At 70.1% G+C, this 53,695-nt stretch carries 52 protein-coding genes and 1 tRNA gene; 25 read left to right on the top strand and 28 right to left on the bottom strand.

Annotated features, from left to right (window positions below; genetic code table 11):
• Nucleotides 1–151: 151 nt before the first annotated feature.
• The 7 genes from KBY71_RS00315 (at nt 152) to KBY71_RS00345 (ending at nt 5,327) form a co-directional block, all read left to right on the top strand.
• Nucleotides 152–1,090 (top strand): heme A synthase, encoded by a 939-nt coding sequence (locus tag KBY71_RS00315; RefSeq protein ID WP_254927007.1) that lies wholly within the window; start codon nt 152–154, stop codon nt 1,088–1,090.
• Nucleotides 1,083–2,078: a heme o synthase gene (locus KBY71_RS00320; RefSeq protein ID WP_254927008.1), complete on the top strand. Its 996-nt coding sequence runs from the start codon at nt 1,083–1,085 to the stop codon at nt 2,076–2,078. Before KBY71_RS00315 ends, KBY71_RS00320 begins: the two co-directional genes overlap by 8 nt.
• 18 nt (nt 2,079–2,096) lie before the next feature.
• On the top strand, nt 2,097–3,119 hold the full coding sequence (locus KBY71_RS00325; RefSeq protein ID WP_396095044.1) for an ATP-binding cassette domain-containing protein: 1,023 nt from the start codon (nt 2,097–2,099) through the stop codon (nt 3,117–3,119).
• Entirely contained in the window at nt 3,119–3,994 is an 876-nt protein-coding gene (locus KBY71_RS00330) for an ABC transporter permease (protein WP_254927009.1), read from the top strand. The genes KBY71_RS00325 and KBY71_RS00330 overlap by 1 nt, the downstream gene beginning before the upstream one ends.
• Nucleotides 3,995–4,005: 11 nt before the next feature.
• The gene (locus KBY71_RS00335) at nt 4,006–4,419 is read left to right on the top strand and encodes a hypothetical protein (RefSeq protein ID WP_254927010.1); all 414 of its coding nucleotides are present in this window, start codon (nt 4,006–4,008) and stop codon (nt 4,417–4,419) included.
• A complete protein-coding gene (locus KBY71_RS00340) occupies nt 4,420–5,085 on the top strand; it encodes an N-acetylmannosamine-6-phosphate 2-epimerase (RefSeq protein WP_254927011.1) in 666 nt (221 codons plus the stop codon).
• A 65-nt stretch (nt 5,086–5,150) separates the two neighbouring features.
• Nucleotides 5,151–5,327 carry a hypothetical protein gene (locus tag KBY71_RS00345; RefSeq protein ID WP_254927012.1) on the top strand — a complete coding sequence of 59 codons (177 nt, stop codon included), beginning with the start codon at nt 5,151–5,153 and terminating at the stop codon, nt 5,325–5,327.
• A 3-nt stretch (nt 5,328–5,330) separates the two neighbouring features.
• Here KBY71_RS00345 and groL read toward each other — a convergent pair whose 3' ends face one another.
• Nucleotides 5,331–7,001, bottom strand: coding sequence for a chaperonin GroEL (gene groL / locus KBY71_RS00350; protein ID WP_254927013.1), 1,671 nt, complete (start codon nt 6,999–7,001; stop codon nt 5,331–5,333).
• 152 nt (nt 7,002–7,153) lie between these two features.
• Between groL and KBY71_RS00355 the strand changes: the two genes are divergently transcribed.
• Entirely contained in the window at nt 7,154–7,393 is a 240-nt protein-coding gene (locus tag KBY71_RS00355) for a hypothetical protein (protein WP_254927063.1), read from the top strand.
• Nucleotides 7,394–7,411: 18 nt separating this feature from the next.
• Here the strand turns inward: KBY71_RS00355 and fabG are convergent, their stop codons facing one another.
• Together fabG and KBY71_RS00365 are read right to left on the bottom strand one after the other, a co-directional pair.
• Nucleotides 7,412–8,164 carry a 3-oxoacyl-[acyl-carrier-protein] reductase gene (fabG, locus tag KBY71_RS00360; protein ID WP_254927014.1) on the bottom strand — a complete coding sequence of 251 codons (753 nt, stop codon included), beginning with the start codon at nt 8,162–8,164 and terminating at the stop codon, nt 7,412–7,414.
• Nucleotides 8,165–8,203: 39 nt separating this feature from the next.
• Complete coding sequence (locus tag KBY71_RS00365) at nt 8,204–9,043, bottom strand: glycosyltransferase family 9 protein (protein ID WP_254927015.1); 840 nt, start codon at nt 9,041–9,043, stop codon at nt 8,204–8,206.
• 72 nt (nt 9,044–9,115) lie between these two features.
• Between KBY71_RS00365 and ispD the strand changes: the two genes are divergently transcribed.
• Nucleotides 9,116–9,796 (top strand): 2-C-methyl-D-erythritol 4-phosphate cytidylyltransferase, encoded by a 681-nt coding sequence (gene ispD, locus KBY71_RS00370; RefSeq protein WP_254927016.1) that lies wholly within the window; start codon nt 9,116–9,118, stop codon nt 9,794–9,796.
• A gap of 13 nt (nt 9,797–9,809) precedes the next feature.
• On the opposite strand, the gene KBY71_RS00375 is transcribed toward ispD, so the two are convergent.
• Both KBY71_RS00375 and KBY71_RS00380 read right to left on the bottom strand, forming a co-directional pair.
• Nucleotides 9,810–10,763 (bottom strand): LD-carboxypeptidase, encoded by a 954-nt coding sequence (locus KBY71_RS00375; protein ID WP_254927017.1) that lies wholly within the window; start codon nt 10,761–10,763, stop codon nt 9,810–9,812.
• Nucleotides 10,760–11,665 (bottom strand): 4-hydroxybenzoate polyprenyltransferase, encoded by a 906-nt coding sequence (locus KBY71_RS00380; protein ID WP_254927018.1) that lies wholly within the window; start codon nt 11,663–11,665, stop codon nt 10,760–10,762. Before KBY71_RS00380 ends, KBY71_RS00375 begins: the two co-directional genes overlap by 4 nt.
• 90 nt (nt 11,666–11,755) lie before the next feature.
• Between KBY71_RS00380 and KBY71_RS00385 the strand changes: the two genes are divergently transcribed.
• Nucleotides 11,756–13,366 carry a Ppx/GppA phosphatase family protein gene (locus KBY71_RS00385; RefSeq protein WP_254927019.1) on the top strand — a complete coding sequence of 537 codons (1,611 nt, stop codon included), beginning with the start codon at nt 11,756–11,758 and terminating at the stop codon, nt 13,364–13,366.
• Here KBY71_RS00385 and KBY71_RS00390 read toward each other — a convergent pair.
• The gene (locus tag KBY71_RS00390) at nt 13,347–14,177 is read right to left on the bottom strand and encodes a helix-turn-helix domain-containing protein (RefSeq protein WP_254927020.1); all 831 of its coding nucleotides are present in this window, start codon (nt 14,175–14,177) and stop codon (nt 13,347–13,349) included. The genes KBY71_RS00385 and KBY71_RS00390 overlap by 20 nt on opposite strands.
• 163 nt (nt 14,178–14,340) lie before the next feature.
• Nucleotides 14,341–14,412: transfer RNA gene (locus KBY71_RS00395), tRNA-Val, on the bottom strand.
• 69 nt (nt 14,413–14,481) lie between these two features.
• Between KBY71_RS00395 and KBY71_RS00400 the strand changes: the two genes are divergently transcribed.
• The gene (locus KBY71_RS00400; RefSeq protein WP_254927021.1) at nt 14,482–15,972 is read left to right on the top strand and encodes an FAD-dependent oxidoreductase; all 1,491 of its coding nucleotides are present in this window, start codon (nt 14,482–14,484) and stop codon (nt 15,970–15,972) included.
• Here KBY71_RS00400 and cobM read toward each other — a convergent pair.
• Genes cobM through petC form a run of 4 tightly spaced genes read right to left on the bottom strand, consistent with a single transcriptional unit; the run spans nt 15,934 to nt 19,141 of the window.
• Nucleotides 15,934–16,731: a precorrin-4 C(11)-methyltransferase gene (cobM, locus tag KBY71_RS00405; RefSeq protein WP_261354488.1), complete on the bottom strand. Its 798-nt coding sequence runs from the start codon at nt 16,729–16,731 to the stop codon at nt 15,934–15,936. The genes KBY71_RS00400 and cobM overlap by 39 nt on opposite strands.
• Nucleotides 16,728–17,588 (bottom strand): prolipoprotein diacylglyceryl transferase, encoded by an 861-nt coding sequence (gene lgt, locus KBY71_RS00410; RefSeq protein ID WP_254927056.1) that lies wholly within the window; start codon nt 17,586–17,588, stop codon nt 16,728–16,730. The genes cobM and lgt overlap by 4 nt, the downstream gene beginning before the upstream one ends.
• Nucleotides 17,585–18,532 (bottom strand): cytochrome f, encoded by a 948-nt coding sequence (petA, locus tag KBY71_RS00415; protein WP_254927022.1) that lies wholly within the window; start codon nt 18,530–18,532, stop codon nt 17,585–17,587. Before petA ends, lgt begins: the two co-directional genes overlap by 4 nt.
• Nucleotides 18,533–18,580: 48 nt before the next feature.
• Nucleotides 18,581–19,141, bottom strand: coding sequence for a cytochrome b6-f complex iron-sulfur subunit (gene petC / locus KBY71_RS00420; protein WP_254927023.1), 561 nt, complete (start codon nt 19,139–19,141; stop codon nt 18,581–18,583).
• Between the two features lie 124 nt (nt 19,142–19,265).
• Here petC and KBY71_RS00425 point away from each other — a divergent pair, with 124 nt between their 5' ends.
• The gene (locus tag KBY71_RS00425) at nt 19,266–19,628 is read left to right on the top strand and encodes a DUF3067 family protein (RefSeq protein ID WP_254927024.1); all 363 of its coding nucleotides are present in this window, start codon (nt 19,266–19,268) and stop codon (nt 19,626–19,628) included.
• On the opposite strand, the gene tatC is transcribed toward KBY71_RS00425, so the two are convergent.
• Nucleotides 19,625–20,461: a twin-arginine translocase subunit TatC gene (gene tatC / locus KBY71_RS00430; protein ID WP_396095045.1), complete on the bottom strand. Its 837-nt coding sequence runs from the start codon at nt 20,459–20,461 to the stop codon at nt 19,625–19,627. The genes KBY71_RS00425 and tatC overlap by 4 nt on opposite strands.
• Nucleotides 20,462–20,463: 2 nt before the next feature.
• Nucleotides 20,464–22,149, bottom strand: coding sequence for an NFACT family protein (locus tag KBY71_RS00435; RefSeq protein WP_254927025.1), 1,686 nt, complete (start codon nt 22,147–22,149; stop codon nt 20,464–20,466).
• A 48-nt stretch (nt 22,150–22,197) separates the two neighbouring features.
• On the opposite strand from KBY71_RS00435, the gene gmk reads away from it, so the two are divergent.
• Nucleotides 22,198–22,761 carry a guanylate kinase gene (gene gmk / locus KBY71_RS00440; protein ID WP_254927026.1) on the top strand — a complete coding sequence of 188 codons (564 nt, stop codon included), beginning with the start codon at nt 22,198–22,200 and terminating at the stop codon, nt 22,759–22,761.
• A gap of 93 nt (nt 22,762–22,854) precedes the next feature.
• Here gmk and psaJ read toward each other — a convergent pair whose 3' ends face one another.
• Entirely contained in the window at nt 22,855–22,971 is a 117-nt protein-coding gene (psaJ, locus tag KBY71_RS00445) for a photosystem I reaction center subunit IX (protein ID WP_190389022.1), read from the bottom strand.
• Between the two features lie 43 nt (nt 22,972–23,014).
• Nucleotides 23,015–23,509 carry a Photosystem I reaction center subunit III gene (locus KBY71_RS00450; RefSeq protein ID WP_254927027.1) on the bottom strand — a complete coding sequence of 165 codons (495 nt, stop codon included), beginning with the start codon at nt 23,507–23,509 and terminating at the stop codon, nt 23,015–23,017.
• A gap of 61 nt (nt 23,510–23,570) precedes the next feature.
• Between KBY71_RS00450 and tsaD the strand changes: the two genes are divergently transcribed.
• The gene (tsaD, locus tag KBY71_RS00455; RefSeq protein ID WP_254927028.1) at nt 23,571–24,668 is read left to right on the top strand and encodes a tRNA (adenosine(37)-N6)-threonylcarbamoyltransferase complex transferase subunit TsaD; all 1,098 of its coding nucleotides are present in this window, start codon (nt 23,571–23,573) and stop codon (nt 24,666–24,668) included.
• A gap of 118 nt (nt 24,669–24,786) precedes the next feature.
• On the top strand, nt 24,787–24,960 hold the full coding sequence (locus KBY71_RS00460) for a high light inducible protein (protein ID WP_254927058.1): 174 nt from the start codon (nt 24,787–24,789) through the stop codon (nt 24,958–24,960).
• A gap of 10 nt (nt 24,961–24,970) precedes the next feature.
• Here KBY71_RS00460 and KBY71_RS00465 read toward each other — a convergent pair whose 3' ends face one another.
• Nucleotides 24,971–26,185 (bottom strand): type IV pilus twitching motility protein PilT, encoded by a 1,215-nt coding sequence (locus KBY71_RS00465; protein WP_254927029.1) that lies wholly within the window; start codon nt 26,183–26,185, stop codon nt 24,971–24,973.
• 107 nt (nt 26,186–26,292) lie between these two features.
• Here KBY71_RS00465 and wecB point away from each other — a divergent pair, with 107 nt between their 5' ends.
• Nucleotides 26,293–27,402: a non-hydrolyzing UDP-N-acetylglucosamine 2-epimerase gene (wecB, locus tag KBY71_RS00470; protein ID WP_254927030.1), complete on the top strand. Its 1,110-nt coding sequence runs from the start codon at nt 26,293–26,295 to the stop codon at nt 27,400–27,402.
• Between the two features lie 24 nt (nt 27,403–27,426).
• On the opposite strand, the gene KBY71_RS00475 is transcribed toward wecB, so the two are convergent.
• Nucleotides 27,427–28,566, bottom strand: a complete 1,140-nt coding sequence (locus KBY71_RS00475) for an efflux RND transporter periplasmic adaptor subunit (RefSeq protein WP_254927031.1) — start codon at nt 28,564–28,566, stop codon at nt 27,427–27,429.
• 111 nt (nt 28,567–28,677) lie between these two features.
• Between KBY71_RS00475 and ychF the strand changes: the two genes are divergently transcribed.
• Genes ychF through KBY71_RS00500 form a run of 5 tightly spaced genes read left to right on the top strand, consistent with a single transcriptional unit; the run spans nt 28,678 to nt 40,802 of the window.
• The gene (ychF, locus tag KBY71_RS00480; protein WP_254927032.1) at nt 28,678–29,769 is read left to right on the top strand and encodes a redox-regulated ATPase YchF; all 1,092 of its coding nucleotides are present in this window, start codon (nt 28,678–28,680) and stop codon (nt 29,767–29,769) included.
• On the top strand, nt 29,766–31,052 hold the full coding sequence (locus KBY71_RS00485) for a hypothetical protein (RefSeq protein ID WP_254927033.1): 1,287 nt from the start codon (nt 29,766–29,768) through the stop codon (nt 31,050–31,052). Before ychF ends, KBY71_RS00485 begins: the two co-directional genes overlap by 4 nt.
• A gap of 5 nt (nt 31,053–31,057) precedes the next feature.
• Entirely contained in the window at nt 31,058–32,158 is a 1,101-nt protein-coding gene (locus KBY71_RS00490) for an MGDG synthase family glycosyltransferase (RefSeq protein ID WP_254927034.1), read from the top strand.
• Between the two features lie 29 nt (nt 32,159–32,187).
• Nucleotides 32,188–39,561, top strand: a complete 7,374-nt coding sequence (locus KBY71_RS00495) for a type I polyketide synthase (protein WP_254927035.1) — start codon at nt 32,188–32,190, stop codon at nt 39,559–39,561.
• Nucleotides 39,558–40,802 carry a glycosyltransferase family 2 protein gene (locus tag KBY71_RS00500; protein WP_254927036.1) on the top strand — a complete coding sequence of 415 codons (1,245 nt, stop codon included), beginning with the start codon at nt 39,558–39,560 and terminating at the stop codon, nt 40,800–40,802. Before KBY71_RS00495 ends, KBY71_RS00500 begins: the two co-directional genes overlap by 4 nt.
• On the opposite strand, the gene KBY71_RS00505 is transcribed toward KBY71_RS00500, so the two are convergent.
• Complete coding sequence (locus KBY71_RS00505; RefSeq protein ID WP_254927037.1) at nt 40,792–41,352, bottom strand: SRPBCC family protein; 561 nt, start codon at nt 41,350–41,352, stop codon at nt 40,792–40,794. The genes KBY71_RS00500 and KBY71_RS00505 overlap by 11 nt on opposite strands.
• Here KBY71_RS00505 and KBY71_RS00510 point away from each other — a divergent pair.
• The 3 genes from KBY71_RS00510 to KBY71_RS00520 are packed head-to-tail and all read left to right on the top strand — an operon-like array spanning nt 41,338 to nt 44,161.
• The gene (locus KBY71_RS00510; RefSeq protein ID WP_254927038.1) at nt 41,338–42,507 is read left to right on the top strand and encodes a hypothetical protein; all 1,170 of its coding nucleotides are present in this window, start codon (nt 41,338–41,340) and stop codon (nt 42,505–42,507) included. The two genes, KBY71_RS00505 and KBY71_RS00510, sit on opposite strands and share 15 nt — an antisense overlap.
• Nucleotides 42,504–43,973 carry a cytochrome P450 gene (locus tag KBY71_RS00515; protein ID WP_254927039.1) on the top strand — a complete coding sequence of 490 codons (1,470 nt, stop codon included), beginning with the start codon at nt 42,504–42,506 and terminating at the stop codon, nt 43,971–43,973. Before KBY71_RS00510 ends, KBY71_RS00515 begins: the two co-directional genes overlap by 4 nt.
• Entirely contained in the window at nt 43,970–44,161 is a 192-nt protein-coding gene (locus KBY71_RS00520) for a hypothetical protein (RefSeq protein WP_254927040.1), read from the top strand. The genes KBY71_RS00515 and KBY71_RS00520 overlap by 4 nt, the downstream gene beginning before the upstream one ends.
• On the opposite strand, the gene KBY71_RS00525 is transcribed toward KBY71_RS00520, so the two are convergent.
• Entirely contained in the window at nt 44,130–45,377 is a 1,248-nt protein-coding gene (locus tag KBY71_RS00525; RefSeq protein WP_261354489.1) for an MFS transporter, read from the bottom strand. The genes KBY71_RS00520 and KBY71_RS00525 overlap by 32 nt on opposite strands.
• A gap of 68 nt (nt 45,378–45,445) precedes the next feature.
• Between KBY71_RS00525 and KBY71_RS00530 the strand changes: the two genes are divergently transcribed.
• The gene (locus KBY71_RS00530) at nt 45,446–47,161 is read left to right on the top strand and encodes an alpha/beta hydrolase (RefSeq protein WP_254927041.1); all 1,716 of its coding nucleotides are present in this window, start codon (nt 45,446–45,448) and stop codon (nt 47,159–47,161) included.
• Nucleotides 47,162–47,167: 6 nt separating this feature from the next.
• On the opposite strand, the gene KBY71_RS00535 is transcribed toward KBY71_RS00530, so the two are convergent.
• The 9 genes from KBY71_RS00535 to KBY71_RS00575 all read right to left on the bottom strand — a co-directional run.
• A complete protein-coding gene (locus KBY71_RS00535) occupies nt 47,168–48,199 on the bottom strand; it encodes an ABC transporter permease (protein WP_254927042.1) in 1,032 nt (343 codons plus the stop codon).
• The gene (locus tag KBY71_RS00540; protein WP_254927060.1) at nt 48,196–49,785 is read right to left on the bottom strand and encodes an ABC transporter substrate-binding protein; all 1,590 of its coding nucleotides are present in this window, start codon (nt 49,783–49,785) and stop codon (nt 48,196–48,198) included. The genes KBY71_RS00535 and KBY71_RS00540 overlap by 4 nt, the downstream gene beginning before the upstream one ends.
• Before the next feature lie 73 nt (nt 49,786–49,858).
• A complete protein-coding gene (locus KBY71_RS00545) occupies nt 49,859–50,071 on the bottom strand; it encodes a hypothetical protein (RefSeq protein WP_254927043.1) in 213 nt (70 codons plus the stop codon).
• 285 nt (nt 50,072–50,356) lie between these two features.
• Nucleotides 50,357–51,685 carry a homoserine dehydrogenase gene (locus KBY71_RS00550; RefSeq protein WP_254927044.1) on the bottom strand — a complete coding sequence of 443 codons (1,329 nt, stop codon included), beginning with the start codon at nt 51,683–51,685 and terminating at the stop codon, nt 50,357–50,359.
• A 27-nt stretch (nt 51,686–51,712) separates the two neighbouring features.
• Nucleotides 51,713–52,162 (bottom strand): SufE family protein, encoded by a 450-nt coding sequence (locus KBY71_RS00555; RefSeq protein WP_254927061.1) that lies wholly within the window; start codon nt 52,160–52,162, stop codon nt 51,713–51,715.
• On the bottom strand, nt 52,162–52,692 hold the full coding sequence (locus tag KBY71_RS00560) for a hypothetical protein (protein ID WP_254927045.1): 531 nt from the start codon (nt 52,690–52,692) through the stop codon (nt 52,162–52,164). Before KBY71_RS00560 ends, KBY71_RS00555 begins: the two co-directional genes overlap by 1 nt.
• A gap of 7 nt (nt 52,693–52,699) precedes the next feature.
• Nucleotides 52,700–52,876 (bottom strand): hypothetical protein, encoded by a 177-nt coding sequence (locus tag KBY71_RS00565; protein WP_190389002.1) that lies wholly within the window; start codon nt 52,874–52,876, stop codon nt 52,700–52,702.
• A 69-nt stretch (nt 52,877–52,945) separates the two neighbouring features.
• Nucleotides 52,946–53,545 (bottom strand): 5-formyltetrahydrofolate cyclo-ligase, encoded by a 600-nt coding sequence (locus tag KBY71_RS00570; RefSeq protein ID WP_254927046.1) that lies wholly within the window; start codon nt 53,543–53,545, stop codon nt 52,946–52,948.
• A partial coding sequence (locus KBY71_RS00575; protein ID WP_254927062.1) for a crossover junction endodeoxyribonuclease RuvC occupies nt 53,542–53,695 on the bottom strand: 154 nt, incomplete at its 5' end. The genes KBY71_RS00575 and KBY71_RS00570, both read right to left, overlap by 4 nt.

Genomic DNA, 53,695 nt, shown 5'->3' on the forward strand with positions numbered 1-53,695 from the left:
TGCGTGTCAAACGTTGTTTTGGTTGGCAAATCAACGTCTCCGGCGCTTCTCTTGCGGGTGGATGTTTCAGCTTTGAGATGTGCGGGATTGCCCATCCCCCGTTTTGAACAAGCTGGCTAACTTGTCAGCCAATCTCGGGACCCTTCCCGCCATGGCGGCGCCTCTGCAGCCAGAGCCCAATCCCCTCCCGGGCACCGTGCTGCGCCAGCGACTGGCCCTGCTCGCCTCCCATTTGGTGGTGGCCCTGGTGGCCCTAGTGGCCATCGGCGGGGCCACCCGGGTGATGGAGGCCGGCCTGGCCTGCCCCGACTGGCCTCTCTGTTATGGCCGCCTCCTGCCAGGCCATCAGATGAATCTCCAGGTTTTTCTGGAGTGGTTCCACCGGCTGGATGCCTTCGTGGTGGGTGTGGCCCTGCTGGTTCTGACCGGCACCAGCTGGATCGGCCGCCGGCAGCTGCCGGGGTGGTTGCCCTGGGCTGCCGGGACGGCCCTGGTGATGGTGGCTGTGCAGGGTGGCCTGGGCGCCCTCACCGTCACCCAGCTCTTAGCGGCTCCCCTGGTGACGGCCCATCTCACCACCGCCCTGCTGCTGGTGGCCCTCACCAGTGGGCTGTATCAGCGCCTGGCCATGGTGGGCCGCCACCTGCAGGCACCGCCGGCCTGGTGGCTGGCCTTGGCTGGAGTTTCCCTGGTGGTGGTGCTTGCCCAATGCCTGCTGGGGGGCTCGATGGCCAGCCAGTGGGCTGCGGATCAGTGCTTCAGCTCCGGGAGTGGTTGCCGCTGGCTGCTGGCCCATCGCCAGCTGGCCATGCTTGCCGCCTTGTCGGTGCTGGCGCTGGGAGCCACCACCCCGTTGCTTCCCAAAGGCCTGGGCCAGCTGCCCGCTCTCGCCCTGGCCGCGGTGGCCCTGGTGGGTGTTCAGGTGGCGCTGGGGGTCTGGACCTTGCGCCTCCAGCTCGATGCCCCCCTGGTGACGATTGCCCATCAGCTCACCGCAGCCCTGTTGGTGGGTCTGCTGGCGGCGGTGCTGGCCCGTTCTCTTGGCGGCCGCGAGCGGTCGCTTCTCTCCTCCGAGGTGGTTCATGGTTAGTGCAACGGCCCCAGCCTCGGTCGCCCTCGCCCCTGCGGCGGCATCGGCGATTCGTCCCTCGGTGAAATTGCCGGCCTGGCTCGAGGTGGCCAAGCCCCGGCTGATCCCCCTCCTCCTGGCCACCACCTTGGGGGGGATGGCCCTCAGCGCCGGTGGCTCCCCCAGTGCGGGCACCATTGCCTGCACCCTGGTGGGCGGCAGCCTGGCCTCGGCCGCTGCTGGCGTGCTCAATTGCCTGTGGGAGCAGGAGCTGGACGGCCGCATGCAGCGCACCAGCCGCCGCGCCCTGCCCTCGGGTCGGCTGGCCCAGCGCCAGGCCTTCGCTCTGGCGATCGGGCTCACGCTCCTCTCGGTGGGCGTGCTGGTGATCGGCGTGAATCCCCTGGCCGCCAGCCTGTCGCTGCTGGGCCTGTGCAGCTACGTGCTGCTCTACACGGCCCTGCTCAAGCCCCGTACCACCCAGAACATTGTCATCGGCGGCGTGGCTGGCGCGATCCCACCCCTGGTGGGGGCGGCCGCGGCCACCGGTGGCCTGGGCTGGTCGTCCTGGTGGCTGTTTTCCCTGGTGATGCTCTGGACCCCGGCCCATTTCTGGGCCCTGGCCCTGCTGCTCAAGGACGACTACCGCTCGGTGGGGATTCCCATGCTGCCGGTGGTGAAGGGAGTGGTGGTCACCACCCGGGCCATCAGCCACTACGCCTGGGCCACGGTGGCCTTCAGCTTGCTGGGGGCGTGGGCCCTGCCCAGTGGTGGCCTGCTCTACGGCCTGATGGTGTTGCCCTTCAACGGGCGTCTGCTGCAGCTCAGCTCCAGGCTGCGCGCCCAGCCCGATGACCCCCAGCGGGCCCGGGCCCTGTTCCGCTGGTCGATCTTCTATCTCTTCGGCATCTGCCTGCTGTTGCTGCTGGCCCGTCTTCCCCAGGCATCCCTGCTTGGCCCCGGCCTGTTCAGCGTCCCGCTGGTGGCGCTGCCTACATTGGTCGGCTGATTGGGGCGGCCTGGCTCGGTGATCGAACTGCAGCAGCTCTGCAAGCGTTACGGCGGCCCCAAGGGAGGCCAGGGGGTGGTGGCCCTCGACGGCCTGTCCCTCCAGGTGCCGGCCGGCTGCCTTTACGGCCTGCTGGGGCCCAACGGCGCCGGCAAGACCACCACCCTGCGCATCCTCTGCACCCTGCTGGCCCCTGACAGCGGCAGGGTGCGGGTCGGAGGGGTGGATGCCCTGGCCGATCCGCGGGCGGTACGGCGTCTGCTGGGTTATGTGGCCCAGGAGGTGGCGATCGACAAGATCCTCACCGGCCGGGAATTGCTGCAGCTCCAGGGCGATCTCTATCACCTGCCCTCGCTTGAGCGGAACCAGCGGATCGGCGAGTTGATTGAGCTGCTGGGGATGGCCGACTGGATCGACCGCCGCTGCGGCGGCTATTCGGGGGGCATGCGGCGCCGGCTGGATCTGGCTGCCGGCCTGCTGCACCGGCCCCAGGTGCTGGTGCTGGATGAACCCACGGTCGGCCTGGATATTGAAAGCCGCGCGGCCATCTGGGGCGTGCTGCGCCAGTTGCGCGACGGCGGCACCACCGTGTTGCTCAGCAGCCACTACCTCGAGGAGGTGGATGCCCTGGCCGACCACTTGGCGATCATCGAGGCCGGCAAGGTGATCGCCGCAGGGGCACCCTCGGCGCTCAAGGGGGCCCTGGGGGGCGATCGGGTCACCCTGCGGGTGCGGGAGTTCAGCGATGCCGATGAGGCGGCCCGGGTGCAGGGCATCCTGCAGTCCTGCGCTGGGGTGCGCCAGGTGGTGGTCAACCAGGCCCAGGGCTACTCCCTCAACCTGGTAATTGAGCACGACGGTGTGATCGAGCAGCTGCGCCGGCAGCTGGCCGAGGCCGACCTGCCGGTGTTCGCCCTGGCCCAGAGCCGCCCCAGCCTCGATGATGTCTATCTCCAGGCCACGGGCCGCACCCTGATGGATGCGGAGCTGGCCGTGGCCGGCAGCCGCGATCCCAAGGCCGAACGCAAAGCGAGCATGTGATGACCACCACCCTTCCCGCTCCTCCCCCAGTCCGCGATCCCGTTCCGGGTTCCCCGCCCGAGGCCTCCGCTTGGGCTGAGATCAGCCAGGAAACCTTCGCGCTCACCCGGCGGCTGTTCGTGCAGCTGCAACGGCGCCCTTCCACCCTGGTGGCGGGCGTGTTGCAACCCCTCATCTGGTTGGTGCTGTTTGGGGCCCTGTTCGCCAAGGCGCCCGCCGGGCTCTTGCCGGGGGGGACCAGCTACGGGCGCTTCCTCGGGGCCGGCGTGATCGTGTTCACGGCCTTCAGTGCCGCCCTGAACGCGGGCCTGCCGGTGATGTTCGACCGGGAGTTTGGCTTCCTCAACCGGTTGCTGGTGGCGCCCCTGCGCTCCCGCAGCTCGATTGTGTTCGCCTCGGTGCTCTACATCACCTCCTTGAGCCTGGTGCAGAGCCTGGCGATCATGGGAACTGCGGCCCTGCTCGGCTACGGCTGGCCCGGTGCCGCTGGCCTGCTGTTGGTGCTGGTCACCCTGCTGCTGTTGGTGTTTGCGGTGACGGCCCTGAGCCTGGGGTTGGCCTTTGCCCTGCCGGGCCATATCGAGTTGATCGCGGTGATCTTCGTGGCCAACCTGCCCCTGCTGTTTGCCAGCACCGCTTTGGCCCCGTTGTCGTTCATGCCGGCCTGGCTGGGCTGGCTAGCGGCCCTGAATCCCCTTACCTTCGCGATTGAACCGATTCGTGCCGCCTACGCCGGACAGGTCTCCCTCACCGCCGTGGTGCTGGAGGCCCCCTACGGCCAGCTCAGCAGCGCCACCTGCCTGGGGGTGCTCGCCCTGTTGGCCGCCGGGTTGTTCCTGCTGATCCGGCCCCTTCTGGATCGCAAGCTCACCTAGCCAGCCCTCCCGTGACCCTGCCCCCCAGCTTTCCCCCGCCAGCCCGTCCCGACCTGGCGGATCGTCTGCTGGCGGCGGTGGCCGAACGGGACCAGCCCATGGCCGAACGGCTGGTGCAGCAGTGGGTGCACCGTCGGGGCCTGGTCGCCCTAGATGCGCTGATTGCAGGCCCGCTGTCCGCCAGTCAGGGGGCGGATGCTGCGGCCTGGCTGCAGGATCGGGCCGGCCTGCTGCAGCCCCCGAGCGTCCAGCCGCAGCCCGTTCGCGTGTGGCCCCAGCTCAGCGTGGTGCCGGGCGGCGCCGCAGCACCGGCGCCACCCTCGCTGCAGCCCTTGCGTGCCTGGCTGCCCGATGCCGAGGAGCTCGAGGCGGATGGCCACCACGGCGCGGGCTCCGCTGCCAACCCCTTCCCCCTGGCCAGCTGAGTGAAACCCTCCGGACTGATCGTGTCGGTGCAGGCCCCCGAGGGCTCCCCCATGCGCGATCCCGATGTGATCGCCGCCATGGCTGAGGCCAGCCTGCGCAATGGCGCCACCGGGGTGCGGCTGGAGAGCCCCGAACACATCGGTGCCGTGCGGCGCCGCTGCCCGGGGGCCCTGATCGTGGGGCTGTGGAAGCGCACCTATCCCGACAGCTCCGTGTACATCACCCCTGGCTGGGAGGAGATCCGGGCGGTGTGGGGGGCCGGGGCCGATGTGGTGGCGATCGATGCCACCGAGCGGTTCCGCCCTGGCGGTGAGGCCTTGGAGGCGTTGATCCAGCGGGCCCGGCGGGAGCTGGGGGCCCCGCTGATGGCGGATGTCGACTCCCTGGCCAATGGCGTGGGAGCCGCCGCCCTCGGCTGCGAGTGGGTGGGAACCACCCTCTATGGCTACACCGAAGCCACGGCGGGACAGCGGCCACCCGCCTGGGAGTTGCTGCCCCAGCTCCGGCAGGAGCTGCCCGAGGCGGTCAGCCTCATCTGCGAAGGCGGCATTGCCAGCCCCCAGCAGGTTCGGCAGGCCCTCGCTGCCGGTGCCGATGCCGTGGTGGTGGGCACGGCCATCACCGGCGTTGATCTCCAGGTGGCGGCCTACGTGGCGGCGTGTTGAACCTCGCTGCACACTGAAGGGGGCAGTGGCTCCCGCGTTGGATGGGGGCAGGGCAGGAGGCCGCCATGACCCAATCACCCCTGGCGCTGTTGAGCTTGGTGGTGCTCACCATCCCGATCAGCAGCTTTCACGTCAACCAGGTGCAGGCGCTCAACCGGGAATTGGGAAAGCTCTGCAGCAGCCCACCACCCCAGGCGATGACGGTTTGCCGCATCCACGCCCGGTTGGTGAGCTCCCTCTGAGCCTCACATCATGCCGGGCATGCCCATGCCACCCATGCCACCCATGCCACCCATGCCGCCCATGCCGCCCATGCCACCCATGTCGCCGCCGGGGGCGGGTTCGGGTTCGGGCTTGTCGGCGATCACCACTTCTGTGGTGATCAGCAACGAGGCGATCGACACCGCGTCCTGGAGGGCCAGGCGCACCACCTTCGCGGCATCGAGGATGCCCGCGGTGAGGAGATCTTCGTAGACGCCGGTAAGGGCGTTGTAGCCCTTGCCCAGCCGCAGCACCTCTGCGGCCACCACGGCGCCATCGGCCCCGGCGTTGTGGGCGATCTGGCGCACCGGCTCGGCCAGGGCCCGCTGCACGATCTCAATGCCGGTGCGCTCATCCCCCTGGCAGGAGGCGGCCAGGGCGGTCAGCCCTTCTGCGAGCTCCAGCAGGGTGCAACCACCCCCGGCGATGATGCCCTCCTCGACGGCAGCCCGGGTGGCATTGAGGGCGTCTTCAATGCGCAGCTTGCGGTTCTTCAGCTCGGTTTCGGTTGGGGCGCCCACCTTGATGACCGCCACACCGCCGGCCAGTTTGGCGATCCGCTCGCTGAGCTTTTCCCGGTCGTAGTCGGAGTCGGTGTTGTCCAGTTCCCGCTTGATCGAGGCCACGCGGTCGGCGACGGCGGCCTGGTGCTCACCGCTGGCCACGATGGTGGTGGAGTCCTTGGTGATGGTGATGCGACGGGCCTGCCCCAGGTCCGCCAGGCCGGTTTTCTCCAGGGTCATGGCCTGGTCTTCGCTCACCACGGTGGCGCCGGTGAGGATGGCGATGTCGGCGAGCATGGCCTTGCGGCGATCGCCGAAGCCGGGCGCCCGCACGGCGGCCACCTGGAGCACGCCGCGGTTTTTGTTCACCACCAGGGTGGCCAGGGCCTCACCCTCCACGTCCTCGGAGAGGATCAGCAGAGGTCGGCCGCTCTTCGAGACCGCTTCCAGCACGGGCACTAGGTCGGTGATGCTGCTGATCTTGCGGTCGGTGATCAGGATCAGGGCGTTCTCGAAGACGCACTCCCGCCGCTCCTGGTCGGTGACGAAGTAGGGGGAGCTGTAGCCCCGGTCGAAGGCCATCCCCTCGGTGATCTCCAGCTCGGTGGCGAGGGAGGTGGATTCCTCCACGGTGATGACGCCGTCGGCGCTCACCTTGTCCATGGCCTCCGCGATCATGCGGCCGATCTCGTCGTCGTTGCCCGAGCTCACCGCCGCCACCTGGCGAATGGCGTCCCCGGCCACGGCCTGGGAGCGCTCGGTGATGCCGGCGACGATGTGGGCGGTGGCCTGTTCCATGCCCCGGCGCAAGCCCACGGGGTTGGCACCGGCGGCCACATTCCTGAGGCCTTCGCGCACCAGGGCCTGGGCCAGCAGGGTGGCGGTGGTGGTGCCGTCGCCGGCGGTGTCCTTGGTCTTGCTGGCAACCTGCTGCATCAGCTTGGCGCCCACGTTTTCGAAGGGATCCTCGAGTTCGATCTCCTTGGCGATGGTCACGCCGTCATTGACGATGTCGGGGGCGCCGAATTTCTTCTCGAGCACCACGTTGCGGCCGCGGGGGCCAATGGTGACCTTCACCGCATTGGCCAGGGCGTTGACACCCCGTTCCAGGGCGCTGCGGGAGGCATCCGAGAAGCTGATCAGCTTGGCCATGGAATCGGAATTGACGCAATGGTTTTCAGGGTCCCACAGCGGCTTGCCACCCGGGAGGTGGTGTGGGGTGGGGAAAGCCGAATCGATGGGCGGCCGCAGGCTGCTGAACGGCGCCGGGCTCGATAGGGTCTGGCTACGGCGTGGGTCTGGGGATGGAAGATCTGCTGCAGACGGCCCTCGAGAGTGCCGATGAGGCGATGGCCCTCGATCCCGCCACCAGCGCCAACGCCATGGTGTTTGTGCTGGTGGCGGTGTTCGGGGTGGCGATGGCGCTGGTCTACGTGCCGGTGCGGTTGTTCCTCACCATCACGGCCCGCAGCCGGCGGCTGCGGTTGCTGCAGCGGATCCGTCGCCTGCGGGAGGAGCTGGGTCAGCCGATCACCAACCCTTGAGCCCCCCTGCTGGAGGCGCTACCGCATGACCATGCCGCCATCCACCTGCAGCACCTGGCCGGTGATGTAAGCGGCGGCGGGATCGGCGGCCAGGAAGCGCACGGCACCGGCCACCTCGGCGGCGCTGCCCATCCGGCCCATGGGGATGGCCGCCAGGATCGGCTCCTTGTCGAGCTCGGCGGTCATATCGCTCTCGATGAAGCCCGGGGCCACCGCATTGACGGTGACGCCCCGGGCGGCGAATTCGGCCGCATTGCTGCGGGTGAGGCCGATCACACCGGCCTTGGCGGCGCTGTAATTCGCCTGGCCGGGGTTGCCCATCAGGGCCACCACCGAGGTGATGTTGATGATGCGGCCGGAGCGGGCCTTCAGCATCGCCCGGCTCACGGCGCGGGTGCAGAGGAATACGCCGGTGAGGTTGAGGTCGATGACGCTTTGCCAGTCGGCGGTTTTCATGCGCATCAGCAGCCCGTCCCGGGTGATGCCGGCGTTGTTGACCAGCACGTCGAGCCGGCCGGCCTTCTCCAGCACCGCCTTGACCATGGCATCCACTTCGCCTTCGTCGGCCACGTTGGCCCGGTGGCTCCAGGCCTGGCCGCCGCTGGCCGTGATCGCTGCCACCACCGCCTCGGCGGCCTCAGACGAGCTGGCGTAGTTGACCACCACCTGGGCTCCGGCGGCGCCCAATTCCAGGGCGATGGCACGGCCGATGCCCCGGCTGGCACCGGTGACCAGGGCGACGTGACCGGCCAGGGGGGCGGAGCTGGACATCACAGGGCTGGCGTCAGTGCCGGTGATCGTATGGCGCGGCTAGCCCAGGCCCAGGGCGGCCAGCACCTCGGGGGTGCCGAGTTGGTTCAGGTGGGTGGCCGATCCCAGGCCTTGAACCCCGGCCCGGCTCGGCAGGCTGGAGGCGTCCCGGCCAAGGGCCACGAGGGGCAGGCCGAGCAGCAGGGCCAGTTCGATTGCCACCGGATCACTGGCCAGCACCACATCGGCACTGGCGATCTGGGCCGCGCGCCCGCGCAACTTGGCGCTGCCGGGCAGGGCTTGCAGGGTTCGCAGGTTGGGCAGCTTGCTGCGGATCGCGGCCGGCAGGGCCTGCCACTGGTTTGCGGGCCAGTCGCTGGCCTCACCGGAGGGGGCGAGCAGCAGGGCCGGGCCATCGCCGGTGGGTAGGGCCGCCGCGGCCGCCTCCAGATCACCCTGGGGCAGGGGCAGCCGGAAGGCGTCGGCATCGAGCCGTACGCCGATCGGCTGGAGGAAGGCCTCCCAGGCCTGGTTGGGCCAGCCGCCCGCCACGGGAGTGATCCGCTCGGTGGCGGAAAAGCCAGCGGCGGCCACCCGGGTGGGGATGTGGCTCATCGACAGCATCAGGTCCATCTGCCGGCTGGGCGCCAGGTTGAGGCACAGCTGGAAATCCGGTTCCCGCACCGATCCCATCAGGTTGGCCCAGTCGGCAAGGGTGGCCTGGTCGTAGGCAAAGGGCATCGCCCGGTTCACGCCCGGATGCAGGCTCCAGAGGGGCACGGCGGCCAGCGGGCAGACCACCTGCACCTCGGCCCCTAGCTGGTCGGCCACCGCAGCCACGGCGGCAAAACTCTGCAGCTGCTGGCTGCTGCCGCCCGGAATCAGAAACAGGGCGCGCATCGCAAAGGCACGGGATCGGCGGCCTGATTGTATGGATCGAATCCGGTTTGCCCCGTTTCCCAGGAGTCGCTTGTGCATTTGCTGATCGCCGCCGCCGGTAGCGGCCGCCGCATGGGGGCCGAGGGCAACAAGTTGCTGCTGCCGGTGGCGGGCCGGCCCGTATTGGCCTGGACCCTGGAGGCCGCCCTGGCCTGCCCGGCCATTCATTGGATCGGCATCGTCGGCCAGCCTGTGGATGCGGAGGCGATCGCCGCGATCGTGGCGGCCGCTGGCCCCGACCGGCCGGTGCACTGGATTCTGGGAGGCGACACCCGTCAGGAGTCGGTGTGCCGCGGGCTGGCGGCCCTGCCGGCGGAGGCTGCGGGGGTGCTGATCCACGACGGTGCCCGCTGCCTGGTGGAGCCGGCCCTGCTGGAGCGCTGCGCCGCCGCCGTGAACGGGGGCGCCGCGGTGATTGCCGCCACCCCGGTCACCGACACGATCAAGCAGGTGGATGGCGCGGGCACGATCACCGGCACCCCGGACCGTCGCGGGCTCTGGGCGGCCCAGACCCCCCAGGGATTCCCCGTGGCCCAGCTGCGCACCGCCCACGCCACGGCCACGGCGGAGGGTTGGAGCGTCACCGATGACGCGGCCCTGTTTGAACGGCTGGGGCTGCCGGTGCAGGTGCTGGAGGCGCCCCCGTCCAACATCAAGCTCACCACCCGCTTTGATCTCACCGTGGCGGAAGCGGTGTTGGCGGGCCGGCGCTGAGCGGCTCGGGCGCTCAGCTGGGCAGCACCCGCAGCTGGCCCCGGTCCGCGTCGAGTTCGGCCCAGGCCCCCAGGGGGAGGGCCGCATTGCCGGCGACGTGGCCGACGGGCAGGCCACTCACCACCGGCACGCCGAGGTCGGCGGTGCGCTCGCGCAGCACCTGCTCGAGGCTGAAGCGATCCAGCTCCTGGTCGGAGGACGGCCCCTCAGAGGGCCCGTCCTCCGAGGGCGCGTCGTCGCAGTCGCTGAACTGGCCCAGGCCGATGCCCGCGAGTTGCTGCAGGGCGCCGCTGAGGCGCCAGTGGGTGAGCATCCGCTCGATCCGGTAGGGGGCCTCGCCCACGTCCTCCAGCACCAGGATCGCGCCGCGCAGATCCGGCAGGTGGGGGGTGCCGAGCAGGTGGGTGGCCACCGTGAGGTTGGCTGCCAGCAGGGGGCCTGCGGCGGTGCCGCCACTCCAGCCCACCCCCTGGAGGTCGGCCAGGGGTTCGCCGAACAGCAGCCGTCGCAGCCGCTCCTGGCTCCAGGGCGGCTCGGCGGCCAGGGTGGTGAGCAGGGGGCCGTGGATGGCGCCGCCCTGGCCCTGGGCCAGTTGGGCCCAGAGCAGGGAGGTGACGTCGGAGAAGCCCAGCAGCCAGCGGTGCGGCAGGCCCAGGGGCTCCTCCAACAGGCGGGCGGCCCCCCAGCCTCCTCGCACGCAGGCGAGCAGCTCCGCCCCCCGCCGCGCCGCCGCTTCCAGGTCGCCGCGCCGTTCTGGATCGCGGCCGGCCAGGTACCCCCAGCGGCGACCCTGCAGCGGGGCGGGCTCCACCTGCAGCCCCCAGCCCTCAAGCACGGCGATGCCGGCCTGCAGCCGGGCCTGGGCGTCTTCCCCCAGCAGGGCCGAGCTGGCCGCCACCAGCTGCACCCGATCCCCGGGCCGCAGCGGCTCGGGCAGGCGGATCGAGCGGCCGAGGGGCTGGCTCATGGCAGTTGCCCGAGCACCAGGGCCAGCAGCAACAGGCCGCCGAGCTGCACCTGGCGGCTGAAGTGGCGGCCATAGGCGGACCGTGGCAGCTGGGGGCGGCGCAGCAGGGCGGCTTCGCGCTGCATGCCCGCGGCGGCCAGCAGCATCAGCGGCCAGGTGATCCAGCCGCAGCCCTGCAGGCCGGCGGCCAGAATCAGGGCTAGGGCGGCCAGGCCGTAGCTCACGCCCACCGCCAGAGGGGCCTGCTGGCCCAAGCTGAGGGCACTGCTGCGCACCCCGATCGCCCGGTCGTCGTCCCGGTCGGCCATGGCGTACACCGTGTCAAAGCCGAAGGTCCACAGCAGGGTGGCCAGCCACACCAGGGCCAGGGGCCAGCCGCCGGCCAGGGAGCCCGTGGCGGCGGCCCAGGGAATCAGCACGGCGAAGCCCCAGCACAGCGCCAGCACCAGCTGGGGGTAGCCGAACCAGCGCTTGGCGGAGGGATAGAGCAGCACCGGCGGCAGGGCCGCGAGCGCCAGCAGCAGGCAGAGGCTGCGGCTGCTGGCCGGCAGGCCTCCCATCAACACCAGCAGCACCGCCAGGGCCAGCAGCAGGGCCAGCACCAGCAACGCCGTGGCTTCCCCCACCCCGACACGGCCATCGGCGATGGGCCGGCTGCGGGTGCGCTCCACCAGGGGGTCGATGCGGCGGTCCCAGAGGTCGTTGGCGATGCAGCCCGCCGCACTCACGGCCAGCCCTCCCAGCACGATCAGCCCCACCAGCAGCGCTGGAGGCGGGGCATTGGGGGTGAGCCAGAGGCTCCAGCCGGCGGGAATCAGCAGGATCAGACGGCCACTGGGCTTGTGCCAGCGCACCAGTTCGAGCCAGGCGCCCAACTTGGCGCCGATCGCGGAGTTGGCCATGCCCCCATTCCGTTGCGGCGAACCCTAGGTGTCCCGCCTGCCAGGACCACGGATGGCAAAGTGGCGCCCCAGCGGCTGCTGCCGAGCTTGATGGTCCAGGCCCCCACCCTCACGCAGGCCGGCCGGCGCCGGGTGGCCGCGATCGATATCGGCACCAATTCGATTCACCTGCTGGTGGCGGAGGTGGATCCAGAGCTGTGCAGCTTCTCGGTGGTGCTCGCCGAGAAGGCCACCACCCGGTTGGGGGAACGGGATCCCCACACCGGCGAACTCAGTGCCGAGGCGATCGAGCGCGCCTTCCGCACCCTCCGCCACGACCGCGATCTGGCCCTCAGCCATGGCGTGGAGCAGATCGTCACCGCGGCCACCAGCGCCGTGCGGGAAGCCCCCAACGGTCGTGACTTTCTGGTGGCCCTGCAGGAGCAGCTCGATCTGGATGTGGATCTGGTGAGCGGCCCGGAGGAGGCCCGGCTGATCTACCTGGGCGTGCTCTCCGGCATGGCCTTCGGTGACCAGCCCCACCTGATCATCGACATCGGCGGCGGCTCGACGGAACTGGTGCTGGCCGATGGCCGGGATGGCCGCTCCTTCAGCAGCACCCGCATCGGTGCGGTGCGGCTCCAGCGGGAGTTCTGCCAACAAGACCCCCTGTCGGCTGACCGCCGTTCCTTTCTTCAGGCCTACATCCAGGGGGCCCTCGACCCCGCCGTGGCCGAGGTGAAGGCGGCGTTGCGCCCGGGGGAACAGCCGCTGATGGTGGGTACGAGCGGCACGGCCATGGCCCTGGCGGCTTTGGCGGCGGCGGAGGATCCCAAACCTCCGCTCAAGCTGCAGGGCTACCGGCTCAGCCGGGAGCGTGTTGACCAGCTCACCGCCCGGCTGCTGGCCATGAGCCCGGAGCAGCGTCGCGCCCTGCCCGCCATCAACGACCGGCGTGCGGAAATCATCGTGCCCGGGGCCCTGATCCTGCAGACCGCCATGGCCATGCTCCAGGTGCGGGAGTTGGTGGTGTGTGACCGGGCCCTGCGGGAGGGCCTGATCGTGGACTGGATGCTGCGCAACGGGCTGCTCGGCGATCGCTTTGCCTTCCAGAGCACGATCCGCCAGCGCACGGTGCTGCACCTGGCCCAGAGTTTCGGCGTTGATCGGGCCCGGGCCGATCGGGTGGCGGTCCACGCCCTCAGCCTTTACGACCAGTCCCGCGGCCTGCTGCACCACGACGACGGCCCCGGGCGGGAGTTGCTCTGGGCTGCTGCCCAGCTCCACACCTGCGGCAAGAGCATCAACATTTCGGCGTACCACAAGCACAGCTGGTATCTGATCCGCCACGGCGAGCTGCTGGGCTACTCCGAGGCGGAACACCGGATGGTGGCCGCCATCGGCAGGTACCACCGGCGCAGCCTGCCGAAGAAGCGCCATGAGTCCTGGCAGCTGATCGAAGATCGCGACCAGCGCCGCACGGTGGCGTCGATGGCGCTGTTGCTGCGCCTGGCGGCGGCCCTGGATCGCCGGCCCGCCGCCGTGATCGCCGGCTTGCGGGTGCAGTCCCTCTCCGGTGCGGTCAGCATTGCCCTCGAGCCGGCAGCGCCGCCGCCGGGCCAACCCGAGATGGATCTCAGCCTGGAGCGCTGGAGCCTGCGCTCCTGCGGGTCCGTGGTGCAGGAGGCCTGCGGCCTTGGGCTCAGGGTGCCGGAGCCTTGAAGCGGCGCCAGCGCACCTGATCGATCGGGCCCAGGGATTGGGCTGGTCCGGAACCGATCTGGGCCTGCACCAGGTCGGGCCGGCCAGCGAGAACCACCAGCCCCCCGCCTAGGGGGAAGGGCCGCTCACCCTGGAAGGTGCCCCGGAACAGGGTGGTGCCCGTTTCTGTCTTCACTTCCAGCCAGCTGGGCTGGCGGCTGCGCAACAGCAGCTGGTCGGTCTGGCCAGGGGTTGGGCGGGGGCTGGGAGCCGCTGCCGGGGAGGGCGTGGGGGGTGCCTTGAGAGCTGCCTTGGGGGAGGCTGCCTTGGTGGAAGGGGCCTTGGGGGCGGCAGCGGGCTGGGCTTGGCGGGCCTGCTGCCGTTGCCACTGCAGGTGTTGCCACTGCTGCCAGCCGGCGTTGCCGCCGCCAATGATGGCCGCCAGAACGCCTGCCGCTAGGGCGATCTGGCCCATGGTCTGCAGGGGGATGTTGCCGGTCTGGCCCAGCGAACGCACTTTGGGGCGGGGGGAGAGTTCGCCCACCTTCACGGGGTTGGCCTGGAAGGCGCCGCAGTCCCGCAAGGCCTGAAGCGGGCCGTTGACATCAATGGCCAGGCTGTTGGCCACCCGCCGGGCCTGGGCGATCACGAAAACCGGCTCCGGCAGGCGGCCGGCATCGCCCGCTTCCAGAGCCTGCAGCTGTTCCTGCCCCATGTTGAGGCGGTTGGCCAGCTCGCCGAGGCCCACGCCCTGAGCTTCTCGTCCCTGGCGGAGCGCCTGGCCTAGGGCTCGCAGGGCGGGGATGGGCTCGGGGATGGGGGAGTCCGACACCGGATCGGCGAAGCCAGAAGCTGAATCTGGCCATTCTGCCGGGAAAAGGCCGGCCCGCCAGCCGGCTCCTGGGTGGGCCCTGGTCGGACCGGTGGCAGACCCTGAAACACCAGTGCTGGCCTGGCTGATGCCAGAACGGCTGGTTGATTTCAGCCAGTGAAGATGGGCGATACTGGATTCGAACCAGTGACCCCTTCCGTGTGAAGGAAGTGCGCTACCGCTGTGCTAATCGCCCGCACCCAAGGAGCTTAAAACACGGCCGGCGGCCCATCCGCCACCATGGGGGCAGAACCAGTCCCACCGTGTGAGCGCGACCCCCGACACCCCGGCCCCCGATCCCGCGCCCATCCATCCAGCGCAGCTCGACCCCCCATCCCAGGACGTGGATGTGTTGATCGTGGGGGGTGGGGTGTGTGGCACCGCGCTGCTGTTTGAGCTGGCCCGCTACACCGATGTGGGGCGGATCCTGCTAGTGGAGCGCTACGACGCCCTAGCCCGGGTGAATTCCAAGGCCACCAACAACAGCCAGACGATCCACTGCGGCGACATCGAGACCAACTACACCCTGGAGAAGGCGGTGCGGGTGAAGCGCACGGCCGAAATGATCGTGCACTACGCCGATCTGCTCGATCCAGCCACCCGCGATCGCTGCGTGTTCCGGACCCCGAAAATGGTGCTCGGCGTGGGGGAGAAGGAGTGTGCCTTCCTGCGGGAGCGCTTTGCGCGCTTCTCGCCCCATTTCCCGGCGATGGAACTGCTCGATCAGGAACAGATCGCTGAGTGGGAACCCCAGGTGGCCCTGCTCAACGGCCAGCCCCGTCCGGAAGAGCTGGTGGCCATCGGTATCCGCCGCACCTACACCGCCGTGGATTACGAGGAGCTTTCGGCCTCGTTTGTGGCCCAGGCGGAGGCCGCCGTGGCTGGCACCGACCGCCAGCTCACCGTGCAGCTCGGCACCAGCGTGGGCACCATCACCCCCGAGGGAGATGCCTTTCGGGTTGCGCTGGCTCCCACCCCCGGTTGCTCCAGCGCCGCCGGTGAAGTGGCGCGCAGCGTGCGGGCCCGCCACGTGGTGGTGAACGCCGGTGCCCACAGCCTGCTGATGGCCCAGCGCATGGGCTATGGGCTCGAGTATTCCTGCCTGCCGGTGGCCGGCAGCTTCTACTTCACCCCCGACCTGCTCCAGGGCAAGGTGTACACGGTGCAGAACGACAAGCTGCCCTTCGCCGCCATCCACGGCGACCCGGACGTGCGGGCCCCCGGCAAGACCCGCTTCGGTCCCACCGCCCTGCTGCTGCCGCTGCTGGAGCGCTACAAGCCGGCTTCCTTCTGGGAATTTCTGAAGGTGCTGCGGCTCGACTGGGCCGTGCTGTCCGTGTTCTGGCAGCTGTTCCGCATCGCCGACATCCGCAACTACATCCTCAAGAACCTGCTGTTCGAGGTGCCCTGGTTGCGGCGGCGCCTGTTTCTGGCTGATGCCCGCAAGATTGTGCCCGGCATGCAGCTCCGTGATCTCAGCTTCGCCGAGGGCTATGGCGGGGTGCGCCCCCAGCTGATCGACAAGATCAACCGCAAGCTGATGCTGGGTGAAGCCAGCATTGCGGCCTGTCCAGGCCTGGTGTTCAACGTCACGCCGTCACCGGGGGGCACCTGCTGCCTGGGCAATGGAGCTCGGGATGTGGAGGCGATCGTGGAGCGCCTGGGCTGCCGTTTTGATCGCGACCGGCTGGCCCGGGAGCTCTATGGAGACGCCGCCTCAGGCGCCGCCCCGGAACAGGTGGTTGTGGCTGGCTGAGTAGAGCTTGGAGCGGGCCTCTTCCGGTGCGGCCAGGGCCGGACTCACCACGTACAGGGTGGTGCGGATCAGGGACCGCTCGCGGCTCACCTGGGCCATCTGAGCCAGGGGAACGACGCTGAGCCACTGGTCAGGCCAGCTCACCCGGTAGCCGATTGCCACGGGGGTGTCGGCGGGGTAGTGGCGCAGCAGCTCGGCCTGCACCTCATCCACGTGCCGAGCACTGAGGTAGAGGCAGAGGGAGGCCCGCAGGGCTGCCAACCGCTCCAGGGCTTCCCGTTCGGGTACGCCGGTGCGGCCACCGGCCCGGCCCAGCACGATGGTCTGCACCAGGCCGGGGATGGTGAGTTCGCTCTGCAGGGCCGAGGCGGCGGCCTGGTAGGCACTCAGGCCCGGCACCACCTCCACGCCGATGCCCGCATCGGCCAGGCGGCAGATCTGTTCGGCGATGGCGCCGTAGAGGCAGGGGTCGCCGTCGTGGAGACGCACGACGGTCTTGCCGGCCCTGGCCCGATCCAGCACCACCTCCATCACCTGCTCCAGGGTGAGGGTGCTGGTGCGCACCTGCTCACAGCCCTCGGGGGCCAGGGCTGCGATCTGGGGATTGACGAGGGAATCGGTCCACACCAGAACGTCTGCCTGCTCGATCATCCGGGCTGCCCGCAAGGTGAGCAGGTCGGGGGCACCGGGGCCGGCACCGACAATCCACACCGGTTTGGGGGTCAGGCCGGGATCAGCGGCGGCGGGTGAGGCGGTCAAATGGACACTCCACTGGGGTCGGGAAAGGGACGGCGGCGGCGGTAGAGCCACCAGAGCCCGGCAGCGCCGAGGCCGATCAGCACGAGGCTCACCAGCTGGGCCATGCGCAGGCCGCCCTCGCAGAAGGGGGGATTGGCCAGCAGGCAGAGGGGATCGAGCCGCAGGCCCTCAATCCACACCCGTCCGCTGCTGTAGGCCATCAGATACACGCAACTCAGGGCCCCGGGGAGCAGCTGGATGCGGCCGCGGCTGGCTTGGCGAAACAGCACCAGCAGGAGGAGGCACACCCCGAGGTTCCACACCGACTCGTAGAGGAAGGTGGGGTGGAAGTGGGCCTGATCGAGGAATTCCACCGGCCGCTGGGCCACCGGGATGAAGAGTTTCCAGGGCAAATCCGTGGGCCGGCCGAAGGCCTCGGAGTTGAAGAAGTTGCCCCAGCGGCCGATGGCCTGACCGAGGGCCACGGCCGGAACCAGCACATCGAGCAGGGGCCAGAAGGGCTGGCGCCGCCAGCGGCAGAAGAGCACGGTGGCGAGGGTGCCCCCCAACAGGGCGCCGTGGATGGCGATGCCACCGCGCCAGATGGCGATCGCATCCAGCCAGTTGCCGGAATACTGGCGCCATTCCAGAGCGACGTAATAGAGCCGGGCGCCGATCACCGCCCCCAGCACCAGCACGGGCAACAGGTCGGCGATCAGGCCGGGCTCGATGCCGCGGGCCCGGCCGAGGCGGGTGGCCAGGCTGAGCCCCAGCAGCACGGCCACGGCGATCAGCAGGCCATACCACCGCAAGGCAACGGGGCCCAGCTGGAAAACCAGGGGCCCCGGAGAGGTGAAGGTGGCAAGCACGCTGCTCAGATGAGGCCTTCAGCGGCCTGGACTTTCTCCACCTGGCGCTTCTTGAGCACCAACATGATCTGGGCCAGGGCAATGGCGGCGAAGAAGGCCAGCAGGCCGTAGATGCGCACCGGGTTCTGCAGCACCACTTCGGCGTCAATCTGGCCGAAGCCACCCACGTTCGGATCGTTGGTGAGCGGTGCACCGGCGGTCACGGCTTCACCCACGGCCACGGTGATGGTGGGCCCGGCTGGAACGGTTTCGCTGGACTTGCTGCCGTCGGCTGCGGTGATTTCCACCACGGAGGCCCCGTTGTCCCCAGCGGAGATGGCGGAAACCAGGCCACTTACAGGGGCATTGAACACACCGTTGTTGCTCTTCTCGCCGGTGGGATACACCTGGCCGCGGCCCCGGTTGCCGCCCACGTGCAGCTGGTATTTGCCGAAGTGGATGCTGCTGTCGGTGGCCGGATCAGGGGAGAGGATCGGGAAGACGATCTCCTGGTGCTGGTCGCCGGGAATCGGACCCACCAGCAGGATGTTGGGCTGGTCGTCGGAGTACTGGGTGTAGTAGATCCCCGCCGTTTCCTCCTTCAGCTCATCGCTGAGCCGGTCCTGGGGAGCGAGGGTGAAGCCTTCGGGCAGCATCACCACGGCACCCACGTTGAGACCGGTGGGGCTGCCGTCGCCGGACACCTGCTGAACGCTGGTGTCGTAAGGGATTTCAACCACGGCCTTGAACACCGTGTCGGGGAAGATCGCCTGGGGCACTTCGACCCGGGTGGCTTTCTTGGCCAGGTGGCAGTTGGCGCAGACGATCTTGCCGGTGGCTTCCCGGGGGCTGGCGTAGTTCTGCTGGGCCCAGAAGGGGTAGGCCCAGCTGGGGCTGGCACCGGCGAGCAGCACGGCCAGGCTCAGGGCGGTGCCCACCAGAGAGCCAAGCAGCAGGGAGAGGGAACGACGCATCACGGGATCAGGCGACAGACGGGAAGGGGGAAACGGGGATCGGGAGGATCAGGCCCACCAGGGCTTGTCGCCGGTGCGGAAGTCAGTTTCGGTCCACTGGCTCAGGAACACGTTGTCGTTCTCGACCGACACATGGGCCAGGGCCAGGGACAGCGGGGCGGGGCCGCGCACCACCTTGCCGGTGGCGTCGTACTGGGAGCCGTGGCAGGGGCACATGAACTTGTTGGCACCGCTGTTCCAGGGCACCACGCAGCCCAAGTGGGTGCAGATGGCGTTGATGCCGTAGCTGCCAATGGCATCGCTGCCTTCGACGAGCAGGTAGGTGGGATCACCCTTGAGGCCCTGCACCAGGCTGCGGTCGCCCTCCTTGTGGGTGCTCAACCAGCCGGTGGCCGTGACGCTGTTGCCGAGCTCGTCCTTGGCGGTGGTGCCCCCGCCGCTGCCAGCGGCCTTGGGGGGGATGAAGTAGCGGGCCACGGGATAGAGGGCGCCCAGGGCGACCCCGGTGACCGATCCAAAGGTCAGCAGGTTCATGAACTGCCGACGACCCATTCCGGGCACATCACCAGTTGAGGCGCTGGATGAAGCGCTCGCAGGCATCTGGGTCATGAAGACGTGCCGGGACAACGTGGCGCCCATTATGAACCTTGCCTGCGCGGCCCCGGGGCACCACTGCCCGGCCGCGGCTGGGCCTGCAACATGCTGTTGTGCAATCCGTTGTGTGACCTCGGGCGTGTCCCAGCCCCCCAGCCCCCTTTCCCCAGCCGCCGCGGGCGATGGACCCCTGTCAGCGCAGGAGGTGTGGGACATGCTGCAGGCCCGCTGGCAGGTCTCCTACGACCTGCAGCTGGTGCAGCGCCGGGGCAGGGTGTACCTGCAGGTGATGTGGGCCTACCTCGAGCAGCAGTCCTTCCCGCTGAGCGAGGAGGGCTACCGCGCCAAGCTCGAGGAGCTGGTGGGTCTGCTCAACGGGCTGGGGGTGGCGGGCCAGGTGCGTCGTTGGTTGCTCACCACCACCGACAAACCGCGGCTCGGCAAGGCCCTGGGGCTGGCCCTGGAGATGCCCGCCGGCCGGGCCAGTGAATTCCTTCTCTAGGCGGGGCGCAGCCGCTCGGTGAAGGCCACCAGTCCCACCCCAATCAGATAGAGGGCGGTGATCGCTCCGGAGAGCAGCAGCATCGTCACCGGATCGGTGGAGGGGGTGAGCACGGCGCCGGCCAGGGCGCTGGCCAGCACCACCCAGCGCCAGCCCGCCAGCATCGGCTGGGCCTTCACCAGGCCCAGGGCGCCCAGCAGCAGCTGCAGCACCGGCAGCTGGAAGGCCAGGGCCGTCGCCACCATCAGCAGCAGCACGAAGTCGAGGTAGCGCTCAATCGACCAGCTCGGTTCGACCACATCGGCGCCGTAGCTCACCAGGAAGCGCAGGGCAGCCGGCACCAGGGCCCACCAGGCGAAGGCCAGGCCGGCGGCGAACAGCACGGCTGAGCCCGCCACCGCTGGTGCCACCAGGTTGCGTTCGCGCCGGGTGAGGCCTGGCAGCACGAAGGCCAGCCCCTCGTAGAGCACGTAGGGCAGGGCCAGGGTGAGGCCGGCGTAGCCCGCCACCTTCAGGGAGACAAACAGGAACTCCCCCGGGGCCAGCTGCAGAAAACGGATGCCCTCGGCTGGCATCTCCAGCATCCGCACCAACGGTTTGACCGCCAGCAGGCAGGCCGCCGCCGCCACCACCACCGCCAGCAGGCTGCGCAGCACCCGCCGGCGCAGCTCCTCGAGGTGGTCCACCAGGCTCATGTCGACTTCGTCCGGGAAGTCGCTGTCGGGTGGGTCTCCAGCTCCGGAGGGGACGGGGATCCGGATTGGGGCTGGGGCTTCCAGGGGCGGGGCCGCGGTGGACGGGTTGGTGGGTGAGGTTTCGGGTTCGGGGCTCATGGTCACGGCTCCGGCAGCAGGCTAAGAGCGCGTTGCGGTTCGCCCCACAGCACGGTGCCGCCCCGATGACGCACCGTACCGGGGGCGGCACCGGGAATGCGTTGCAGCTCCTCGGTGGGCACCATCACCACCGGCACCCGCCGGTTGCCGCGGCCCCGGCTGAAGTGGGCCGCCAGATCGGCGGCGGCCTGCAGATCCCCCTCGCTCGGCGGCTGCTGGGAACTCTTCAGCACCACGTGGCTGCCGGGGATTTCCTGGGCGTGAAACCAGAGATCGCCGCGGCGGGCCTGGCGAAAGGCGATCCATTCGTTCTGGCGGTGGTTACGGCCCACCTGCAGGGGCAGGCCGGCCGTGGTGTGCAGCTCCAGGGGTTGGGGCTGTCCCTCGGCGCCCTGGCCGTGACGGGCCTGGCGCCGGCCCCCCTGGCTGCTGAGCTTGCGGTCGCCCAGCAGGGCCTCCAGCTCGCTGGCCAGGCTGGCCACCTGGTCGAGGCTGTCGGCCTGGTCGAGGTAGGTGAGGCTGGCCTCCAGCCCGGCCAGCCGCTGCCGGTGCAGCTCCAGGCGGGGGGTGATCGCCGCCACGGAGCGGCGCCGTTTGCGGGCGGTTTTGTAGAGCTTCTGGGCCTCATCGATGCACTGGCGGCTGGGTTGCCGTTGGCTCAGCAGGGCATCGGCGCGGCGCTGCAGGGCTTCCCCTTCCGGCACCGCCGCCAGCAGGGCCTCCTGCTCGCTGGCCTGCCGGGTTTCACGCGCGGCGGCAGCCTCGAGCCGGTGGCGCAGCTGCTGGCGCCGCTGCAGCAGTTCCTGGGCACCCAGGTGGGCGGCGAAATAGGTCGCCAGGCCACGGTTGACGGCGAGGGGCCCGGGGGCCGTGTCCGTGCCCCAGCAGCAGTAGCCCTCGGCGGTCTGCTGCCAGCCGAAGTGCTCGCCCTCCACCGCCGTGAGCCAGCGGTGCCAGGTCTGCCAGAGCTGCTGCCACTGGGCGGGGCTGAGGGCGCTGACGGCCTGATCCCCCCAGCCGGTGGGCAGCAGCTGGCGCACCAGGGCCGGACTGATGCCCTGGTAGCTCTCCCGCAGGGCCTGTTGCAGCGGCAGGGGCACCAGGCGGAGCCGCCGCTGCCAGCTGTCGAAGCCCTCCTCCAGCCGCGGCGGTTCCCCGGCCAGGGGTGGGGGTGGTTGGTAGGGGTCGCCGGTGCCGATCGGCCGCAGCCGTGATTGCTGCGGCTTCACCTGGCGCGCCAGGGCCACCACCTGGCGGTCCGCGTCCAGGAGCAGCAGGTTGCTGTAGCGCCCCATCAGTTCGGCCACCAGCCAGCGCAACGCCGGCTCGCCCGGGCGCCGGGCAAAGCCGAGTTCCACCACCCGTTCCCAGCCCTGCTGGCGGATCTCCACCAGGGCCAGGCCCCGCAGGGCGTGCTGCAGCTGTTGGGCCAGGGTGCTGCCATCCCCCTGGCGGGGTGGCGGCGGGATCGTGTGCAGCCGGGCCGCTTCCGCCTGCCAGCTCAGTTCCAGCCAATGGGCCCCGCTGAGGCTGCGCAGGCCGATCTGCAGGGCATGGGAGCTGGCCTGTTGGGCCTTTTCAAAGCGGCTCGGCAGCAGCAGCGGCCGCCATTCGGCCAGCACCGCCCGCAGGGTTGTGACGTCGAGTGCCTGAAGTCGGGAGGGGGCCTGGAGGCGGGAGGGGGCCATGGGCTACGAGGCTGGCTTCTACTCTGCTGGCCAGAGCTGACGCCTGCCATGAGCGCCCCGCCCGGCCGCCTCACCCTGATCACCGGCCCCAGCGGGGTGGGCAAGGGCACCCTGGTGCAGCGGCTGCTGGGCCACCACCCGGAAATCTGGCTGTCGATCTCGGCCACCACCCGCTCCCCCCGGGCTGGGGAGGTGGAGGGCGAGCACTATTTCTTCCTGAGCCGCGAGGGCTTTGAGCGGCAGGTGGCCGAGGGCGGCTTTCTGGAGTGGGCCGAATTTGCGGGCAACCTCTATGGCACGCCCCGCCAACCGGTGGAGGCCCAGCTCGCCGCGGGCCGACCGGTGCTGCTGGAGATCGAGCTGGAGGGCGCCCGCCAGGTGCGGCGCAGCTTTGCGGCCGGCTTTCAGATCTTCGTGGAGCCCCCCAGCTTTGCGGAGCTGGAGCGGCGCATCCGGGGCCGCGGCACCGACACGGAGGAGGCCATCGCCCGACGCCTGGAGCGGGCCCGGGTGGAGCTGGCGGCGGCGCCGGAGTTTGATGCAGTGGTGGTCAATGGCGAGCTCGACAGCGCTGTGCAGGAGCTCGAGCGGTTGATGGGGCTGGCGGGTTAGCGCGCCGCACCTGGCGGATCTGGAGCGGCAACAAAAAAGCGGCCCTTGAGGGCCGCTGATGACTCGATCTTCTCGAGATCTGACGCCATTCCCTTAGAGGGGGTGGAACAGCAGGTCGGGGAAGAAGCGGTTGAATTCGATCAGGATGCCCGCGGTGACGCTGAACCAGATGGCGGCGAACACCGGAGCGGTGGTGAGGAACTTTTTCATGGCTGGAAATCAGGGGAGTTGAAACGGCTCAGGGATTCGCCGTTCAGCGGGGTGAAACCGTGACCTTGTCGTCGGATTCGAGCAGCTTGCCGCTGGTGAGCTCGCCAAAGGCGGCCAGGGGCCAGGTGGCAGCCGCCAGGGTGCTCTTGAGGGCCAGGGGCAGATCGATCTGGATCTCCTTCATCGCGGCGTCCTTGTCGTTGCGAATCGCCCGCAGGTAGTTGCGGCCAGCCCAGCCGATGCAACCGGCGATGTAGAGGAAGGCGATACCGGGGATCATGAAGTCACCGGCATGGCTCCAGCGGCCGTCCACGATCAGGTGGGGCAGGCCATCGGCGCCGCAGACGGCCTGGCTGTACATCGCGAAGCGAGCCTTGGCCTGGTCGGTCTTGGCTCCGGCGGCACGCTGCTGGAAGCGAGCACTTTCAGAGCAGGGGGTCAGCCCCGCCACATCCGCCTTGGCCACGGGAGCGAAGCCGAGAAGCAGGAAGGCGGAGAGCAGGACTGCGAAGAGTCTGCGGGAAAAAAGACGGCGCATCGGACGCAGGGCCGCGGGGCAGGATGACACCACTGGACAGTACGGGAGCTCCCCGAATCGGATGGCGACGGTTCTTGCCCTCGAAACAAGTTGTGACGAGTCGGCGGCAGCGATTGTGCGGGATCAAACGGTGCTCGCCAGCGCCGTGGCCTCCCAGGTGGAGGAGCACGCCCGCTGGGGTGGGGTGGTGCCGGAAATCGCCTCCCGGCGCCATGTGGAAGCCCTGCCCCAGCTGATCGATCAGGTGTGTCGGGAGAGCGGTGTGGCCCTGGCTGAGCTGGATGGCATTGCGGCCACCGCCGCTCCAGGCCTGGTGGGGGCCCTGTTGGTGGCCTCGGTGACCGGCCGCACCCTGGCGCGCCTCCATGCCAAACCCTTTGTGGCCGTGCACCATCTGGAGGGTCACCTCTGCTCCGTGCAGCTCGGCGATCCCCTGCCCCCCGGCCCTTACCTGGTGCTGCTGGTGAGCGGCGGCCACACCGAATTGCTGCGGGTCGATGGACCGGGCCAGTACCAGCGCCTCGGCCGCAGCCACGACGATGCGGCCGGCGAGGCCTTCGACAAGGTGGCCCGGCTGCTGGACCTGGGCTATCCGGGCGGTCCGGCGATCGAAGCGGCCGGCCTGGATGGGGATCCCCGTCGCTTTGCCCTGCCCAAGGGCCGGGTGTCGCGGCCCGAGGGGGGCTTTTACCCCTACGACTTCAGCTTCAGTGGCCTCAAAACGGCGATGCTGCGCCAGGTGCGGGCCCTCGAGGCGGCTCGGGATTCCGTCCCAGCCAGCCCAGACAGCCCAGACAGCCCAGCCGAGGCCCTGCCCCTGGCCGACCTGGCCGCGAGCTTTGAGCAGGTGGTGGCGGAGGTGCTGGTGGAGCGCAGCTGTCGTTGCGCCCGGGAGCAGGGGCTGGGCACCCTGGTGCTAGTGGGGGGTGTGGCCGCCAACCGGCGGCTGCGGGCCCTGCTGGAGGCGCGCTGTCAGCGGGATGGCCTGGCCTGGCGCGTGGCGCCGCTCGCTTACTGCACCGACAACGCGGCCATGATCGGGGTGGCGGCGGCCCAGCGGCTGACGGCCGGTCAGCACAGCTCCCTGGAGCTCGCGGTGGCGGCCCGGCTGCCCCTGGAGCAGGCGGATCGGCTGTATGAATCGCAGGCTTGCTTTTAATGCCCGTAGGCTGGTGCCCCTGCGGGATCGGTGCGGCGCCATGACCCCCCTCAACGGTGAGCGCGAATCCCGCCAGGACCAGGAGTGTTCGACCCTCGAGCGGGAACCCAGCACCCACCTGGAATCCAGCGTTGACGATGAAACCGGCACCGAGTTGGTGAGTGGCACCGAGCTGAACGCCTGGCGCCGGGGGTTCACCCCCCAGGCCGAGATCTGGAATGGCCGGCTGGCCATGCTCGGACTCTCGGTGGGTCTGTCGGTGCTGCTGGTGGCCCGGCTGGCGAGCCACTAGCCCGCCCGTTTCAGGTGCGTCCCCGCAGGGCCTGGGCGAGCTCGTTGGGCTTGAGGCTCTGGGCGAGGGCGTCTTCCGGGGCGACCCGGTTCTCTTCCACCAAGTGCTGCAGGGCCTGGTTGGAGGTCTGCATGCCGTCGAAGGCGCTGCGCTTCATGATTTCCTCGATCTCATCGAGTTCGCCGCGCTGGATGTAGTCCTTGCAGGCGTCGGTGTTGATCAGGATGTCGTGGTAAGCGGCCCGCTTGCCGTCGGTGGTTTTCAGCAGGCCCTGGGCAATCACCCCCAGCAGGGATTCCGACACGGCACGGCGCACGCTGTCCTGTTCGCTCGGCGGGTACATGCCCAGCACCCGCTCGACCGTCTTGACGGCGGAGTTGGTGTGCAGGGTGCCGAACACCAGGTGGCCGGTTTGGGACGCCTCAATGGCGGTGGCCAGGGTTTCCTGGTCGCGGATCTCCCCGATCAGGATCACGTCGGGGTCTTCCCGCAGGGCCGCCCGCAGGGCGTTGTGGAACAGCTTGGTGTGCTGCCCCACCTCCCGGTGGCGGATCAACGACTGCCGGCTCTCGTGCACGAATTCCACCGGATCCTCGATCGTGAGGATGTGGCGGCTCATGTTGCGGTTGATCCAGTCGATCATCGCGGCGAGCGTGGTGCTCTTACCGGAGCCGGTGGGCCCGGTGATCAGGATCATGCCCTTGGGTCGGGCGCAGAGCTCCTTCAGCACCGAGGGCAGATTCAGGTCTTCGAGGGTGGCGATCCTCTGGGGGATCAACCGCAGCACCATGGCTGGCCCCCGCAGCGAATCCATCAGGTTGATCCGCACCCGCACGAACGGGAAGGCGTGGGATCCGTCGTATTCCTTGTCGCGCTGGAAGGCGTCGATTTCGACGGGGCTGAGCATCTCCCGCATCCAGGCGTTGAAGGTGGCCGCATCGGTCACGGGCCAACCGGTGCCGGCCATCTCGCCCCGGGCCCTGTAGCGGGGCTCCTCCCCCACCCCCAGGTGGACGTCGGAATAGCCCTTCTCGTTGGCGATGCGCACGATGCCCTCGAGGGTGTCGGGCTGGCTGCCGTTGTCGAGCCGGATGCCACCACCGCTGCTGGGTGCCGCGGGTGCCGGTGCGGGCGCCTCCGGTGCAGCGGCAGGGGCGTCAGGAGGGGCGGCCGGGGGGAAAGGGGAGGGGGGAAAGGGCGAGGGGGGAAAGGGCGAGGTTGTCATCGGGCGGCCACCGGAATGGCCCCAGCTTCGCCGCTGCGGGCGTTCCTGTCAGCCCCGGCATCCGCGCCGGCCAACGTTCGTAGGATCCAGCCGTCTGCAGCGCCCCGGTGTCCAAGCCCCTTGTCACGATCGTGCTGGGCACCCGTCCGGAGGCCATCAAGCTGGCGCCGGTGATCCGGGCGTTCCAGCAGGCCGAGGATTTCCGCACCCGGGTGGTGCTCACGGGCCAGCACCGGGAGATGGTGACCCAGGTGATGGGCCTGTTTGGCCTGGTGGCCGACCACGACCTGGCCCTGATGGCCCCGAGGCAGACCCTCACCCACATCACCTGCGGGGCCCTGCAGGGCCTCAAGGAAGAGTTCACCACCCACCGGCCTGATCTGGTGCTGGTGCAGGGCGACACCACCACGGCCTTCGCCTCAGCCTTGGCGGCCTTCTACGAGCAGATCCCGGTGGGCCACGTGGAGGCGGGGCTGCGCACCGACAACCTCCTCGATCCCTTTCCGGAGGAGGCCAATCGGCGCCTGATTTCCCAGCTCACCCAGCTCCACTTCGCCCCCACGCCCCTGTCAGCGGCCAACTGCCGGGCTTCGGGGGTGGTGGGCACGGTGCTCACCACGGGCAACACGGTGATCGATGCCCTGCTGCTGATGGCGGAGCAGGCGCCTCCCTACGTGCTGCCGGGCCTGGATTTTGAGACGCAGCGGGTGATTCTGGCCACGGTGCACCGCCGCGAGAACTGGGGCGAGCGGCTGCAGGACATCGGCCTCGGTTTCCGCGAGCTGCTGGATCGCTACCCCGACACGGCCCTGCTGCTGCCCCTGCACCGCAATCCCACGGTGCGCGAACCGCTGCAGGCGCTGCTGGGTGACCATCCCCGCGCCTTTTTGGTGGAGCCCCTCGACTACGACCAGCTGGTGGCGGCGATGCGTGGCGCCACCCTGGTGATGAGCGATTCGGGCGGCTTGCAGGAGGAGGCGCCGTCGTTGGGCAAGCCGGTGTTAGTGCTGCGCCGCACCACCGAGCGGCCCGAGGCGGTGGAGGCGGGCACGGCGCGGCTGATCGGCACCGACAGCGCCGACATCGTGGCCGAGGCCAGTCGCCTGCTGGATGATCCGGCCGCCTACGAGGCCATGGCCCGGGCCCACAACCCCTTCGGTGATGGCCAGGCGTCGGGGCGGATTGTGGAGGCTGCCCGCACGTTTCTGGCCGCCTGAGGGTCCCCGCCCCGAGCCGCCGATCTATTTGCGCTTCTGGGCCCAGGGGGGCAGGTCGATGAACACCCGGGTGCCGCTCTTGAGGCCCGAGAGGATCTGGGTGTCTTTGCCGCTGCTGATGCCGAGCTCCACCGGCTGGAAGGTGGGCTGGTTCTTCTTGCCCACCAGCAGCACCCCCGGTCGCCCGGCTTCGGTGACGATCGCCACGGTTGGCACGAGGGTGTCGGCCTGCACCCGGCCGGTCTGGAAGCCCACATCGGCGGTCATGCCGATGCGCAGCTGGGAGGGGTCGCCCACCAGGCGCAGCACCACATCGAAGGAGGTGACGTTGTTGAGCTTCACCGCGCGGGGGGTGATCCGCTTGACCCGGGCCTCGAAGCGCTGGTCGGGGAAGGCATCGGCGCGCACCGTGGCGCTCTGGCCCAGGCGCACCCGGCCGATGTCGCTCTCGGGCACCTTCGCCACCACCTCGAGGCCCTGGGCCAGCTCCACGATCGAGGAGCTGGTGGCGCCGGCGGTGGCGGAGGCGGTGGTGGTGGGGGTCACAAAGGCGCCGGGATCGGCGAAGCGCTGGGTCACCACCCCGTCGAACGGCGCTCGCACCACCAGGTCGGCCTGTTCCACCTGGCGCGCTTCCAGCCTCATCTTGGCGGCCTGTACGGCGGCCTGATCCACCAGGAAGGTGCTGCGGACGGTGTTGTAGTCGCTCAGGCTGATGGCGTTCTGGCGGTAGAGGCGTTGGTTGCGCTCCATCTCGCTGCGGCTGCGGGCCAGCTGGGCCTGGCCGGAGGTGAGCTGGGCCTGGAGCTCGGCGAGACGGTCGTCGAGGTCGCCGCGATCCATGCGGGCCAGGGCCTGGCCGCGGCGCACCGGGTCGCCCTCCTCCACGTAGAGCTCGTCGATCACCCCCTGGCGCTTCGGGCTCACATTCACCCGCTTCTCGGCCTCCAGCTCGCCGCTGGCGCTCACCACTCCGGGCAGCTCACCGGACACGGCCACAACCGTGTAGGGCGTGAGATCGGCCCGGCCACCGCTGCGCTGGCGCTGCGCCAGGCCCAGCCCGGCCACGAGCACCAAACCAGCGGCCGCAGCGGCCCACACCCGCCGCCTCCGCCAGGGCCGGCGCGGACCTGGGCGGGAGCTGGTGGAGGGACCTGGAACCACGGACTGGCTGGGCACCGCCGTTGGGGGGGTGAGGGTGGGAATCGGCCTGGAGGGCAGAGATCCCTAGTTTCGCTGGTGGGTGGTTCCACCTGCGGCCCGTAGATTCCAGCCATGCTCAAAGCCGGAATCGTCGGGCTGCCCAACGTGGGCAAGTCGACCCTGTTCAACGCCCTGGTGGCCAATGCCCAGGCCGAAGCCGCCAACTACCCCTTCTGCACGATCGAGCCCAACTCGGGCATCGTGTCGGTGCCGGATCCTCGCCTGCAGCTGCTCTCGGATCTGAGCGGCAGCAAGGAGATCATCCCCACCAAGGTGGAGTTCGTGGATATCGCCGGCCTCGTGAAGGGCGCCAGCCAGGGCGAGGGCCTGGGCAACAAGTTTCTGGCCAACATCCGCGAAGTGGACGCCATCGTGCACGTGGTGCGCTGCTTCGAGAACGACGACGTGATCCACGTGAGCGGCTCGGTGGGCCCCGCCCGCGACGCCGAAGTGATCAACCTGGAGCTGGGTCTGGCCGATCTCTCCCAGGTGGAGAAGCGCCGGGAGCGGCTCAAGAAGCAGGTGCGCACCAGCAAGGAGGCCCAGGTGGAAGACGCTGCCCTCGAGCGCATCCAGGCGGTGTTGGAGCAGGGCGGTGCCGCCCGCAGCATCGAGCTGAGCGAGGAGGAGGCGCTGATGGTGAAGCCCCTGGGGCTGCTCACCGCCAAGCCGATCATCTACGCCACCAACGTGAGCGAAGACGATCTGGCCACAGGTAATGCCTACTGCGAAGAGGTGGCGGCCCTGGCGGAGCAGGAGGGTGCTGGCACCGTGCGCATCTCGGCCCAGGTGGAAGCCGAGCTGATCGAGTTGCCCGAGGAGGACCGCGCCGAATTCCTGGCCGGCCTGGGGGTGGAGGAAGGGGGCCTGCAGAGCCTGATCCGGGCCACCTACGCCCTGCTGGGCCTGCGCACCTACTTCACCACGGGGGAGAAGGAAACCCGTGCCTGGACGATCAAGGCCGGCATGACCGCCCCCCAGGCCGCCGGTGTGATTCACACCGATTTCGAGCGGGGCTTCATCCGCGCCCAGACCATTGGCACCCAGCAGCTGCTCGAGGCCGGCTCCCTGGCGGAGGCCCGCACCAAGGGCTGGCTGCGGGCCGAGGGCAAGGAGTACGTGGTGGCCGAGGGGGATGTGATGGAGTTCCTGTTCAACGTGTGAAGCGGCCTTTCTCCGTGCTGTGGCTGGGCCAGCTGGTGTCGAATCTGGGCACCCAGGCCAGCCTGTATGGCATGGGGTTGTGGCTCTTTCAGCAGCAGTGGCGGGTGGTGGATTTCGCCGCTGTGGCGGTGGTGGTTCAGGTGGCCCGCCTGGCGATCCTGCCGCTGTTGGGCCAGCGTCTGGCTGGCTGGCCGCGGCGCCGCACCATGCTGGTGGCCAACGCCATTGGGGGGGGCGTCACCGTGGGGCTGGCCCTGTTGCTATTGCAGGTTGGCTCCCAGGTGCCTGTTGCCATCCTGCTGACCCTGCTCGCCATCTCGGCAGCGGCGGAAGCGGCCCTTGTGCTCTGTTTTTCGTCGTTAATCAGCACCCTGGTGCCCGAGGGGCCGGCCCAGATTCGGGCCGCCGGTTTGTTTGCCAGCTCTGATGGGTTGGTGCTCAGTTTGGCTCCGTTCCTCGGGGCTTGGTTGGCAGCAGAGGCTGGCCTGCCTGGGGTGCTGTGGCTGGATGGCTGCAGTTTTCTGTGGGCTTTCCTTTGCGTGGCTCTGGCGCCCTGGCCGGCTGCTGCCCTGGCCCCGGCCGGCACCGGTGGTCTGGCGCTCGCTGGTCCCGAACCGGTGAGCTTCCGGCGTCAGGTGGTCCAGCTTCTGCGGGAGCCGACCCTGGCTCCGCTGGGTTGGATTGGAATGGTGTTGGCGTTTGTGTATGCGGGCTGTGAGGTTCTCTTCCCCGCCTGGCTGCTGGCTGGGATGGGGCCGGGCCGGCTGGGCATGGCCTTGCTCGTGGGCGGTCTCGGCTATGGGCTTGGGATGGGCCTGTGGCTTTGGCGGCGCCCGGTGCGGCCGCTGCCGTGGCTGCGGGCTGCCGTGCTGGTCCAGGGTTGGGTCTTGATTGGCGCCGGCCTGGTGGTGTTTGAGCGGTGGCAGCCCATCTGGTGGCTGGGGATTCTGGTGTTCAGCGCCGGCATTCCCATCAGCTTGGCGGCGTTGCAGTGCTTCTGGCAGCAGCAGGTGAATGCCCTCGACCAGCCGCGGCGTTTTGCCCAGCGTCTGAGCCTGGAGTGGTGCGCCCGGCTGCTGGGTTTTGTCGGGCTCGCGGCCCTCGTGGATGGGGTTCTGCGTCCTGCCGTCAGCTGGCCTCTCTGGCCGCGCTGGCTGCTGGACGGGTTGGGGGTGGGTCCGGGACGGCCCATGGCCATGGCCCTGGGCCTGGCGGGCTGGCTGCTGCTCCTCACGGGGCTGCGGCAGGCTGCCGCCCTGGCCCGCGCGCCCTCCCCGGCCTGATCGGAATGCGCGTTCTGATCTACACCTCCAGTGGCGGCACGGCCCACGACGCGGCAGCCGAGGCGATCCAGCAGTGGCTAGCGCGGCTGCGCCCGGATGCGGAGGTGCGGGTGGATCAGGTGCTGGAGCACTCGAGCAGCACCTACCGCGGCGGCGTGGAGCTCTACAACTGGATCCAGCGTCGCCGGCCCTGGCTTCACCAGCTCTACTGGCGCGCCATGGAACTGGAAGACCTGATCAAACCTGGCACCGTGCTCTTTGGGCGCCGCTACCTGATCCGGGAGCTCCAGGACTTCCGTCCGGACGTGCTGATCTCCACCCACCCGCACACCAATCGGGGCCATTTCGATCTGGCCAAGCGGGTGCTGGGTCCCCAGCTGCACTGCATCACCTGCTGCACCGAACTCGACGGTGGCTTCGGGTTCAGCCGCAACTGGCTCAGTCGCCGCACCGATCTGTTCTGGGCCCTCACCGAGGAGGTGGTGCGGGAGGTCCGGCAGCGCCGGCCGGGCGTGCCGGTGGAGGGCCTGGGCCCCCTTCTCTACCCGGCGTATCACGACGCCGGGCCCGCTCCGGCGGCCGTGGCGGGGCTACCCCTGCTGGTGCTCGGGACGGGCTCCAACGGGGCGAACAACCACATCCCGCTGCTGGAGCAGTTGTTGCCCTTTGCTGGTCAGGTGGCGGTGGTGGCCTTGTGCGGCCGTCGACCGGCGGTGCGCCAGCAGCTGCAGGCGTGGGCGGAGCGGCACCCGGAGCTGGCGGTGGAGGCGTTGGGCTACCAGGATCCGGCGGCGATGGCTGCGCTGTATCAGCGGGCCTGGGCCCTGGTGAGTCGTCCGGGAGCGCGCACCGCCACCGAGGCTCTGTTTATGGCCTGCCCCCTGGTGTTCAACCACTACGGCACCACCATGCCCCAGGAGTTGTTGGCTCCTCGTTATTTCCGTGCCCGGGGATTGGAGTCCACGATCCGTCGGCCGGAGCAGCTGGCAGCACTGGTGCGCCAATGGCTGGCAGACCCTGAGGGCTATTCAGCCTTGCGCCAGCGGTATCAGCAGCATCGTCTGTCGGCGGATCCCACTGGGCTTCTCGCTCGGTTGAGCCCTTAGGCGAAGATGGGACTGGTTTGATCTTCCCAATGCCCGAACCGATTGCCATCGTCGGTATCGGCTGTCGGCTCCCGGGCGGGATCGATGACCCGGAACGCTTCTGGGAGTTTCTACGGGACGGGCGCGACGCGATCCGAGAGGTGCCTCCCGATCGCTGGGATCTCGGCCTGCATTACAACGCTGACCCCGCCCATCCCCTCACCCAGCACGTTCGTCAGGGCGGCTTTGTGGAGGGGATCGACCAGTTTGATGCGGCCTTTTTCGGCATCACGCCCCGAGAAGCGGTGTGCATGGATCCCCAGCAACGGCTCTTGCTGGAGGTGGCCTGGCGGGCCCTGGAGGATGGGGGCCAGCCCCTGGAGCAGGTGCGCGGCAAGGCCGTCGGGGTGTTCATGGGGATCTCCAGCGCCGACTACAGCTCCCTGCTCTGGGCCTCGCCCGAGCGCTACATCACTCCCGACAACGAGCCCTTTGTGCTGCCGGGCAACACCGGGTGCATCGCCGCCAATCGGCTCTCCTATTTCTTTGATTTCAAGGGCCCCAGCTTCACGGTGGACACGGCCTGTTCCTCCTCCCTGGTGGCGGTGCATCTGGCTTGCGAGAGCCTCTGGCGGGGGGAATCCGAGGCCGCCCTGGCCGGCGGCGTGCAGGCCCTGATTCATCCCGGCATTCAGATGAGCTTCTGCAAGGCCGGCCTGTTGGCACCGGATGGGCGCTGCAAGAGCTTTGACGCCAGCGCCGATGGCTATGTCCGTTCGGAGGGGGCCGGAGCGGTGTTGCTCAAGCCCCTGGCCGCGGCCCAGGCGGCCGGCGATTCGATCTACGCGGTGATCCACGGCTCGGCCGTCAATTCGGATGGCCGCAGCAACGGCATGGTGGCCCCCAATGTGCGGGCCCAGATCGCCTGTGTGCGGGAGGCCTTTGCCCGGGCAGGCATTGATCCGGCCGCGACCCAGTACGTGGAGGCCCATGGCACGGGCACCCGCCAGGGGGACCCGATTGAACTGCGGGCCCTTGGAACGGTGCTGGGAGAGGGCAGGCCCGAGGGGGAGGCCTGTCGGGTGGGTTCGGTGAAGACCAACCTGGGCCACTCAGAAACCGCCGCCGGCATTACCGGCCTGATCAAGGCGGCCCTGTGTGTGGCCAAGCGCCAACTCCCCCCCAGCCTTCACTGCCGGCGCCCCAATCCCTCGATCGACTTCGCTGGCCTCAAGCTGCAGGTGCAGACCAGCCTGGAGCCCTTCCCCCATCCGGAGCGGGCGCCGGTGGTGGGGGTGAGTTCCTTTGGGTTTGGCGGCACCAATGCCCATGTAGTGCTGGCCGATGCCCCCCAGCAGCCGGCCCCGATGCGGTTCGGCGCGCGCATGCCCCTGCAGCTGCTCACGCTGTCGGCCCGTACACCCGAGGCCCTGGCCCGGATGGCGCGGGACCTGGCCGGGCAGTTGCAGGCCAAACCCTCCCTCAAGCTCGCCGATCTGGCCGCCTCCGCCAATCTGGGCCGCACCGGCTTCCGGCACCGTTCGGTGTGCCTGGCCCGCGACCACGACCAGCTGGTGACCCAGCTTCAGGCCCTGGCCAGCGAGCGCAGTCCCCTCCCCGACGGTGTGACGCGCGCCACCGCATCGCGGCGGCCCGGCAAGTTGGCCTGGCTCTTCACCGGCCAGGGCTCCCAGGCCCTCGGTATGGGCCGGGAGCTGCTGGACCACCCCACGTTCCGGGATGCTTTTGAGCGGGTGGCGGCCCTGCTGGACCCCTTGCTGGAGACGCCGCTGCGCGAGCTGTTGGTGCCCCAGGCGGGCGATGAGGCCCTGGCCGCCGCCCAGTTGAATCAGACAGGGGCCACCCAGCCGGCTCTGTTTGCGGTGGGCTACGCCCTGAGCCAGCTCTGGCAGAGCTGGGGTGTGCGCCCCGATCTGTTGATGGGCCACAGCATCGGGGAGGTGCTGGCTGCCCACTTGGCCGGGGTCTTCTCCCTGGACGATGCCTGTCGCCTGGTGGCGGCCCGCGGGCGCTTGATGCAGGCCTTGCCGCCGACGGGCGGGATGGTGGCGCTGCTAGCTCCCTTGGAGCGGGTGCAGGCGCTGATGGCCCGCCATCCCGCGATGCGTGTGGCGGCCTACAACGGCCCTGCCAACACGGTGGTGGCAGGCCCGAGTGCCGCCTTGCGGCAACTGCTGGCTGAGGCCGAGGCGGCCGGACTCCATGCCCGCCAACTGGCGGTGTCCCATGCCTTTCACACCGAGGCGATGGCTCCGATGCTGGAAGCCTTCGAGCGCGAATTGCGCCAGCTGGCCTTTGCACCGCCCAGCAAGCCGCTGGTGAGCAACCTCACCGGTTTGCTGGCCGGCGCCGAGGTGGCCCAGCCCGACTACTGGTGCGATCAGGTGCTCAGCCCGGTGCGCTTTGCGGAGGGGGTGGCCACCCTCGTGTCCCAGGGGGCCCAGGTGTTTTTGGAGATTGGTGCCCGCCCCACCCTGATTGGCATGGCCCGTCAGTGCGCCCAGGAGCCCGCCTTCAGCCACTGGCCTTCCCTGGTGCCTGGGCAGTCTGACTGGGAGGTGATCTACGCCAGCCTCGGCGGCCTGTGGCGCAGTGGCTTCGCCGTTGACTGGGCTGGCTTCCACCGCCCCTACCCCTTTCGGCGCGTCAGCCTGCCTGGTTATCCCTTTGAGCGACAGCGTTATTGGTGGAGCCGTGAGGGTGAAGGGTCGGCTCCGGCCAGCTCCTGGCTCCACCATCTCGGCCTCACCGCTCCGGCCAATGCGCCCCTGATGCCCGCCGTAGCGGCGCCCTCCAATGGGATGCCCACCTGCTCTGGCGCCTTGACCCGCTTGGACCTCCCTGGCGAGGTGGAGGTGTATCAGGCGCTGCTTGGCAAGGACGGCACGGATCTGGGTGATCACCGCATTCGGGACCAGGTGGTGTTCCCCGCTGCCGGCTTCCTCACGACTGCCCTGGCGGTGCTCCAGCAGGCCGAGCAGCCGCTGGGGCTGGGGGCGATGCGCCTGGATCAACCGCTGAAGCTGGCCGGCGACGGTGGCGCCGTGCGGTTGCAGTGTCACCGGCGGGCCGATGGCCTCACCTTCCACAGCCGGCCCGATGGCGCCGATCCCTCGCCCTGGCAGCGTCACGGTGAGGTGGCCCTTGGCGGTGCCCCATCGGGAGAGCCGCCCTTCCCCCTGACCCAGCCCCCGGCGGCGGCGACGTCGGTGCAACTGGCCGGGTTCTATGAGGCCCTGGCCCAGGTTGGGCTGAACTATGGACCCACCTACCGGGGCCTGCGGCAGCTGCAGCTGGCCGATGGCCAGGCCTGGGCGGAGCTGGAGCGTCCGGAGGGGGGCCAGGACCGGGGCCTGCTGGACAGCTGTTTTCAGGCCGTGGCCGTGTTGCTGGATCCCGCGGCGCGGGAGGGGCAGCTGCTGCTGCCGGTTGGACTCGAGGAGCTGTGGCTGAAGGCCTTGCCCCTGCCCGATCGCCTGCACTGCCAGGTGCAGCTCCAGCCCAGCCAGGAGCCGGCCTTTGTCTTGGTCAACCTGGTGCTCCACGACGGCGCCACCCCTTTGGGCTGGATCCGGGGATTCCGGTTGCGGCGTCTGCCGCGCCAGGCCCTCGACTGGCTGTTCCCCCTGCCGGAGGCGGAGCCCGACCCTGGCCCCCAGGACTGGCTGCTGGAAACCGACTGGCAGGAGGCTCCGGTGCTCGAGTCCCTGCCCCAGTCCGGCGGGAAACCGCTCTGTTTCACGGGCGGCGAGCCCATCCCTCCGGGGACGGAGCCCCTGCTGCTCTGGCCCGATCTCAGCCGGCCTGGCCTTGTTCTGGAGGATCTGGCGGCCGACCTGCTCGGTTGGGCCCAGCAGCTGGCCGGGGCACCGGCCCGGCCGGTGTGGCTGGTGCTGCAGGGGGGTGGCCCCCTGGCGGCTGGCATGGCGGCCTTTGCCCGCTCGGCCGCCCTTGAGCAGCCTGCCCTGGGCTGGACCGTGTTGCACCTGGCCGATGGCCCCCCTCCGGCCGCGGCGGACTGGCCGGCCCTGCTCGCCCTCGGGGAGCGGGAGCCCCTGCTGGCCTGGCGGGATGGTCGGGCCTGGGTGCAGCGGCTCCAGCCCCTGGCCGATGCCCCCTTCCGCCTGGAGAGCGGGTCCCTCGGCAGCCTGGAAACCCTGCGGGCCCTTCCCCTGCAGCGACGCAGCCCGGGTCCGGGAGAGTTGGAACTGGCGGTGGAGGCCACGGGCCTCAATTTCCGCGATGTCTTGAATGCCCTGGGGCTGCTGGCGGGCTACAGCCGGGAGCTCGGCATGGACGCCGAGGCCCGCATGCCCTACGGCGGCGAATGCGTGGGCCGGGTGGTGGCGGTCGGCCCTGGGGTTGATCCAGCCCTGGTGGGCCAGCGGCTGCTGGCCGCCCTGGCGGTGGGCAGCCTGGCCAGCCACGTGGTGTGCCGTTCCGCCCTGTGCGTGCCCCTGCCCGCGGCCCTCGATCCGGCCCTGGGGGCCAGCGTCAGCACGGCCTTCCTCACAGCGATTTACGGCCTCCAGACCCTCGCCCAGTTGCGCCCGGGCGAGACCGTGCTGATCCATGCGGCCGCCGGTGGGGTCGGCCAGGCCGCCCTGCAGGTGGCTCGCCGCTGCGGTGCGCGGGTGCTGGCCACGGCCAGTGCGGCCAAACAGGCGGCCCTGCTGGAGCAGGGGGTGGAGGCGGTGTTCGACTCCCGCAGCCTCGCCTTTGGCGAGCAGGTGCGGGCCGCCACCGGAGGCCGCGGTGTGGATGTGGTGCTCAACAGCCTTAAGGGCGACTGGGTGGAGGCGAGTTTTGCCGCCCTGGCCGACGGCGGCCGCTTTGTGGAGCTGGGCAAGATCGAGATCTGGAGCCGGGAGGAGGCGGCCCGGCGCCGCCCCGATGCCTCCTATCTGCCCTTCGACCTGCTGGAGGTGGCCGCGGCTGACCCCTCCTTGGTGCGTGGCCTGCTGGTGGAGCTGCTGGCCGACCTCGAGGCCGGTCACTACGCGCCGATCCCGTTGCAGGCGTTTCCGATCGAGCGCAGCGTGGAGGCCTTCCGGCTGATGGCCCAGGCCCGGCATGTTGGCAAGGTAGTGATCACCCAGCCGGAGCGGCCGGCAGCCTGGACGATTCGCCCTGGGGCCACCTATCTGGTGACGGGTGCTTTTGGCGGGATCGGTCAGCAGCTGAGTCTCTGGTTGGCGGCTCAGGGTGCCCGCTCGTTGGTGCTGCTGGGCCGGCGGCCCGATCCCCAGCTCGTGCAGCAGCTGCAGAGCCAGGGCGTCGCCTGTGAATCCCTGGCCTTCGATCTGGCGGCCGATCCGCCGGAGCAGCTGGCTGCGGCCCTGCGGGGCAAGCCCCTGGTAGGGGTGTTCCATGCGGCGGGCCAGCTCGATGACGGCCTGCTGGAGGGGCAGACTCCCGCCCGGCAGGCCGCGGTGATCGCCCCCAAATGGGGCGGCTGGCAGCGGTTGGAGCAGGCCTGCCGCCTGGCTGACTGCCGGCCGGAGTTTGGGGTGGCCTTCTCCTCGATGGCCGCCCTGCTCGGCTCGCCGGGGCAGACGAGCTACTCCCTGGCCAATGGGGCCCTCGATGGCTTGGCCGCATCCCCCACCCCGACCCCCACCCACCCGGCCTGGCCCCTGCTCTCGCTGCAGTGGGGCCCCTGGGGTGGTGCCGGGATGGCGGAAGGTCTGGAGCGCCGATTCGCGGCTTTGGGGGTGGGCTTGCTGCCTCCCGCCCAGGCCTTGGATGCCCTGGCCCTGCTGCTGGAGCGGGGGCGACCGGGATGCGTGGCCGTGCTCCACAACGACTGGCCCAAGCTGGCGGCCCAGCTCGGCAGCCGCCAGTCGGCCGTGTTGCAGCCGCTGCTCAAGGCGGCCGCCCACGCCGACGATGGGGCCGAGGGGGAGGCCCTGCGCCAGCAGCTCGCCCAAGCCGACGACGACCAGCGCCTGGCCCTGGTGGTGGAGCTGCTGCAGCAACGCCTGGCCACCGTGATGGGCCTGGAGGATGCCCGCAGCCTGGATCCCGGCGACTCCCTCTTCCACATCGGCCTGGATTCGCTGATGGCGGTGGAGCTGGCGGCCGGCATCCAGCGGGATCTGGGGGTGAAGCTGGAGCTGGAATCCTTGGCCGGTGATCCCACGATCGAAGCCCTGGCCGCCGTGTTGCTGGAGGCCCTCGTGGATCCCCAGGCGGGGGCGGAGCGGGTGCTGGATCTGGGCCGGGAAGCCCAGCTGGCGCCCCACTGGAGCCTGCCGGCCGCAGCTCCTTCTGCTGCATCCCCCCCTGGGGAAGCGATTCTGCTCACCGGTGCCTCCGGCTTCCTGGGGGCCTACCTGCTGGCCGGCCAGTTGCAGCGCTGGGATCGGCTCCAGGTGCGCTGCCTGGTGCGGGCCAGCGACCCCGCCCAGGGCCTGGACCGGATCCGCGCCAACCTCGACCACTACGGCCTCTGGCAAGACAGCTGGAGCGACCGATTGGTGGCGGTGCCCGGGGACCTGGCCAAGCCCCGATTCGGCCTCTCGGAGTCGGCCTTTGCCGGCTTGGCACAGGGCCTGGGCGGGATCCTGCACAACGGGGCCCAGCTCAGCCAGATGGCCCCCTACAGCCAGCTGGAGGCCGCCAACGTGGGCGGCACCCAGACCATGCTCGACCTGGCGGTGCACCCCGCCGCCGGTGGCCCGGTGCCCGTGCAGCTGATCTCCAGCGTGGCGGCCTTCGAGGCCGCGGCCTACCGCAACCGCGAGGTGCTCGAGAGCGAGGACGTGGCGGAGTGGCGCGGCATCCACGTGGGCTACTCCCAAACCAAGTGGGTGAGTGAGCGGCGCGTGCTGGCCGCCGGCGCCGCCGGCCTGCCGGTGACGGTGTACCGCCCGCCCCTGATCGGTGGCCACTCCCAGACCGGTGCCTGGCACGACGACGACCTGCTGCATCGGCTGCTGCGGGGCTGCCTGGCCCTGGGCATGGCTCCGGATCTCCCCTGGGAGCTGGATCTGGTTCCGGTGGATTACGTGGCCGACGCGGTCACGGCCCTGGCCTGGATGCCGGAGGCGGTGGGATGCAACGTTCACCTGCAACATCCCGAACCGATGCTGCTGGCCGATCTGCTCGGCAACCTGATCGAGCGCGGGGCGCCGCTGGAGCTGGTGTCGATGGAGCGCTGGCTGGAGGCGATCGCCGGCGATCCCGCCAATCCCCTCTACGGCATCCGCACCTTCTTCGTGCGGCGTTGGGGCGACGAGCAGCTCACCTACCCCGAGCTCAACCAGGCCGGGGTGCGGGCGCGACCGAGCTGCCGGGCCACGGTGGAGCTCCTGGCGGCCCGGGGCGTGCGCTGCCCGGGCTTCGAGGCCCTGATCGGCCCCTATGCCCGCAGCCTGATCACCGGTGTGGCCTCGCTTTGAGCACCGTCGCCGTCCTCCCCTTGGGGCTGGCCGCTGCGCTGCTGGCCACCTTGGCGTTGCAACTGTTGCTCACCCTGGCGTTCGCCCTGGTGGTGCGCCGTCGGCTGGCCCGCCGTCCCCAGCTGGCCCTGCCTGCACCGCCAGCGGAAGTGGTGCTGTGCCTGCGGGGGGCCGATCCAAGCCTGGCTGAGGCCTTGGCCGCCCTGGCCGCCCAGACCTACCCCGGCCCCTGGCGGTTGCTGGTGGTGGTGGATTCCCTGCAGGATCCGGCCTGGACCCTGGCCGAACACCAGATTGCCCGGCTGGAGACGGGGGGCCTGGCCCGCTGGCAGGGCGCCCGGTTGATCCCCCTGGCCGGGATGCCGGAGGCGGGATCGCTCAAAAGTGCATCCCTGCGCCAGGCCTTCGGCGCGCTGCACGGGGCCACGGAGCTGGTGGCCTTGGTGGATGCCGATGCGGTGGTGGCGCCCGGCTGGCTCGAGGCCCTGGCGGCGGGGTGCGGTCAGCCTGGCGTGGGGGCGGTGTCGGGCAACCGCTGGTATGCGCCCGCCCAGGGCAGCCCGGCCGGGATGGTGCGCGCCATCTGGAATGGTGGCGCCCTGGTGCTGATGACCCTGCTGGGGATCCCCTGGGGGGGCTCCCTGGCGGTGCGGCGCCCGTTGATCGCGTCCACGGGCTGGCGCGATGTGCTCGCCACCAGCCTGTGCGAAGACACGGCCCTGCCGGCCCCCCTGGCCCGCAGCGGCTGGCGCTACGAGTTCCGCCCGGAGTTGATCGCCCTCGACCGCGATGACGGCATCGCCCTGCGGCCACTGCGCCGCTGGATCAGCCGCCAGCTGCTCACCGCGCGCCTCCACCATCCGGCCTGGCCCCTGGTGGCCCTGCATGGGCTGGGCACCTGGCTGCTGCTGCTGCTGGCACTCGCAGCTCTGCTGCTGGCCCTGCTGGAGGGCCAGCTGGCCGCCGCCGGGGTGCTGCTGGCGGCGGTGGTGGCCTACGAGCTGGGCTGCGTGGCCCTGCTGTTGCTGATTGAGGCGGTGGCCTCCCGGGCCCTGAGGCCCCTGGCGGAGGGCTTGCCCCGGCCGGGACTGGCCGAGGCCTGGCGGCTGCTGCGCTGGCTGCCCCTGGCCCAGTGGGTGTATGGCCTGGCCACCTTGCGGGCGGCCCTGGCCCGGCGGGTGGAGTGGCGCGGGGTGCACTACCGGGTGGAAGGCCGCGGTGTGCGGCCGCTCAGCCCTTGAGCATTTGCTTGGCCAGGATCTGCATCGATTGGCGCAGGTTGGATTCGGTGAGGTCGTAATACGTGCCCAGCAGGAAGCCGGGGATCTGGGGCACCACCTGGATCTGGTGCTTCACCAGCACACCGCCCTTGACTGGGGTGATCGTCCAGCTGCCCTGGAGCTGCTTGATGCGGTCACCGCTGATCAGGGCGTAGCGCATCTGGGTGGGGGGCGTTTCCTGCACCTGCAAGCGCGCTTTGATGCTCAGGCCGAAGGTGTAAGGGGCTTTGTAGGTCTGGGCCAGTTCGAGGCTGCGGCCGGAGCGACTCACCACCTTGGCCTGCTGGATGTCGGGCATCACGCCGGCCATGGACTCGTAGTTGCTGAGCACGGCCCAGGCCTTGGGAGCCGAGACCGGCACCAGCATCGAGGCGGTGTACTGGCCGTGGTGTCCCGAGAGGGTCACCCGGGAGGCGGGGTTGGCGGCCAGCAAGGGCAACGCCTGTAGGGTTGCCAACAAGCCAACTGTGATCGGGAGACTGCGTCGTTGCAGCAGGTGGGTCACGACCACGGCGTTCCAGGCGATGCGGCCATTGTTGACCAGCCGTGCCCACGGCGGCGCGTGTATTTCCTCAGTGGCTTCGATCCCCGCGGGGCCAGTTTTTATTACCGCCTCTTCGCTGAGCAGGTGCGTGAGCTGAAGCGGCGCAGTGGTCGGGGGCTCCGGGTGGGGCAACGCCGCGGCCAGCATCTGGAGCGTCTGATCAGCCGCTGGCAGGTGGGTGAGGACGGGGCCGCTGATGTCGACTTCTGCTTCCTGCACTGGGATGACATCGCCCGATCCCACTGGCCGCGGAGCCCGCTGGTGCTGCTCTGGGAGGGGCTTGGAATTTATCGCTGGTATCTGCTTGAAGGGGGTTATCACAAGATTCGCCGCTGGTCCCCTCAAGTGGCTCTCTGCGGTCTGTATCCGCTGCTTTATGTACTTGTCGCTCTTGCTGTGCTCGCCCTTGCCTGGTTCGTGGTGGGGGTACTGGGCGGCTTGATGGGCGTGCCTCAAACCCTGCTGTTGATCATCCAGCTGGGTCTGGTTGGTCTCGGCGGCTTGCAGGCTTGGCGGCTAGGGGAGGCCATCGGCGTGGTGTGGCTGTTCCGCTCGATTCGCTTCACCCATCGGCTGGGCCAGGCCCGCGATCGGGATCTGCGCCAGCGGGTTGCGGTGCTGGCGCGGCAGATCCTGGTGCTGGAGGCGGAGACACCAGGGGCCCAGGTGTGGCTGGTGGGCCACAGCAGCGGCTCCTTCGTGATGGCGATGCTGGCTGCCGAATTGCGGCGCCAGGGCGCCGAGGAGGCGTTGGCGGGGCGGCTGCAGCTGCTCAGCCTGGGTCAGAACCTGGCCAACCTGGCGGTGCACAGCCAGGCCCAGTCCTTCCATGCCGATCTAGCCCTGCTGGCCCAGGAACCCAGGCTCCCTTGGCGGGACGTCACCTCCCGCGACGACTACCTCTGCTTTGCGGCGGTGGATCCCTATCGCAGTTGTGATCTTCCTGGCCTGGAGGTGGCCTACCCCGATCTGCAACTGATCCCCCTGGCCCAGCGGCAAGGTCTCACCAGCCTGGGAGCTCTGCTTAGCCATCAGTTTGATCTCCATTTCGAATACCTGCGCACCGCCAAGCCGGGGCGCAGCGGTGGCTTCGACCTGATTGAGGAGTTGCTGGCGCCATGAGTGATGAACCGATCTATCCCCATCCCCAGCCGTACACCCCCAATTTCCTGCGCCGCATCCGCCGGGGCCTCTACTCCTGGTTTGGCCTGCTCAACGAATGGGATTTCCGCGTCCCGGTGGGGGCCCTGCGCTTCATGGGGCTCCACCTGCTGCTGGTGAACGACCCAGCGGCGGTGCGCCAGGTGATGGTGTCAGAGGTGGATCAGTTCCCCAAGCACCCCTTCACCCTGTGGATGTTGGAGCCGCTGATTGGCCGTGGCATCTTTTCGGTGAATGGAGAGGAGTGGGCCCACCAGCGCCGCCTGTTGGATCAGGCCCTCCAGATGGCCCAGCTGCAGCGGGTGTTGCCCCAGATGGTGGCGGCCTGCGAAGCGAGCCTGGTGCGACTCGAGGGCTTGGCCGATGGCCGTCCGATCGATGCCGACGCCGAGATGACCCTGGTGACGGCGGATGTGATCGTGCGCACGATCCTGTCCCGCCCCCTGGAGGGAACGGAGGCTGAGGAGATTTTTGCAGCCTTCAGCCGGTACCAGAAGCGGGCTGGCCGGGCCCTGATGCTGCGCTTTCTGCGGTTCCCGCGCCGGCGCCTCCAGGGCTACCTGGCCACCCATGCCGCCCCGATCCGGGCCTGGATTGCCGCGGCGATCGATGCCCGCCTGGCCGATCCCGACGCCACGGCCGATGACCTGCTCGGCGCCCTCCTGGCGGCTCGGGATCCGGAAACCGGTGGCGGCTTCAGCCGCGATGAGCTGGTGGATCAGGTGTGTGTGCTGTTTCTGGCGGGCCACGAGACCTCCGCCAGTGCGTTGGCCATGGCGGTGTATCTGCTGGGCCGGTTTCCGGAGGTGCAGCAGCGCCTGCGCGCTGAGGTGCTGGAGGTGCTGGGCTCCCGGGCCGGCGCGCCGGATCGGCCCCTGGGCTTCGAGGAGCTGCGCCAGCTCAGCTACGGCGCCGCCGTGTTCAACGAGACGCTGCGGCTCTACCCGCCGCTGAGTTTCTTCATCCGCGAGTCCCAGGCCGATACGGAGCTGGCGGGCAGCCGCTGCCCGATGCGGGCCTTGGTGACCCTCTCGCCCTGGGTGATTCAGCGCCATGAACAGCACTGGAGCGAACCCCATGCTTTCCGGCCCGAGCGCTTCTTGACGGACACCCCTGGCGAGCTCAGCAGCGCAGACGATCGCCGCTGGGCTCGCGACGCCTTCCTGCCCTATGGGCTGGGGCCACGCAAGTGCCCGGGGGCGGCCTTTGCCCAGCAGGAGGCCTTGCTGGTGCTGGCGGAGCTGGTGCGTCGCTTTGAGGTGTTGCCGGATCCGGAGCACGAACCGGAGCTGGTGGCGCGACTCACCCTGCGCTCCCGCAACGGCATCCGGGTGCGCTTGGTGCGCCGCACTCCCCGCTCGGCGTTGGCGCCGGAAGGCCCCCGCATGGATGCCCCAGAATGGCAACAAAACCTGGTCCAGCCATGACGGCCCCCCAGCCCGAGCCCCACCCCCACGATTTCGAGGTGCAGAAGGAGCTGCATCAAAAAATCCGCAACGACCCCGACTACGACGACTGGGAATACGGCACCGAGCCCCTGCCCCATGAGGCCTGGGTGGCGAAGCAGGCCGCCCAGGACGGCGCTACCCCCCCGGAGCCACCGGCCTCGGCTTGAGCCGTTTCACCAGGTTGAGTCCGGCCAGGCAGAGCAGGGTCATCAGGATCCAGAAGCCACCGGCGTGGCGCTGGGCATCGAGGGCCAGTCCCGCCAGCAGCGGCGCCCCCAGGGCACTGAGGGCGAAGCACTGGGAGAACAGGGCCATGGCCAGACCCTGATGCTCCCGCGGGCTCAGCTCGATCACCGCCTCGGTGGCGATCGGCAGGAAGGCGGCCTCCCCCAGGGCGAGGGGCAGCTGGGCCAGCAGCACCAGCCAGAGCCCCTGGCGGGTGAGGGCGGAAAAGGCCAGCAGCACCGTGCCGGCCGCAAAGCAGGCCAGGGCCAGCCCCAGCCCGTGGGCCACGGGCCGGCGGGCGAGGGCCTGCCCCACCGGCCACTGGATCAGCACCAACAGTCCCAGCTGCAGGCCGATCAGCAGCGCCCCCAGGCTTTCCGGCATGGCGGCCCGTTCCAGGCCGCCGCGCACCAGATCCAGGGGCAGGGCGCTCTGCATCAGCGCCGGCAGCGACGTGGCCAGCAAGCTGATCGCCAGCACCGGCAGCAGTGGCGGCAGCCAGTCCCCCCAGGCGGCCTTGACGGCTGTTCCGTCGCCGTGGCGCTGGGGCCGCAGCAGGGGTCGGCGCAGCAGCAGGGCCGCCACCGTGAGGGCGCAGCCGATGTCGATCAGGTAGATCCCCCGCAGCTGGCCGGCCGCCGCCAGCAGCGCCCCCAGCAGGGCTCCGGTGGCGATGCCTGCTGCGTCGGCGCTGCGTGCCAGGGCATAGCCCCGCGCCGAGGGAATCGGCGCCGGGCCGCTGTCGCTGCCCAGCGGCACCGCCAGCTCCACCGCCGGCCAGTAGAGGCCGGCCGCGATGCCCAGCAGCAGCTGGCCCTGCACATACCCCCCGAAGCTGGCCGTGCCCACCAGCCGCAGATCGCCCAACACGGCCGCCACGGAGGCCAGCAGCACCGGGATCGAGCAGGCCAGGCCCCGATCCAGCAGGGCCCCACTGGCAAAGCGTCCCAGCGTGCCCGCCAGGGCCGCCAGGGCCAGGCCCTGGGTGACCGCCTGGGCGCTGAAGGCCTCTTGGTGGAACACGATCGGCGTGAGATAGAGCACCCCTCCGGCCCCGATCGAGGCCACCAGCCGCACCAGGGCCACCTGGCGCAGGGCCGCCGGAAACTGGGCCAACCAGCGCGGTGCCGCAGGCCCGTCACGTCGGGAGGGGATCAAGCAGGGCGGAGATCGGTTGGCCTGCAGTCTGCTGCTCGGATCGCAGGACGGGGGAGACTGGGAGGGTGATGGCGACGGTTCAGCTCCTGCCCCAGCTCAAGCTCCCACTGCGGCGCTGGCGCCCGTTCCGGCTCGGGTGCCGCCGTCCAGGTGCCCGGCTGCTGGTGCTGGCGGCGGGTCTGCTGGCCCCCCTGCTGGCCCCAGCACCGGGCCGGGCCGCTGAGGAATTGCGGCTCCAGCTCGATGGCCTGGAGTTGCCCATCGACCTGGTGGAGCTGGAGGCCTGGGCGCGCCAGAGTGGCCAGAAGGGGTCCAATCTGGCGGCGCCCCAGGACCTGGCGGTGTGGCTGAACCTGCTGGAGCCCGGCAGCCGCCGCGATCTGGCTCGGCTGCTGACGGCGCCCCTGCTGCGTGATCGCAGCTTCGGGGTGCAGCTGCTCAACAGCTGGACCGGCGAGCAGATGCTCCGGGAGGCCGGCACCCTGCTCACCATCACCGCTTCCCCTGGCCAGGGCCCCGGCCGCAGCACGGCGCCCCTGCTGCTCAGCAGCCTGCGCCAGCTCCTCCAGCGCCAGACCACGGTCTCCACCCTGGAGCTGCTGCGTGCCCTGCCCACGCCGAGCGTCACCCTGCGCATCGACGGGGTACTGGAGTTGGCCAGCCAGTGGCGCCGTCAGTTGCAGCGCCAGAACGGTGCCCTGGCCCAGTTGCGCCAGTTGCCGCTGCCGCAGCGCACCTCCAGACCCCTCTCCTTCAGTGGATCCGAGCATCTGGTGATCGGCCACCCGCCCCAGCGGCTCCAGCTGGCCGTGCCCCACCGGGTCACGCCCCTGCCGCTGGAGCTCTGGCCCAGCCAGCAGGCGCGCCGCGGGCCCTGGGTGCTGCTGATGCCCGGCCTGGGCGGCAGCCCCGACCAGCTCAGCTGGCTGGCGGCGGCCCTGGCCGATCGGGGCTGGCCCGTGCTGGTGGTGGAACATCCCGGCAGTGACCAGCAGGCGATCCAGGCTTCCCTGCTCGGGGATGCTCCCCCGCCTGGGGCCGAAACCCTGCCCCAGCGCCTCGCTGATTTACAGGCCGTGCTCGAGGCCCAGCGGGAGGGGCAGTTGCCGCCCCTCGGGCCGGCGCCGGCGGGGGAGCAGGGGGTGGTGCTGATGGGTCACTCCCTGGGCGGCCTGGCGGCCCTGATGGGGGCGGGCCTGGTGCCGGAGCGGGGCCTGGGCCGCCGCTGTGAGCTCGCCCTGGCCTCCTTGCCCCTCACCAACCTGTCGCGGTTGCTCCAGTGCCAATTGCCCCGGGTCACCGGGGATGGGGCGCCCAGCCAGGGCCCCCTGCCCCATGGGGGGGGGCTGCTGGGGGTAGTGGCCTTCAACGGTTTCGGCAGTCTGTTGTGGCCCTACCGGGGCCTGGAAGACCTCAACCTGCCGGTGTTGCTGGTGGGGGGTGGCCTCGATCTGGTCACCCCGCCGGAGCAGGAGCAGCTGGCGGTGTTTGCCCGCGCCCGACACCCCCGCAGCCGGCTGGTGCTGGTGGAGGGGGCCAGCCATTTCTCGCCGGTACGGATCGACAACCGCGGCGAGGCCCTCTTCCGCCTCGGCCAAGATCTGGTGGGCATCGAGCCGCTCAAGGTGCAGGCCCTGCTGCTCAGCCTCACCAGTGAATTCCTCCAGGGCCTGGAGCACCCCCTGCTGCTCTCGCCCCAGCTTCGGGACCAGGACGGCGTGCGCGCCTACGTGCTCGATCCCTCCCTGGCCCGCCGCTGGCGGGGGCTGTTGCCGGCGCCTTGATGGGTTTTAGAACTCGATCCGCGGGTCGAGCACGGCCACCAGCAAATCCACCACCACCGTGACCAGCACCACCAGGCCGGCCACCACCACCACGATCCCCTGCACCAGCGGGTAGTCGCGCTGGCCGATCGCCTCCTGCAGCCGGAAGGCGATGCCGGGCCAGGAGTAGGTGACCTCGATCAGCAGGGCGCCGCCGATCAGGGACGCCACCGTGATGCCCGTGATCGTGAGCACCGGCAGCAGGGCGTTGGGCAGGGCATGGCGCAGCACCACCCGGGCCTCGCCAAGGCCGCGGCTGCGGGCCGCTTCCACGTAGTCGGAGCCGAGGGCGCGGCGCAGATTGAGCCGCAGGGCATTGGCGAAGATGCCGCTGAGCAGCAGGCCCAGGGTGGCTGCCGGCAGCACCAGGTGGCGCACGCTGCCAGCCAACTGCTGCCACTGGCCGGTGGCCAGGCCGCTGCGCAGGCTGTCGAGCAGGTAGAAGCCCGTGCCTTCCGGCGGGAGCAACGTGGGCGGGAAGCGGCCCCCGACCGGCAGCCAGCCCAGCCACACCGCAAACACCAGCTGCACCACCATCGCGGCCCAGAAGGGCGGCAGGGCATAGGTGCCAATGCCATAGAGGCGGCCGGCGAAGTCGAGCTTGCCCTCAGGCCTCGCGATGCCGGAGAAGCCCACCGCCAATCCCACCACCGCCGCCAGCAGCAGGGCCACCACCCCCAGCTCCAGGGACGCCGGCAGGCTCTGGCGGATCAGGGCTGTCACCGGCTCCTGGTTGGTGAGGGAGGCGCCCAGATCCCCGTGCAGCAGCTTGCCCAGGAAGGTGCCGTATTGCTGCAGCAGGGGCTGATCCAGCCCCAGCTGGGCCCGCAGGGCGGCCCGGGCGCTTTCGGGGGCGCGGGTGCCGAGCAGGGCATCGATCGGATCCCCGGGTGCCAGCCGCAGCAGCAGGAACACCAGGCTGGAGATCAGCCACAACATCAGGGGGGCCAGGGCCAGGCGGGCGGCCAGGTAGCGCAGCAGGGTGCGGCGACGGCTCATCGGCCTGTCCCCAGGTTGGGGGTGGGACCGGTGCGCTGCAGCTCCTGTAGCAGCAGGCGGCCGGAGCCATCGAAGCGGGGCTGGCTGACGCTGCGCTGGGCCCAGGCCCGGGGCGCCACCAGCCACACCGGCAGGTAGGGATTGGCCGCGGCGGTCTGGCGCTGGATGCGGCGCAGCAGGGCCGCGCGCGCCGGGCCCGCCAGGGCGGCGCTGCGCTGCAGGTCCTCCTGCAACCCGGGCCGCGCCCAGAAGCTGCCGCTGGCGGCGGCGGCCCCCTTGGCGCAGCGATCCCCTTCAGCCTGGTCGCAGCCCAGCAGGGGCACCAGGTAGTTGTCGGCGTCGGGGAAGTCGCCCATCCACTCCAACAGGATCAGGGGGAAGGCGCCCTCGCCCAGCTGGCGGTAGGCGGTGGTGGCCTCCATGCCGGTGACCTCCAGCTCCACACAGTCGCCCAGATCTTGCCGCAGCTGGGCCTGCCAGGTGAGGGCGAACAGCTTGTCGGCCGGAATGTTGGAGCGGAAGGTGAGCGGCAGCGTCAGCCGCTTGCCCTGGCAGTAGCCCGCCTGGCGGTAGAGCTGGCGGGCCTTGGCCGGGTTGTAGCCGGGCCAGGCCTGGGGGTCGGAGCCCTTGAGGCTGGGGGGCACCAGGTCGCGCAGGGGCGGCCGTAGCCCCAGGGTGACCCGGCGGCTGATCGTGCGGCGATCAAGGCTGTAGGCCACCGCCTGGCGTAGGCGGGGATCGTTGAGCGGGGGCTGGTCGGTGAGCAGGGTGAGGTAGCCGATCTCCAGGGCCGGCCCGCTGCCCTCCCGCAGCTGGCCCTGGCTGGCACGGCGTCGCAGGGACGCCTGCTGGTCGATCTCCAGGCTGGTGGAGAGCAGCACATCCACCTCGCCGCTCTGCAGGGCTCCATAGAGGGCGGTGGAGTTGCTCAGGGCCACCAGATCGATGCCCGCGTTGGCGGGTTTGGCGCCCCAGTAGCCCGCAAACGGTTCCAGCCGCTGCTGCTGGTCGGTGAAGAAGCTGAGCCGGTAGGGGCCGGTGCCCACGAAGCGGTCGTTGAGGAAAGTTTTTTGGTGGCGTTGGTAGGCGGTGGGGGAGAGCGGCGTGAGGTTCACGGCGCTGAGCAACTCGGCCAGGGCGCTGTAGGGGCGCTTGAGCGTGAGTTCGAGCGTGTAGGGGCCCACCGCCCGTGCGCCGCTCACCCGGTCACCCAGGAGATAGCTGAGCTTGCCGATCGCCAGGAAGCGCTCCAGGCTGAACACCATCGCCGCCGCGTTGAACGGCGTGCCGTCGTGGAAGCGCACGCCCCGGCGCAGCTCCACCCGGGCCGTCAGACCGTCGGCACTCAAAACCGGCGGGGCCACCGCCAGCCGTGGCTCCAGCTCGCCACGGGCGTTGATGGCGTAGAGGGGATCCCCGATGGCGCTCAGCAGTTGCATGGCGCCGAAGGTGTAGGCGCCGCCGGGATCGACCGTATCGATGCGGTTCTTGCTGGCCACCACCAGCCGGTTGGGGCTGCTGCTGGCGCCAGGGTTGGGCTGCGGCTGGCAGCCCGTGAGGGAGAGGGGGCCACCCAGGCCGGCCATCAGCAGGGCTGCGGCCAGGGCGGGATTCAGCCGCGGAGCGCGGGGCAAGGGGCGGCCATCAGATGGCGGCCATTCAAGACCGATGGGGGCGGGCAGGACGCACCTGCTGCAGGGAAATTTCAAACACTTCCGAGCCCTGGCGGGCCAGGGGCCAGCGGCGCAGCCAGCAGCGGTCGTGGTGGTCATCGATGCCAATCACCTGGTACAGCTGCTCATCGCTGTCGAGGTGCACGCAGGCGCCCTGGTGAAGGGCGGGGGCGGCAGTGGTGAAGGTGGGGCCAGTCATAGGGGGATGACGAAGAACTGGAGGATCGGGGAAGGGAAAGAACGGAAGCGCGACTCGAGATCTCTGAAGTTGATGCTGCGAGGGATCAGACCTGGAGATTGTTTGTCTCGCTACAAACAGAAGCCTGGGTGTGGGGATCGCGACAGCGGCCCGGAAGGGAGCGGGGCCTGCTTGCCTGATCCTTAAGGTTCTTTTCGGATTGATCCCTCCACTGTGGCCTGCCATGGGCCCCGCTGGCCAGCGGGTGGCGATTTGCAGACCTGATGGGCCTGATCAGCGGGCCCTTTAGAGGGTGCGCAAACAGGCGGCCACGGCCTGCACGTCCGCCAGGGCTTCGATCGCGGCCAGGGCTTGGCGGAAGTTGGCCTCGCACACCTCGTGGGTGATCACCACGATCTCGGCATCGCCGGCGCTCTGGGTTTCGAATTGCACGATCGACTGGATCGATACCCCCGCCTCGCCGAAGCAGGTGCCGATCGCCCCGATCACCCCGGCCCGGTCGCTGGTGCGCAGGCGCACGTAGTTGCGGTGGCTGGTGACGGCGCTGTCCACCAGGCGGCAGGGGCGCCAGCTGCCCGCGGCCAGCAGGGGATCGAGGGGGGCGTTGGTGCCGTTGCCGGTGGCCTGCCGGATGCCGGCAATGTTGAGGATGTCGGCCACCACCGCGGAGGCGGTGGGCCCGGCGCCCGCCCCAGGGCCGTAGAACATCACCTGGCCCACCGGATCGCCCTCCACCAGGATCGCGTTGTTCACCCCGTTCACCCCGGCGAGGGGGTGGGCCTTGGGCAGCAGGGTGGGATGGACCCGCACATCCAGCAGCTGCTCGGCCTGGGCGCTGGGCACGGCTGGGCTGCCGGGCATGGCTTGGGCCACCGCCAGCAGCTTCACCACGTAGCCCAGCTGGGCGGCGTAGGCCACGTCGCGGGCGTCCAGGCGATCGATGCCTTCGGTGGGGATGGCGGCCCGGGGCACGTTGCCGCCGTAGGCCAGGCTAGCCAGGATGGCGATCTTGTCGGCGGCGTCGCCGCCCTGCACATCGGCGGCGGGATCGGCTTCGGCGTAGCCCAGCCGCTGGGCATCGGCCAGCACGTCGGCGTAGGCGGCTCCCTCGGCCGCCATGCGGCTGAGGATGTAGTTGGTGGTGCCGTTGATGATGCCGCTCACCCGCTGGATGCGGTTGGCGCCCAGGGATTGCTTGAGCGGCTCGATGATCGGGATGCCGCCGCCCACGGCTGCCTCGATCAGCACGTACACCCCTTGGGCCGCGGCGGCGGCGGCGATCTCTTCGCCGTAGCGGGCGATCACGGCCTTGTTGGCGGTCACCACCGGCTTGCCGGCGGCAATCGCCCGCAGGATCAGGCTGCGGGCCGGCTCCAGGCCGCCCATCACCTCCACCACGATGTCCACCGCCGGGTCATCCACCACCGCCTCGGGATCGGTGGTGAGGAGCTCCGCCGCCAGCTCCACCGGCCGCGGGCGAGCCAGGTCGCGCACCGCCACCCGGCGCAGGGCCAGCTCTCCCACCAGCGGATGGCGCCCGGAGGGGGTCGCCAGGATGCCGGCCACGCCCGCCCCCACCGTGCCGAGGCCAAGCAAGCCGATGCCGATGGTCATGCGCTGGGGGGTTGCAGTGCGGCGATCCTAGAAATCAGCTGGACGGGGCTCGGCGGAGGCGGCCAAGGCTTGGGCCTGGCTCTGCATCAACCGCAGGATGTTGAGGAAGCCGTTGGCCCGCGACGGGGTGAGGCTGGCCTGGAGGCCGGTGGCGGCGACGAAGGCCGGATCGATGCGCAGGGCCTGCTCGGGGGTCAGCCCCTCAAGGCCGGCGATGAGCAGGGCCAGCAGCCCCTTGGTGATGGCGGCGTCGGAGTCGCCGCGCCAGTGGAGCTTGCCGTCCACCAGCTCAGCCACCACGAACACCTGGGAGACGCAGCCCTTCACCTGGAAGGCCTCGTGACGGAATTCCGCCGGCAGGGGCTCGAGCTTCTTGGCCAGCCAGAGCACGTATTCGTAGCGCCGTTTGGGGTCGGCCGTGCCGGCCAGGCGCTCCACCATCTGGTCGAGGGCGGGGCTGCCGGTGGGGGCCACCATCAGCGGCGCCATCCCGTGGTGCGTTTCCCGCCCAGCAGACCGGTCCAGCTCAGCAGACCGCCGACCGCACAGAGGCCCAGCAGCAGGGGAGCGAGGCCGGATAGGGACGGGACCGGGGCGGCTGAGCTGAGCCGGGCCCGGGAGGGAAGGGTGGAGGGGCTGGCCTCGGCGGTGGGCAGCTCCAGGTAGTCCCGGTGGCCAGGCCCCTGATCCACCTGCACTTCCCAGCTGGCGGTGGCGTTCTGGGGCAGGTGGAAGCGCAGCTGGCCGCTGGCATCGGTGCGGCCCACCTCGATCGGGGTTCCCCCGGGGGGGATCAGGCGCACCACGGCATCGGCGGCGGGTTCGCCGTTGCCGAAGCGGCTGTCCAACACCAGCTGATCGGTGAGGCTGCTGAGCCGCTCCAAGCTGCTTTCAATGGCGTGGCTGTGGACCGGCGCCGCGGACGCGAGCAGCAGGGCCACTGCACTGAGCCCGCTCGCCCGGGTGATCGCCCTGCGCGGCAGAGCGGGGAAGGGTCGCAGGCTCATGGAGCGATCAGGAGGCTTTCCAGCGACTATCGCTGCTTTTGCCGGCTTGCACCATCCGCACCATCGAACTGACCATCATCGAGAGGGCGTCGCTGGTCTGGCCGCGGTCCTGGAGTTCGGCCGCCAGCACCAGGTCGGGGGCCGAGGCACGGCTGCTGGGAACGCGGGAGGCGGACAGGTCCAAATCAGGGCCGGTGCAGTGGTTTGATCCTGGCAAATGGTGGGGCCCACTGCGCCTTCCGTGAAGGCTTTGTCAACATCGAACATCCGCCCCGATCCACACGGGCCCGTCCTCATCGAGCCAGCCCTGCAGCGGCGCATCCCAGGGATCGCGGGGTAGGCGTTCCACCCGGCAGCCCTTGGGCAGCACCGCCAGGGCCGGCACCTGGGCCCAGCCGGGCGTCGCCCGCAGCCGGTCGTACCAGCCGCCGCCGTAGCCCAACCGGATTCCCGCGGCATCGCAGGCCAGGGCCGGAACCAACAGCAGGCCCAGCTGCTCGGGGGCCAGTTCGCCGTCGCCAGGCGCTGCGGATTGGGCCGCGGGGGCGGGGATGCCGCAGCCATCGGGCTCCAGGGCGTCGCCGCCCCGCCAGGGGCGGTACACCAGCCGGGCCGCCGGATCGCCGGGGGCGGCGGTGATGGCCGGCAGGGCCAGCTGGTTGGGCAGCAGGGCCTCCAGCGCGCGCAGGTCGACTTCGCCGGCCAGGGGCCAGTAGAGGCCCAGGTGGCGCCCGGGGGGCACCAGAGCAGGACAGTGCCGCCGGGCCTGGGCCTCGATGGCGGGCTGGGCCTGGGGCAGCAGGGCCAGGCGCCGGGCCCGAAACTCCAGGCGCAAGCTGGCTTTGGCGCTCATCGCTGGAACCAGCCGGTGAGGGCGGCGGCGAGGGCGTCGGCGGCGTCGTCGGGGCGGGGCGGGGTGTCGAGGTTGAGCTCCCGCATCACTGCCTCGAGCACGTCGTCCTTCTGGGCGTGGCCATGGCCGGTGAGGGCCAGCTTGATCTGC

It is taken from the genome of Cyanobium sp. T1B-Tous (genome assembly GCF_024345475.1).
GTDB lineage: Bacteria > Cyanobacteriota > Cyanobacteriia > PCC-6307 > Cyanobiaceae > Cyanobium_A.

Bases quoted from the DNA above. Each gene is read 5' to 3' on its own strand.
- KBY71_RS00315 (WP_254927007.1), top strand. From the start codon at position 152: ATGGCGGCGCCTCTGCAGCCAGAGCCCAATCCCCTCCCGGGCACCGTG.
- KBY71_RS00320 (WP_254927008.1), top strand. From the start codon at position 1,083: ATGGTTAGTGCAACGGCCCCAGCCTCGGTCGCCCTCGCCCCTGCGGCG.
- KBY71_RS00330 (WP_254927009.1), top strand. From the start codon at position 3,119: ATGACCACCACCCTTCCCGCTCCTCCCCCAGTCCGCGATCCCGTTCCG.
- KBY71_RS00345 (WP_254927012.1), top strand. From the start codon at position 5,151: ATGACCCAATCACCCCTGGCGCTGTTGAGCTTGGTGGTGCTCACCATC.
- groL (WP_254927013.1), bottom strand. From the start codon at position 7,001: ATGGCCAAGCTGATCAGCTTCTCGGATGCCTCCCGCAGCGCCCTGGAA.
- KBY71_RS00355 (WP_254927063.1), top strand. From the start codon at position 7,154: ATGGAAGATCTGCTGCAGACGGCCCTCGAGAGTGCCGATGAGGCGATG.
- fabG (WP_254927014.1), bottom strand. From the start codon at position 8,164: ATGTCCAGCTCCGCCCCCCTGGCCGGTCACGTCGCCCTGGTCACCGGT.
- KBY71_RS00365 (WP_254927015.1), bottom strand. From the start codon at position 9,043: ATGCGCGCCCTGTTTCTGATTCCGGGCGGCAGCAGCCAGCAGCTGCAG.
- KBY71_RS00375 (WP_254927017.1), bottom strand. From the start codon at position 10,763: ATGAGCCAGCCCCTCGGCCGCTCGATCCGCCTGCCCGAGCCGCTGCGG.
- KBY71_RS00380 (WP_254927018.1), bottom strand. From the start codon at position 11,665: ATGGCCAACTCCGCGATCGGCGCCAAGTTGGGCGCCTGGCTCGAACTG.
- KBY71_RS00385 (WP_254927019.1), top strand. From the start codon at position 11,756: ATGGTCCAGGCCCCCACCCTCACGCAGGCCGGCCGGCGCCGGGTGGCC.
- petA (WP_254927022.1), bottom strand. From the start codon at position 18,532: ATGCGTCGTTCCCTCTCCCTGCTGCTTGGCTCTCTGGTGGGCACCGCC.
- petC (WP_254927023.1), bottom strand. From the start codon at position 19,141: ATGACCCAGATGCCTGCGAGCGCTTCATCCAGCGCCTCAACTGGTGAT.
- tatC (WP_396095045.1), bottom strand. From the start codon at position 20,461: ATGAGCCCCGAACCCGAAACCTCACCCACCAACCCGTCCACCGCGGCC.
- KBY71_RS00435 (WP_254927025.1), bottom strand. From the start codon at position 22,149: ATGGCCCCCTCCCGCCTCCAGGCCCCCTCCCGACTTCAGGCACTCGAC.
- gmk (WP_254927026.1), top strand. From the start codon at position 22,198: ATGAGCGCCCCGCCCGGCCGCCTCACCCTGATCACCGGCCCCAGCGGG.
- psaJ (WP_190389022.1), bottom strand. From the start codon at position 22,971: ATGAAAAAGTTCCTCACCACCGCTCCGGTGTTCGCCGCCATCTGGTTC.
- KBY71_RS00450 (WP_254927027.1), bottom strand. From the start codon at position 23,509: ATGCGCCGTCTTTTTTCCCGCAGACTCTTCGCAGTCCTGCTCTCCGCC.
- tsaD (WP_254927028.1), top strand. From the start codon at position 23,571: ATGGCGACGGTTCTTGCCCTCGAAACAAGTTGTGACGAGTCGGCGGCA.
- KBY71_RS00465 (WP_254927029.1), bottom strand. From the start codon at position 26,185: ATGACAACCTCGCCCTTTCCCCCCTCGCCCTTTCCCCCCTCCCCTTTC.
- ychF (WP_254927032.1), top strand. From the start codon at position 28,678: ATGCTCAAAGCCGGAATCGTCGGGCTGCCCAACGTGGGCAAGTCGACC.
- KBY71_RS00490 (WP_254927034.1), top strand. From the start codon at position 31,058: ATGCGCGTTCTGATCTACACCTCCAGTGGCGGCACGGCCCACGACGCG.
- KBY71_RS00495 (WP_254927035.1), top strand. From the start codon at position 32,188: ATGCCCGAACCGATTGCCATCGTCGGTATCGGCTGTCGGCTCCCGGGC.
- KBY71_RS00515 (WP_254927039.1), top strand. From the start codon at position 42,504: ATGAGTGATGAACCGATCTATCCCCATCCCCAGCCGTACACCCCCAAT.
- KBY71_RS00520 (WP_254927040.1), top strand. From the start codon at position 43,970: ATGACGGCCCCCCAGCCCGAGCCCCACCCCCACGATTTCGAGGTGCAG.
- KBY71_RS00530 (WP_254927041.1), top strand. From the start codon at position 45,446: ATGGCGACGGTTCAGCTCCTGCCCCAGCTCAAGCTCCCACTGCGGCGC.
- KBY71_RS00535 (WP_254927042.1), bottom strand. From the start codon at position 48,199: ATGAGCCGTCGCCGCACCCTGCTGCGCTACCTGGCCGCCCGCCTGGCC.
- KBY71_RS00540 (WP_254927060.1), bottom strand. From the start codon at position 49,785: ATGGCCGGCCTGGGTGGCCCCCTCTCCCTCACGGGCTGCCAGCCGCAG.
- KBY71_RS00545 (WP_254927043.1), bottom strand. From the start codon at position 50,071: ATGACTGGCCCCACCTTCACCACTGCCGCCCCCGCCCTTCACCAGGGC.
- KBY71_RS00550 (WP_254927044.1), bottom strand. From the start codon at position 51,685: ATGACCATCGGCATCGGCTTGCTTGGCCTCGGCACGGTGGGGGCGGGC.
- KBY71_RS00555 (WP_254927061.1), bottom strand. From the start codon at position 52,162: ATGGTGGCCCCCACCGGCAGCCCCGCCCTCGACCAGATGGTGGAGCGC.
- KBY71_RS00560 (WP_254927045.1), bottom strand. From the start codon at position 52,692: ATGAGCCTGCGACCCTTCCCCGCTCTGCCGCGCAGGGCGATCACCCGG.
- KBY71_RS00570 (WP_254927046.1), bottom strand. From the start codon at position 53,545: ATGAGCGCCAAAGCCAGCTTGCGCCTGGAGTTTCGGGCCCGGCGCCTG.